General features: G+C 61.9%; 57 protein-coding genes (1 of these 57 only partly in view). 34 read left to right on the top strand and 23 right to left on the bottom strand.

Going from position 1 to position 56,985, the window contains the following annotated elements; genetic code table 11:
• The 9 genes from GVM20_RS06675 to GVM20_RS06635 all read left to right on the top strand — a co-directional run.
• A protein-coding gene (locus tag GVM20_RS06675; RefSeq protein ID WP_353653120.1) for an Eco57I restriction-modification methylase domain-containing protein crosses the window boundary here: on the top strand, positions 1–2,395 show its 3' portion. Its footprint begins 1,490 nt before the window's first position; 2,395 of the gene's 3,885 nt are visible here — the last part of the coding sequence; its start codon lies off the left edge, out of view; the stop codon is at positions 2,393–2,395.
• 2 nt (positions 2,396–2,397) lie between these two features.
• The gene (locus GVM20_RS06670; RefSeq protein WP_166546517.1) at positions 2,398–3,141 is read left to right on the top strand and encodes a hypothetical protein; all 744 of its coding nucleotides are present in this window, start codon (positions 2,398–2,400) and stop codon (positions 3,139–3,141) included.
• A gap of 54 nt (positions 3,142–3,195) precedes the next feature.
• Complete coding sequence (locus GVM20_RS06665) at positions 3,196–4,302, top strand: XRE family transcriptional regulator (RefSeq protein WP_166546516.1); 1,107 nt, start codon at positions 3,196–3,198, stop codon at positions 4,300–4,302.
• Positions 4,303–4,314: 12 nt separating this feature from the next.
• Positions 4,315–4,833, top strand: coding sequence for a hypothetical protein (locus tag GVM20_RS06660; RefSeq protein WP_166546515.1), 519 nt, complete (start codon positions 4,315–4,317; stop codon positions 4,831–4,833).
• Positions 4,830–8,306 (top strand): DISARM system helicase DrmA, encoded by a 3,477-nt coding sequence (gene drmA, locus GVM20_RS06655; protein WP_166546514.1) that lies wholly within the window; start codon positions 4,830–4,832, stop codon positions 8,304–8,306. Before GVM20_RS06660 ends, drmA begins: the two co-directional genes overlap by 4 nt.
• Positions 8,303–10,174, top strand: coding sequence for an MrfA Zn-binding domain-containing protein (drmB, locus tag GVM20_RS06650; protein ID WP_166546513.1), 1,872 nt, complete (start codon positions 8,303–8,305; stop codon positions 10,172–10,174). Before drmA ends, drmB begins: the two co-directional genes overlap by 4 nt.
• A gap of 122 nt (positions 10,175–10,296) precedes the next feature.
• Complete coding sequence (locus GVM20_RS06645) at positions 10,297–11,514, top strand: ABC-three component system protein (protein ID WP_166546512.1); 1,218 nt, start codon at positions 10,297–10,299, stop codon at positions 11,512–11,514.
• Complete coding sequence (locus GVM20_RS06640) at positions 11,511–11,996, top strand: three component ABC system middle component (protein ID WP_166546511.1); 486 nt, start codon at positions 11,511–11,513, stop codon at positions 11,994–11,996. The genes GVM20_RS06645 and GVM20_RS06640 overlap by 4 nt, the downstream gene beginning before the upstream one ends.
• Positions 11,993–13,951, top strand: a complete 1,959-nt coding sequence (locus GVM20_RS06635) for a DUF3732 domain-containing protein (RefSeq protein ID WP_166546510.1) — start codon at positions 11,993–11,995, stop codon at positions 13,949–13,951. Before GVM20_RS06640 ends, GVM20_RS06635 begins: the two co-directional genes overlap by 4 nt.
• Positions 13,952–14,191: 240 nt before the next feature.
• On the opposite strand, the gene GVM20_RS06630 is transcribed toward GVM20_RS06635, so the two are convergent.
• On the bottom strand, positions 14,192–15,133 hold the full coding sequence (locus GVM20_RS06630) for an HNH endonuclease (protein ID WP_199799497.1): 942 nt from the start codon (positions 15,131–15,133) through the stop codon (positions 14,192–14,194).
• Between the two features lie 659 nt (positions 15,134–15,792).
• Here GVM20_RS06630 and trbB point away from each other — a divergent pair.
• Genes trbB through GVM20_RS06575 form a run of 11 tightly spaced genes read left to right on the top strand, consistent with a single transcriptional unit; the run spans position 15,793 to position 25,328 of the window.
• Positions 15,793–16,776, top strand: coding sequence for a P-type conjugative transfer ATPase TrbB (gene trbB, locus GVM20_RS06625; protein WP_166546508.1), 984 nt, complete (start codon positions 15,793–15,795; stop codon positions 16,774–16,776).
• Positions 16,776–17,105: a TrbC/VirB2 family type IV secretion system protein gene (locus GVM20_RS06620; protein WP_502706188.1), complete on the top strand. Its 330-nt coding sequence runs from the start codon at positions 16,776–16,778 to the stop codon at positions 17,103–17,105. The genes trbB and GVM20_RS06620 overlap by 1 nt, the downstream gene beginning before the upstream one ends.
• Positions 17,105–17,380 (top strand): VirB3 family type IV secretion system protein, encoded by a 276-nt coding sequence (locus GVM20_RS06615; protein WP_166546506.1) that lies wholly within the window; start codon positions 17,105–17,107, stop codon positions 17,378–17,380. The genes GVM20_RS06620 and GVM20_RS06615 overlap by 1 nt, the downstream gene beginning before the upstream one ends.
• A 4-nt stretch (positions 17,381–17,384) precedes the next feature.
• Complete coding sequence (gene trbE, locus GVM20_RS06610; RefSeq protein ID WP_166546505.1) at positions 17,385–19,871, top strand: conjugal transfer protein TrbE; 2,487 nt, start codon at positions 17,385–17,387, stop codon at positions 19,869–19,871.
• The gene (trbJ, locus tag GVM20_RS06605; RefSeq protein WP_166546504.1) at positions 19,868–20,626 is read left to right on the top strand and encodes a P-type conjugative transfer protein TrbJ; all 759 of its coding nucleotides are present in this window, start codon (positions 19,868–19,870) and stop codon (positions 20,624–20,626) included. Before trbE ends, trbJ begins: the two co-directional genes overlap by 4 nt.
• Before the next feature lie 4 nt (positions 20,627–20,630).
• On the top strand, positions 20,631–20,957 hold the full coding sequence (trbK-alt, locus tag GVM20_RS06600) for a putative entry exclusion protein TrbK-alt (protein WP_166546503.1): 327 nt from the start codon (positions 20,631–20,633) through the stop codon (positions 20,955–20,957).
• Between the two features lies 1 nt (position 20,958).
• On the top strand, positions 20,959–22,284 hold the full coding sequence (gene trbL / locus GVM20_RS06595; protein WP_166546502.1) for a P-type conjugative transfer protein TrbL: 1,326 nt from the start codon (positions 20,959–20,961) through the stop codon (positions 22,282–22,284).
• A gap of 5 nt (positions 22,285–22,289) precedes the next feature.
• The gene (trbF, locus tag GVM20_RS06590) at positions 22,290–22,973 is read left to right on the top strand and encodes a conjugal transfer protein TrbF (protein WP_137776157.1); all 684 of its coding nucleotides are present in this window, start codon (positions 22,290–22,292) and stop codon (positions 22,971–22,973) included.
• Entirely contained in the window at positions 22,970–23,935 is a 966-nt protein-coding gene (gene trbG, locus GVM20_RS06585) for a P-type conjugative transfer protein TrbG (protein WP_166546501.1), read from the top strand. Before trbF ends, trbG begins: the two co-directional genes overlap by 4 nt.
• Entirely contained in the window at positions 23,932–25,104 is a 1,173-nt protein-coding gene (locus tag GVM20_RS06580; RefSeq protein ID WP_166546500.1) for a TraB/TrbI/VirB10 family type IV secretion system protein, read from the top strand. Before trbG ends, GVM20_RS06580 begins: the two co-directional genes overlap by 4 nt.
• The gene (locus GVM20_RS06575; protein ID WP_166546499.1) at positions 25,101–25,328 is read left to right on the top strand and encodes a DUF2274 domain-containing protein; all 228 of its coding nucleotides are present in this window, start codon (positions 25,101–25,103) and stop codon (positions 25,326–25,328) included. Before GVM20_RS06580 ends, GVM20_RS06575 begins: the two co-directional genes overlap by 4 nt.
• Here GVM20_RS06575 and GVM20_RS06570 read toward each other — a convergent pair.
• The 10 genes from GVM20_RS06570 to GVM20_RS06525 all read right to left on the bottom strand — a co-directional run bounded on the left by GVM20_RS06570 (position 25,316) and on the right by GVM20_RS06525 (position 33,005).
• The gene (locus GVM20_RS06570; protein WP_166546498.1) at positions 25,316–26,209 is read right to left on the bottom strand and encodes a LysR family transcriptional regulator; all 894 of its coding nucleotides are present in this window, start codon (positions 26,207–26,209) and stop codon (positions 25,316–25,318) included. The genes GVM20_RS06575 and GVM20_RS06570 overlap by 13 nt on opposite strands.
• 207 nt (positions 26,210–26,416) lie before the next feature.
• Positions 26,417–26,944 carry a YybH family protein gene (locus tag GVM20_RS06565; RefSeq protein WP_199799496.1) on the bottom strand — a complete coding sequence of 176 codons (528 nt, stop codon included), beginning with the start codon at positions 26,942–26,944 and terminating at the stop codon, positions 26,417–26,419.
• 31 nt (positions 26,945–26,975) lie between these two features.
• The gene (locus GVM20_RS06560) at positions 26,976–27,899 is read right to left on the bottom strand and encodes a CopD family protein (RefSeq protein WP_166546497.1); all 924 of its coding nucleotides are present in this window, start codon (positions 27,897–27,899) and stop codon (positions 26,976–26,978) included.
• Positions 27,900–27,906: 7 nt separating this feature from the next.
• On the bottom strand, positions 27,907–28,296 hold the full coding sequence (gene copC / locus GVM20_RS06555) for a copper homeostasis periplasmic binding protein CopC (RefSeq protein WP_166546496.1): 390 nt from the start codon (positions 28,294–28,296) through the stop codon (positions 27,907–27,909).
• A gap of 16 nt (positions 28,297–28,312) precedes the next feature.
• On the bottom strand, positions 28,313–29,425 hold the full coding sequence (locus GVM20_RS06550) for a copper resistance protein B (RefSeq protein ID WP_166546495.1): 1,113 nt from the start codon (positions 29,423–29,425) through the stop codon (positions 28,313–28,315).
• Complete coding sequence (locus tag GVM20_RS06545) at positions 29,422–31,284, bottom strand: copper resistance system multicopper oxidase (protein ID WP_166546494.1); 1,863 nt, start codon at positions 31,282–31,284, stop codon at positions 29,422–29,424. The genes GVM20_RS06550 and GVM20_RS06545 overlap by 4 nt, the downstream gene beginning before the upstream one ends.
• A gap of 6 nt (positions 31,285–31,290) precedes the next feature.
• Positions 31,291–31,863, bottom strand: coding sequence for an RNA polymerase sigma factor (locus tag GVM20_RS06540; RefSeq protein ID WP_166546493.1), 573 nt, complete (start codon positions 31,861–31,863; stop codon positions 31,291–31,293).
• Positions 31,860–32,276, bottom strand: coding sequence for a periplasmic heavy metal sensor (locus GVM20_RS06535; RefSeq protein WP_353653119.1), 417 nt, complete (start codon positions 32,274–32,276; stop codon positions 31,860–31,862). Before GVM20_RS06535 ends, GVM20_RS06540 begins: the two co-directional genes overlap by 4 nt.
• Before the next feature lie 17 nt (positions 32,277–32,293).
• Positions 32,294–32,551: a hypothetical protein gene (locus tag GVM20_RS06530; protein WP_166546491.1), complete on the bottom strand. Its 258-nt coding sequence runs from the start codon at positions 32,549–32,551 to the stop codon at positions 32,294–32,296.
• A 46-nt stretch (positions 32,552–32,597) separates the two neighbouring features.
• The gene (locus GVM20_RS06525; protein WP_166546490.1) at positions 32,598–33,005 is read right to left on the bottom strand and encodes a MerR family transcriptional regulator; all 408 of its coding nucleotides are present in this window, start codon (positions 33,003–33,005) and stop codon (positions 32,598–32,600) included.
• Positions 33,006–33,078: 73 nt separating this feature from the next.
• On the opposite strand from GVM20_RS06525, the gene GVM20_RS06520 reads away from it, so the two are divergent.
• Entirely contained in the window at positions 33,079–33,816 is a 738-nt protein-coding gene (locus GVM20_RS06520) for a MauE/DoxX family redox-associated membrane protein (RefSeq protein WP_166546489.1), read from the top strand.
• A gap of 16 nt (positions 33,817–33,832) precedes the next feature.
• On the opposite strand, the gene GVM20_RS06515 is transcribed toward GVM20_RS06520, so the two are convergent.
• The 7 genes from GVM20_RS06515 to GVM20_RS06485 form a co-directional block, all read right to left on the bottom strand.
• On the bottom strand, positions 33,833–34,753 hold the full coding sequence (locus GVM20_RS06515) for a cation diffusion facilitator family transporter (protein ID WP_166546488.1): 921 nt from the start codon (positions 34,751–34,753) through the stop codon (positions 33,833–33,835).
• Positions 34,754–34,866: 113 nt separating this feature from the next.
• Positions 34,867–38,109: an efflux RND transporter permease subunit gene (locus tag GVM20_RS06510; protein ID WP_166546487.1), complete on the bottom strand. Its 3,243-nt coding sequence runs from the start codon at positions 38,107–38,109 to the stop codon at positions 34,867–34,869.
• An 11-nt stretch (positions 38,110–38,120) separates the two neighbouring features.
• Positions 38,121–39,320: an efflux RND transporter periplasmic adaptor subunit gene (locus GVM20_RS06505; protein ID WP_166546486.1), complete on the bottom strand. Its 1,200-nt coding sequence runs from the start codon at positions 39,318–39,320 to the stop codon at positions 38,121–38,123.
• A gap of 2 nt (positions 39,321–39,322) precedes the next feature.
• Positions 39,323–40,540: a TolC family protein gene (locus tag GVM20_RS06500; protein ID WP_166546485.1), complete on the bottom strand. Its 1,218-nt coding sequence runs from the start codon at positions 40,538–40,540 to the stop codon at positions 39,323–39,325.
• Between the two features lie 70 nt (positions 40,541–40,610).
• Positions 40,611–40,949: a hypothetical protein gene (locus GVM20_RS06495; RefSeq protein ID WP_166546484.1), complete on the bottom strand. Its 339-nt coding sequence runs from the start codon at positions 40,947–40,949 to the stop codon at positions 40,611–40,613.
• A 52-nt stretch (positions 40,950–41,001) separates the two neighbouring features.
• Complete coding sequence (locus GVM20_RS16280) at positions 41,002–41,802, bottom strand: DUF3703 domain-containing protein (protein ID WP_234031888.1); 801 nt, start codon at positions 41,800–41,802, stop codon at positions 41,002–41,004.
• A complete protein-coding gene (locus GVM20_RS06485; RefSeq protein ID WP_166546483.1) occupies positions 41,799–42,425 on the bottom strand; it encodes a cation efflux transmembrane domain-containing protein in 627 nt (208 codons plus the stop codon). Before GVM20_RS06485 ends, GVM20_RS16280 begins: the two co-directional genes overlap by 4 nt.
• A gap of 83 nt (positions 42,426–42,508) precedes the next feature.
• Here GVM20_RS06485 and GVM20_RS06480 point away from each other — a divergent pair, with 83 nt between their 5' ends.
• From GVM20_RS06480 to GVM20_RS06465, 4 genes are read left to right on the top strand one after another with little or no spacing between them, the layout of a single operon-like run.
• Positions 42,509–42,913, top strand: coding sequence for a MerR family transcriptional regulator (locus GVM20_RS06480; RefSeq protein ID WP_166546482.1), 405 nt, complete (start codon positions 42,509–42,511; stop codon positions 42,911–42,913).
• The gene (locus GVM20_RS06475) at positions 42,913–43,263 is read left to right on the top strand and encodes a DUF3147 family protein (RefSeq protein ID WP_166546481.1); all 351 of its coding nucleotides are present in this window, start codon (positions 42,913–42,915) and stop codon (positions 43,261–43,263) included. Before GVM20_RS06480 ends, GVM20_RS06475 begins: the two co-directional genes overlap by 1 nt.
• Positions 43,260–43,604, top strand: a complete 345-nt coding sequence (locus GVM20_RS06470; protein ID WP_166546480.1) for a YnfA family protein — start codon at positions 43,260–43,262, stop codon at positions 43,602–43,604. The genes GVM20_RS06475 and GVM20_RS06470 overlap by 4 nt, the downstream gene beginning before the upstream one ends.
• A gap of 13 nt (positions 43,605–43,617) precedes the next feature.
• Positions 43,618–44,235: a class I SAM-dependent methyltransferase gene (locus tag GVM20_RS06465; protein WP_166546479.1), complete on the top strand. Its 618-nt coding sequence runs from the start codon at positions 43,618–43,620 to the stop codon at positions 44,233–44,235.
• Positions 44,236–44,556: 321 nt separating this feature from the next.
• Here the strand turns inward: GVM20_RS06465 and GVM20_RS06460 are convergent, their stop codons facing one another.
• Positions 44,557–45,801, bottom strand: a complete 1,245-nt coding sequence (locus GVM20_RS06460; RefSeq protein ID WP_166546478.1) for a tyrosine-type recombinase/integrase — start codon at positions 45,799–45,801, stop codon at positions 44,557–44,559.
• A gap of 348 nt (positions 45,802–46,149) precedes the next feature.
• Between GVM20_RS06460 and ribB the strand changes: the two genes are divergently transcribed.
• Entirely contained in the window at positions 46,150–47,397 is a 1,248-nt protein-coding gene (gene ribB / locus GVM20_RS06455) for a 3,4-dihydroxy-2-butanone-4-phosphate synthase (RefSeq protein WP_166546477.1), read from the top strand.
• Between the two features lie 5 nt (positions 47,398–47,402).
• Positions 47,403–47,825 (top strand): 6,7-dimethyl-8-ribityllumazine synthase, encoded by a 423-nt coding sequence (gene ribH, locus GVM20_RS06450; protein WP_166546476.1) that lies wholly within the window; start codon positions 47,403–47,405, stop codon positions 47,823–47,825.
• A gap of 92 nt (positions 47,826–47,917) precedes the next feature.
• Here the strand turns inward: ribH and eno are convergent, their stop codons facing one another.
• The gene (gene eno / locus GVM20_RS06445) at positions 47,918–49,204 is read right to left on the bottom strand and encodes a phosphopyruvate hydratase (RefSeq protein ID WP_166546475.1); all 1,287 of its coding nucleotides are present in this window, start codon (positions 49,202–49,204) and stop codon (positions 47,918–47,920) included.
• Positions 49,205–49,405: 201 nt separating this feature from the next.
• Here eno and GVM20_RS06440 point away from each other — a divergent pair, with 201 nt between their 5' ends.
• From GVM20_RS06440 to GVM20_RS06415, 6 genes are all read left to right on the top strand, one after another.
• Positions 49,406–50,023: a hypothetical protein gene (locus tag GVM20_RS06440; RefSeq protein ID WP_166546474.1), complete on the top strand. Its 618-nt coding sequence runs from the start codon at positions 49,406–49,408 to the stop codon at positions 50,021–50,023.
• Positions 50,024–50,044: 21 nt separating this feature from the next.
• A complete protein-coding gene (locus tag GVM20_RS06435) occupies positions 50,045–50,482 on the top strand; it encodes a phage holin family protein (protein ID WP_166546473.1) in 438 nt (145 codons plus the stop codon).
• Positions 50,479–50,847, top strand: coding sequence for a hypothetical protein (locus GVM20_RS06430; RefSeq protein WP_166546472.1), 369 nt, complete (start codon positions 50,479–50,481; stop codon positions 50,845–50,847). Before GVM20_RS06435 ends, GVM20_RS06430 begins: the two co-directional genes overlap by 4 nt.
• The gene (locus GVM20_RS06425) at positions 50,844–51,422 is read left to right on the top strand and encodes a hypothetical protein (protein ID WP_166546471.1); all 579 of its coding nucleotides are present in this window, start codon (positions 50,844–50,846) and stop codon (positions 51,420–51,422) included. The genes GVM20_RS06430 and GVM20_RS06425 overlap by 4 nt, the downstream gene beginning before the upstream one ends.
• An 83-nt stretch (positions 51,423–51,505) precedes the next feature.
• Entirely contained in the window at positions 51,506–51,736 is a 231-nt protein-coding gene (locus GVM20_RS06420) for a DUF4170 domain-containing protein (RefSeq protein ID WP_160760910.1), read from the top strand.
• A gap of 18 nt (positions 51,737–51,754) precedes the next feature.
• Entirely contained in the window at positions 51,755–52,243 is a 489-nt protein-coding gene (locus GVM20_RS06415; protein ID WP_353653118.1) for a GNAT family N-acetyltransferase, read from the top strand.
• Between the two features lie 31 nt (positions 52,244–52,274).
• Here the strand turns inward: GVM20_RS06415 and GVM20_RS06410 are convergent, their stop codons facing one another.
• The 3 genes from GVM20_RS06410 to carB all read right to left on the bottom strand — a co-directional run bounded on the left by GVM20_RS06410 (position 52,275) and on the right by carB (position 56,483).
• Positions 52,275–52,562, bottom strand: a complete 288-nt coding sequence (locus GVM20_RS06410; RefSeq protein ID WP_166546470.1) for a hypothetical protein — start codon at positions 52,560–52,562, stop codon at positions 52,275–52,277.
• A 3-nt stretch (positions 52,563–52,565) separates the two neighbouring features.
• A complete protein-coding gene (gene greA, locus GVM20_RS06405) occupies positions 52,566–53,042 on the bottom strand; it encodes a transcription elongation factor GreA (protein ID WP_166546469.1) in 477 nt (158 codons plus the stop codon).
• Between the two features lie 114 nt (positions 53,043–53,156).
• Complete coding sequence (gene carB / locus GVM20_RS06400; protein ID WP_166546468.1) at positions 53,157–56,483, bottom strand: carbamoyl-phosphate synthase large subunit; 3,327 nt, start codon at positions 56,481–56,483, stop codon at positions 53,157–53,159.
• 66 nt (positions 56,484–56,549) lie between these two features.
• Here carB and GVM20_RS06395 point away from each other — a divergent pair, with 66 nt between their 5' ends.
• Positions 56,550–56,906, top strand: coding sequence for an endonuclease domain-containing protein (locus GVM20_RS06395; protein ID WP_166546467.1), 357 nt, complete (start codon positions 56,550–56,552; stop codon positions 56,904–56,906).
• Positions 56,907–56,985: the final 79 nt, after the last annotated feature.

Genomic DNA, 56,985 nt, shown 5'->3' with positions numbered 1-56,985 from the left:
CGAAGCGGCACTGGCCCAGATCGCCGACGAGCGTGGCTCACCCCGAGGCCATGCGGTGTCCGCTGGAACGCCTATCCTGCAACCGACCGACGAACGCCGCCGGACGGGCAGCCACTATACACCGCGCAGCTTGACCGAACCGATTGTGCGGCAGGCGTTGGAACCGGCCTTCGCCCGGTTGGGCGCAGATACGACGCCCGACGAGGTGCTTTCGCTCAAGGTCTGCGATCCAGCCTGCGGATCGGGTGCCTTCCTCGTCGAAGCGACGCGCCAGATCGGCACGCGACTGGTTCAGGCATGGGAAGCGCACAAGGCGCTCAAGCCGCTCATCCCGGCGGACGAGGATGACGACCTTCACGCTCGCCGCCTGGTGGCGCAACGTTGCATCTACGGCGTCGACCGCAACCCGATGGCGACAGATCTAGCCAAGCTGTCGCTCTGGCTGGCGACGTTGGCGCGCGATCATGAATTCAGCTTCCTCGATCACGCTCTGAAGAGCGGGGACAGCCTTGTCGGGCTGAACAAACAGCAGTTGAGTGGCGGCAGTTGGGACAATGCTCCTATCAGGAACTCGTTGATTGGCCAGACCGTCAGCGATCGGGTCGAGAAACTCGCGGCCCACCGTGATGCGATCCGCAATGCACCCGATGATGTTGCGTTGGCCATGCAGGAGTCTCGGCACGCTATTGCAGAGAAGGATGCAGAACAGGTCCGGCTCATTGGTAATGCAATTGTCGCGGCCTTCTTCAAGCACGACAAGCCGAGGAAGCGGTTTGACGAGGTACGCTATGTCACCGCAATGGCAGGCGCCTCGAATTGGTGGGATGGATTGAAGAACATCGCCCTTTCGCTTGAAGCCGGCGAACATTCCATCCGCCCCTTCCATTGGCAGATCGAATATCCAGAAGTCTTCTCGCGTGAAAATCCAGGGTTCGATGCGATTGTCGGCAATCCACCTTTTTTGGGCGGCAAGCGAATTTCAACAACTTACGGAGACACATTCAAGGACTGGCTATCCAGCCTCCATCCCGTAGCGAATCAAAACGTCGATCTTGTCGGCCATTTCTTCCTTCGCGGCTATGGGTTGCTCCGTAATTCGGGAGCCATTGGCTTCGTCGCAACCAATACAATTGGCCAGGGCGCAACTAGGGAAGGCTCTATCCTGCCAATTGTGAAAGCAGGAGGAGAACTCTTCTCTGTAACGCGACGCCTTCGATGGCCAGGTGAAGCTGCTGTAGTCGTATCGATTTTGCATATTTCTAAAGGTGGCGTTGGCGTTCCTATAAAACAGATTGACGGTCGCCATGTGGATAGAATTTCCGCGTTCCTGAATGAAGGATCGACAGATCAGTCGCCAGCGACTTTAACTGAGAACGCTGGTATAGCGTATGTAGGAGCTTACCTACTCGGCAAGGGTCTGGCCATTGACAATGCCGCAGCTGAAAAAGGTGAGTCTATTCCTCATGACGAGATGTCGGCTATCCTTTCTCGGAATCCGTTATCCAGCCTTGTGCTGAAGCCTTTCATCGGAAGTGATGAGATCAACTCAGAGCCTCAACATAAGCCTTCCCGGTATTGCATAGACTTTGAAGGAAGAGAATTAGGCGAGGTAAGAGAAAAATGGCCAGAGCTTATCGAAGTAGTCGAAAAGCTTGTTAAACCTCTAAGGGACAAGCAAAAGCGGTCGGCCCTCAGGGAACGGTGGTGGCTGTTCGCCGAGAGGCAAACATCTCTCTTTACGCGCCTTGGCAATATCGAAACTGCAATTGTTTGTGGGCAAACGGCCAAGTATACTTGTTTTACTATCATGCCGTCCAACATAGTGTTTTCACACAAAACCATCGTCTTTTGCTCTGAGGCGATGGGGCTCTTTGCCGCGTTGCATTCGCGAGTCCATGAGTTGTGGTGCAGAACCTTCGGTCCCACCATGAAGGACGATCCCGTATACACCCCTTCCGATTGTTTCGAGACCTTCCCGCTGCCTCACCGATACGATCAAGAGCCTGAATTAGAGGTAGCCGCTGTTGCCTACCATAGCCACCGAGCAGCCATGATGATTGCCTCAAACAAGGGCATGACCAAGACCTACAACCGCTTCCACGATCCGCATGAAAAAGCTGCAGACATCGTCGAACTGCGCCGCCTCCATGCCATGATGGATGACGCCGTGCTGCGCGCCTATGGCTGGGACGATCTCGCCGCCCGCGCCCATCCCGGCGATCGGGCGAACGGCATCGAGCAAGGCGAAGACGCTCCCCGCTTCCTCACCGGGGACGACGAGGACGATCACAAATACCAGAACCGCCTGTTCTGGCCCTCCCCCTTCCGCGACGAACTCCTCGCCCGCCTCCTCAAACTCAACGAGGAACGCGCAGCGGCCGAGAAGGCTGGCTAATCGTGGCCTGCAGGAATTGCGGATCACCCGCCACAATCAAAGCGCACCTCATTCCTCAAGGCTTCATCCGCGAGGTGCGCGGGGACGATAAAGGACATGCACTGACCAATCGGGATATCTCGTCATTCCAGCCCAGCCAGAACGGCCGTTACGACGATGCGATCCTCTGCGCTCCGTGCGATAATCGCCTCGGCCAGGATGAGAATTATGCCCTACAAACACTTGCTGCTATCCGCAGGGCTGTTCCGCACATCATCGATCGTGCCTTCTATGTTGAAGGTGTAAGCGGTGATCGACTGCTACGTTTCGCGGTAGGGATCGTCTGGAAGTACACCCTGACAAAGCCGCACTATGGCCGGATCCAGCTTGGTCCGTACGGTGAAAAGCTCAAAGACTTGCTTTTCGGAGCCGCGCAGTCGTCGCCTGCGATCGATGCATTTCTGATGAAGCTCCACACCGGTGATGAGGAGCCCATTTTCTACCGCGCGCCATCGCCGGAACGGTACGAAGGCTTGAACTTCGTGCGGTTCTCCGTCGGCGGCTTCATCTTTCTCCTGAAACTGGATCAACGACCTGCGCCGTCGCTGCCCTCATCATCGTGGTTGCGCGGCAATACAGACGTCCTGATCCCGGCCATACCATTTAACAAGATCGAGGAAGGCCGGATGGTGCTGGGAGCCAGGCGCGGGAACGAGCGGCTTGATGCTTATCTCGAGAACGTAAGCCTGAATCCAACGCTGCAATGAAATCTTGCATTTTTCGATTTGCAAGATTATTGAGCGTGTCCAAGGAGTCCCCACATGTCCACCGCACTCATAGGTAAGCGCCTTAAGGCGCTCCGCGATCAGCGCGACCTGAAGCAGGACGACATCGCCGAAATTCTGGGCTTCAAAGACCGGCAGACCATCTCCGCGATCGAGAATGGCGAGCGCAAGGTGAAACCCGATGAACTGCTCACTCTTGTCGAGAAGCTGGGCGTTGATCTCGACTTTTTCACGGATGCTTTGCGGCTTGAAGGCGAAGGCAGGTTCAGCTGGCGGCGCGGGGCGGACGTGCCTGCCGCTAGACTTGATAGCTATGAGCGCCTCTCCGGACGCTGGATTGCTGCCTACCGCGAGCTTTCGCGGAGGACAGGCAATGTCATCCCTTTGATCCGCCCTCAGCTGCCGCTCGACAAGTTTTCGAGCTATGCCGACGCTGCCGAAGCTGGCGAGCGTTTTGCCCGTGAGTTCGACCTCGGTGATGTGCCTTCGGCTCGTTTGGCAGAGGTCATGGAGGGGCAGCTCGGCATTCTCGTCCTCATGGTCGAATCAGCCGACGGCATCTCAGGCGCTGCCTGCTCATTGCCAGAGCTCGGCGCAGTGCTGATCAATCGCCGGGAGGTAAAGGGCCGCCGCCATTTCGATTTGGCGCACGAGCTTTTCCACCTGATGACCTGGGACAAGATGCCTCCTGAACGCAGCGAAGGTCTGGATGGAAGGGGCCACGTTGAGAAGCTCGCAGATCGCTTTGCGTCAGCGCTGCTTATGCCGCGGTGGTTGCTGATCGATGTCGACTGGCGAACCTTGGTGGGCCCAGCACTGCCTGATGCGATTAATGCTCGCGCCACCGCCTTGGGCGTGAGCGCCGAGGCACTTCGCTGGCGGCTCGCCCATACGGGGTTGCTGGCCCAGAAAACTGCAAAGGACATTCCGTCAGTTGATCTTCGGAACAACGGTGCAGTTGATCCTGTGCAGCCGATTGTCCCTCCGCTTTACTCCAAGACCTTCATGTCAGTGATTGCTGAAGCAATCGATGGCGGCTTCATCTCCGTGAGGCGAACTGCGAAGCTGCTCGACACGACGATCGATGGCATAGGCGACCTGATGGTAGCTCACGGGGTCGCCGTGCCCGACACCGTGCGCTGAGAGGGTCTGTGCATGTCGCGCTTCAACGGCTCCGTTCTCGTGGATACCAACACCATTATTGAAGCGCACCGGGTCACGGCATGGAAGGCGTTGACTGGCGGTTATGCCGTCGAAACGGTCGAGGCTGTTCAAGCTGAGACCCACACAGGGTTCCAACGCCGAGATCCTGAGGAGCGGATTGACCAGACTGCGCTACGCGCGTCGCTGAAAGCGACTCATCCGGTCACCTCGGCGCAGAAGGCGAGACTCAAGCTAATGCTGATGGAGCTCGACATAGATCTCGACGACGGAGAATTCGCGCTCTGGGCGCATTTGCTGGAACGTGGGGGCGACTGGCGTCTCTGCGGCCCCGACCGGGCCTCTCTGAAGTTTGGGGTCAAGAATGGCCGACGTGACCGAATGATTTCGCTTGAGGCACTTCTTGCCGACGCAGGTATGGCTAAAACACGCTCTCCCCTGCGCGAGAACCATACAAAGGCTTGGCTTGATCGAGTCCTTGCCGAATATGCGATGGAAGGGCTCAAGCGATGAACAGCATAGAAGTTCGGACGGAACTCTTTCACCGCCTGCGTCGTGACCTCGTGGGACCAGCAGCCCACGCGCCAGACGGCTACAATGACGGCGATCTTGCCGAGGAACGCCTGCGCGACAATCCTTCTCGCTGGTATCTAACCGGCTTCATCGCGCCTTCGGATGAGAGTGAAGAGATCGAAGTCGACCCGATTGAGGGGCAGGACAATCTAGCGCTGGAGCCGGCGGGCAACGGTGCCGGCGGTGCAGCAGGCGACGACGAGACCCCCGAACCACCGAACACGCAGAAGCGCTTTCTTCCTTCGTCGGTCGGCATGACCGCAATTTTGCCGGTCGAGGTCCCTAACATCGAGATCGAGCTGAACTGGGGCGATTATTTGGCAGAGCCCCCATTGCCGGCGGCGGTTCTGGAGGGCAACGACACATCCCAGCCCAACATCGAGTGGGTTAGACGGCCGCGAAGAGTCCGGATGCCAATTCCGGTGCCGCCCTCAGGCGAGTTCCAACGTCACATTGTCCCGGATAGTTCGCCCTTGGGTGTGCCGGGCGGGGGTGCATTGGAGATATCGATCCAGAGCCGGCGAATGACGATCACTCCTCCGGGTGGCAAGGACGTCGAGCAGAACGTCATCAGCGTGTTCGCTACCAACAAACGTCGTTGGGTGACGCGGCGATATGGCGATCTCACCTTTGCGTTCCAGGTGGAGCTTTCGCTGTACTGTGAGGCGGGCTTCTGTCCGCAACATGATTTGTCGCGATACAAAGCGAGCGATCCAGATGACCGCCTTGCTGACCTTCATTACCGCGATGTTGCCGCTTATGCGGTCGGGCGGAATGCAGCGGTCTGTTTCGACAAGGATGAAGATGGTGTCGTCCGAACGGTGCGGACGACTGCCATGCCGAGAGCAGCGGTAGAGCGGGTTGAGCCGACTAAGGTCGATGGCGTCGAGTTCAGCATGCATGAACTCGCGAAGTTAGCTGCGCTTGGAGCATCGGAGCTGACAGAACGGTTGCAGCCGCTGGTCGCTGCCTATTCAAGGTGGACATCCACACAGACCGGATTGAAATCAAAAGACCCTGAAATTGCCGTGGCGGCTCGCCGGGTTGAAGTAGCAGACGGCCTGATCAAGGCACAGGAATCGGCGGCAAGCCGTATTGCGGAAGGAATTCGGCTTCTAGGCAGTGATGACAGAGTTCGTCGCGCCTTCGAGATCATGAACCGCGCGATGGAGATGGCCGCCCGTCAGCGGAATGCTGTCGCACAGGGAGTAGCGCCTGAGGCAACCGGCGCACCAGCATGGCGCCCTTTCCAGCTCGCCTTTGTTCTCTTGAACCTTGCCGGACTCGCTCAAAAGCAGCACGAAGACCGCGAGATCGTGGATCTGCTCTTCTTCCCTACGGGTGGCGGCAAGACAGAGGCCTACCTGGGGCTCGCGGCATTTTCCATTGCATATCGCCGCCTAACCGGGCCCGGTTTGCTTGGTGCTGGGGTTAGCGTCATCATGCGCTACACTTTGCGTCTGCTTACCCTGGATCAGCTTGGACGCGCTGCAGGGCTGGTCTGCGCCCTCGAGCTACTCCGGACTGGTCCAGATTATACGGACAACCGGCGGCAGCTCTTGGGGGAATGGCCCATCGAAATCGGTCTTTGGGTCGGATCTGATGCCTCGCCCAATGCTCTTGGCGGCAAAGGCAATAGTGGCGACGGCACCGCCGTGAAACGTGTCCGCGCATACAAGATGGGTAGAGACAAGCGCGCCCCTGCCCCCATCAAGCAGTGCCCGTGGTGCGGAACCGGGTTTTCTCCAGACAGCTTCCACTGCGTTCCAAACAGCGATCAGCCGAAAAATCTCGAGGTGCGCTGCACAAATGTCGCATGCGCATTCACTGGTGATCGGGCCCTGCCGCTGGTGATCGTCGATGAGTCCATTTACCGGCGCCTTCCTTCCTTCATCATTGCGACAGTCGATAAGTTTGCATCGCTCCCATGGAGAGGTGAGGCGGGCGCCTTCTTCGGCCACGTTGATCGTTACGATGTGAATGGGTTCTATGGCGCCGCCGAGCCTAGAGGCGGGCGACCGCTGGACAACGGCTTCTCTCTCGACCCACCAGACCTGATCATTCAGGACGAATTGCATTTGATTTCGGGCCCGCTTGGCACCGTGGCTGGTCTGTACGAGGCGGCTATCGACCGTTTGGCATCGCGCGAGTGTGCGGGGAAACTTGTTCGCCCAAAGATTGTGGCATCGACCGCAACCGTTCGCCGAGCCAGCGAGCAGATTAAGGCCCTCTTCGATCGGCCAAAAACAGAGATTTTCCCACCACCTGGGCTCTCTCGGACGGATAGCTTTTTTGCTGAAACCGTTGCCGAGGCTCGATCCCCTGCGCGATGGTATACGGGCGTTGCCGCAGGCGGGCGCGGTCCGAAACTGGTCTATCTCAGAACACTGATGTCCGTCTTAGCGGCAGCAGCCTCCTTGGATGATGAGGCCGGTGATGCAGCTGACCCTTACATGTCAGCGCTGTGCTATTTTAACGCGCTCCGTGAGCTTGGTGGCGCTCGACGGATTGTCGAGGACGAAGTCAGAGCTGGTTTGTCCAATTACGGGGATCAGCGCCGCCGCATCTTGCCTAATGCCCAGCCCTTCTCAAATCGGAGCATTGGCGAACCGCTAGAGCTGACCTCTCGGGTCTCAACTGATGAAGTTGCTGAAGCGAAAAAGCGCCTCGAGAGGCCCTTTTCCGACTCTTCGCAACATGTCGATGTTGCTCTGGCCACCAACATGATTTCGGTAGGCCTGGATATCACCCGCTTGGGGTTAATGCTTATGCAAGGCCAACCGAAGACGGCGGCCGAATACATCCAGGCTACGAGCCGGGTCGGCCGAGACCCGAAGCGCCCAGGCCTCGTTCTTGCGGTGTTGAATCTGCATAAGCCCCGTGATCGGATGCACTTCGAACAATTCACCCATTTCCACGAGAGCTTCTATCGAGCGGTAGAAGCCACAAGCGTTACACCTTGGTCCGCGCGCGCCATGGATCGCGCACTCGCGGCGATCGTCGTAGCCTTAGCCAGGCATTTGCAACCGAACTTGACGCCATCATTTGCAGCCCGTGAGATCGCTGACAACGCGGACCTGCAGACACGGATAGCTGATTACCTTTGCGAGCGTTCCGGTGATGCAGTCGTTGGTGGGGCATCCGCACTTCGTCAAAAGGTCAGGGAATTGTTCGCCGATTGGGAAACGCTGGTCGAACAGCAGACCATCGCAGGTGGCTCCTTCTCTTACGACAAACGAGACGCAAGCGGGCTGCTCCACCCCCCCTTGGCGAAAGAACTCAGTGAACTAAGCCAAGAGTATCACAAGTTCACGGCAGGATGGAGCATGCGTGACGTCGAGCCGGCTGTGCGATTGAAGCCAAAGGGGCCTGACGGGCGGCCGATCGGTAACGCAGGAGATTTGAACCTATGAGCCAATCCTCTGCAAAATCCGAGCTTCGCCTCTCTCAGGTCATCACAACCTACGGCCCTGGTGCTATGGTCGACTTGCCGTCCCGTTCCGTTATCATCGGCGGCCTCGATCGGTGGGATATGAGCACCAAGGGTAGCTGGAACTCGATCAGTGAACCTCGCGCGGTGCAATTGCTGGAAGAGCGATTGAGCCAAGAAGGCGGACCAATCGCGCCAGGAACCAAGCTTTCGCTGCGGTCCCCCCCAGTAGATCCAAAGCTTCCGGGACGGGAACCGCCGGGAATTGCCGCGACCATATTCCCTTGCTGGTTCATCGTAAACGAGGATGAGCAAATTCTAGGCGGGCGAAGACGGCGTCTGGTGCATTGGGAGCACCTCGATCCGTCCAGTGGTCGGAACAAGTTCATGTCCGACAAGGGTAAAAAGATCGATGTAACCCCGATCCGCTTCGTTGCTGCATGCAAGAAGGGCCACATTCAGGATATCGATTGGCCCTGGCAAATTCACGTCGGAGAAAAGTGCGCCGAGCCTCTCTGGCTTGAAGAAAAGGGTACGACAGGCGACCCGAGAAACATCCGAATTGTTTGTGGCTGCGGTCGCAGCATTTCCCTCGAAAACGCGCAAGTTTCTGGTCGCTTCGGCCGTTGCCGCGGGAAGCAACCGTGGCTCGATCGCGACGCTGAGGGCGGATGTACTGAGACCTTGCGCTTTTTAACGCGCAGCGCGACGAACGCCTATTTCCCGCAGGTCTTGACGGTTATCTCCCTCCCGGCGGCCGAAGATGAGCTGACCCGCCAGGTTCAGGAGCATTGGGACAAGCTCCGCAAAGTGACGAGCCGAGAGCTGATAGCAGCTCTTCGAATGTTCGATGATCTGATCGCCGAAACCTTCAAAGGCATCGCGGACGATCAACTATTCTATGCAATCGAGCGCCACGAGAAGAACGTACTCCAAAGCCTCGACAAGAAGCCCAAGTACGCGGAATTCGAAATGCTGTCTTCGGGCCGTAAGGTGATCGGAGAAAATCGGAGCGATGCAAAGCTCCACGCAGAAACTCTCGATCGCCATGAGTGGGGCGGGAATGAAATCCGCCTCTCTGGGATCTCATCCGTGGTCAAGGTCCATCGGTTACGAGAGGTATCCTGTCTCTACGGCTTCACCCGCTTTGAGGCGGCACCGACAGCGATCGATGGCGACATAGAAGAAATCAATATCTCGGTCGACGGGGCTTCGCTGGCAAGCGAACTCTCCTGGCTGCCTGCAATCGAGCAGTTTGGCGAAGGAATCTTCCTCACGTTTGACGCTGGTCGGGTAGCGCAATGGCTTGCCAGCCCGGGCGTTCAGGCTCGGGAGGAAACACTGCGCAAAGGCTTCGATAAATGGGCCGAGCGACGCTTCCAAAGCCGCCCCAAGCTTCCGGACTATCCTGGCACCGCCTATTTCATGCTCCACGCCTTCAGCCATTCACTGATGAGCGAAATGGCCTTGGAATGCGGCTACCCAACAACAGCGTTGAAGGAACGGATCTACGCGCTGCCCGGTCAAAACGGGGTGAACCATTACGGCCTTCTGCTATACACAGCTACTGCTGGAGCTCAGGGCACACTGGGAGGATTGCTCGCGATTACCCCGCGGCTTGCGGAGATCGTTTTGCGAACGCTGGACAAGCTTAGAATTTGCTCAAGCGATCCAATTTGTTCTGAAAACAGCCCGGAAAACCATTCCGATGATCGTGCCGTCCACGGAGCGGCCTGTCATAGTTGTCTTCTCATACCAGAAACCAGCTGCGAATCTCGAAACTTGTTTCTGGATAGAGCTCTCGTGAGCAGCACCCTATCGTCCTCCGGGTGCGCCTTCTTCGATATGTAGATATAATTGGGCCGGTCCTCGGGGCCTCCGTGCAGAGGCACAGGCAAGAGTTATGGGGCTGTTGCGCTAACGCGGTCGGTCTGCCATTGCCGAACAGGCATGATAACGGCTAAGTTGTCAGAATGAAGGAAAAAAACGGGACAAGTCATGCCGCCGAGGGTTCCGCCCTAGGGTTTTGGTATCAGTCCCTCTACGCACTGCTGATCCTTCTGGAGCAGGTCTCAGATGACGCTGCAGTCGGAATTGAGCAGCTCGATGACATCGCAATCAAGGCTGATGGTCGTGACCTGCTCTATCAACTGAAACATTCAATTGCAGCCAAACCTTCCCCTGTTGGAATCAAATCTCGATCGCTCTGGCGCACGATCAAGGTGTGGATAGATGCTCTCCCCAACTTGAGCCTAGCGGAAACCAGCCTTCACCTCGTGACGGTAGGCGGAATTGTGAAGAACGATCCGCTTAAGGCACTTGCCGATGCGGACGACAACCGGGAAGCTTTGGCGAACGCCATGGTCGAGGAAGCGCAGCGCGTACTGGACGAGCGGGCTAAAGCCAAAGCAGACGGGAAATCTCCGCTTCCTTACTCCGACAGAAAGGACGGATGTAAGGCATTCTTGTCACTGCCGCCAATGATGCAGCTAAATCTGATACGTCGGATAACACTTAGGGTTGATAGCCCCACCGTAGGCGAAATCGAGGGGAAGATCGAAGGCCGCTTGACTTTGCTACCTGCTGGGCAACGTGCGCTGGTCGCCAGAAAACTGATCGAATGGTGGGACCGGCAGATCGTCTACAGCCTCTGCAACAAGCGTGAGAGGGTCATCGCCCGACCCGAAGTACAGGCGCAAATTAGCGAAATTGTGGGCGAGCTAGATCAAGGCAGATTGTCGGCTGACTTCGAAACCCTGCAGAAGCCGCTCGACTATCAGCCCAATGGCATGCTCACGCGCCAGATCGCGCTGGTAAAAGGCGGCAATGCTGACATTGATAAGGCCATTCGAGAAGAATGGCGCGCCCGCGCACAGCGCGCCCGTTGGGCAACTGAGAACCCAGCGCTGGCAAGCAAGATCCATGATTATGATGCGGTCCTCACCGAGCATTGGTCCGACAGGCACGCCCAAATGGTAGAGGAATGCGGGGACTTCGAGGAGGATGGGAAATGCAAGTCGGGTCTCGATCTTCTTCGCTGGACCCACAATGATGCGCCAATGGCCGTCAGGCCGATCCAAGAGGGCTTCGGCGCCGCCTATTATGTGCGAGGCAGCTATCAGGTGCTGGCTATCGATCTCGAAGTGGGCTGGCATCCTGACTTCAAGAACCTTCTCGAGGACGGTGAATGATCCTCGCACATGACCTCTACGCCGAAACCAATCCGGCATTCTGCACATATGCTCTGGCAGAGTTTCTGAAGGCCTTTACCGAGGTCGACGAGACCGGCGCGGATCTGCCACTCGCCTATCTTGCCTTGCCAATTGCGCTCTCCGATGACCTTGCTGGCTCTTTCGAGGGAACCAACAAGAAAACTGGCCTGCTGCAGTGGCTAGAACGGACCCCACAAATGTCGGTCGCCCTGGCCGAGCGCGTCAATGCTAGCCTCGAGATTGTCACACCGGCCGTCCGCTATGGCTGTTTCGCACAATTGCTTGTTCTTGGACCAGATGGGCGCATTAGGCTCGGTTCGACGAAGGTGAGGGGAACGGCGATCACCAAGCTCGACACCATCTCGGCCGGTGTGATCCGCCGGGCCGGAAGACTGGGGACTTGGTTTGCAATGGCTGGATCGACCCGCAATATCTTCGGGATCTTAGGACTTACCGTATGACCCGCTGGAACATCGCCAATGTGTTTTTCCTCGGAATGTCGGGGCGTCGGCAGGAGATCTCATTCATCCCTGGCGCGGTCAACATCATTACCGGCGCATCAGGGACCGGAAAATCAGCACTGATCAAGGCGATCGACTACTGTCTTGGCTCAAGCAAATGCGAATTACCGGTCCATATTCGGCGGCACGCGATTGCGGTGGGCGTGAAATGGGTGACAGGCGAGGAGGAAATGATCGTCGGTCGGCTTATCCCACCCGATGGCCAAGCGACCAGCACACGAATGTTCGCGACGGCAGGAAAGAACCTACTCCTCCCGACCAGCCTCGACGACTTCGACGGCGCCACCACGCTCGATGCGGCAAAGAGCTTCATTCAGAGAGCTTTCGGCATTGGCGACTTGAGCCATTTGCCGGACGACGCTGGCGAGACAAAGGGCCGAACTAGCGTTCGCCACGTCACGCCCTATCTGTTCGTTACCAAAGAAGTGATCGATAGCGAGACAGTGCTCCTGCATGGCATGGAGCAGCCCGACAAGGCCAAAGACATCGTCGCAACCATGCCATATTTCTTGCGGGCGACGGATGAAGAAAGCGCAATGGCGGAACGCAAGCTCCGTCAGATTCGGCGCGCGCTTGCAGTAGAGGAAGGCCGAGAGCGCAGCCGACGGGCGGCTGAGACGGCACTGAAGCAGCGCGCCGTCGGACTAATCAACGAAGCACATCGCTTTTCACTCGCGGACCAACCAAACAGCGATGCGGACGAAGGCGAACTGCTTGTGCAGTTGAAGGCGATCGCCGAGACCGAAGATGATCCCACCAGTTACCCAAGTGAGGGGGAGATTGGTTACCTCCATGCTACCAGAAAGGAGATATTGGCCGGTCTCACGGCCGCTAGGCGGAAGCGCCAGGCTGCGCGTTTGGCGCTTGCAGATGCCTCGGGTTTTCAAGGAGCCGTCACCCGGCAGCGAAACAAGCTGAATCTTGCAGAACATTTGAAGCTCGGCGAAGCTGCGCATCTCTGTCCGCTCTGTGATGCCCCATCCGAGCGCGGACACGAGACCGCTGCAGCGCTTGCACGTACATTGGCCAAGGTTCGAGATGAAAGCATCGCTGTAGAGCGTGTCCGCCCCCAGCTTGTCGAGCTTGACGACACTCTGACCTCCGAAATCAATCGCCTCAACCGGGATCTGCGAGAGACGGATGAGAAGATCACGAGTTGGCTTCGTCAGACTGATGAGACCCGGCGTCTTGCCAGCGTCGCACAGGCGCGAGCACATCTGCAGGGAAAAATTGCCTTCTTTTTGCAGACCAGCGCAGAAGAACCGAAACAGCTGGGCCCTGATCTGGCGGTGCTTCGAGATGAGATCATTCAGTTGGAGGCACGGGTCGATCGTGAGAGCAGAGATATCCGCCTAAAGCGCGCGGAGAGCAAAATTTCACAGTACGCGTCGGAGGCGCTTGCTTTCCTTCCCACCGTAGCACCCTGTGTTGGTTCGGAGCTCTATTTTTCGTCGAAAGAACCTGAAGTCCGAGTAATTGAAGGCGACGGTAAAGGCACGATGCTGCGAATGCCAGACGTGGGGTCGGATCAGAATTATCTCGCTATCCACATTGCACTCGCTTTCGGACTACAACGTTACTTCGGTGAGGTGGATGCACCGGTGCCCGGTATCCTCGTACTCGACCAGATAAGCCGTCCCTACTTTCCGGCCCAATCAGCGGATGAAGATGAAAAGGCCATATCTGGCGGCGAGGAGGATGAAGATATCATGGCGATGCGTCGCCACATAGATTTCCTTTTCAAGGAAGTTGAGCGTCAACATGGGCTTCAAGTACTTTTGATCGAGCATGCCTATTTTGAAGACGATGTACGCTATGTGGCCGCTACCCGCGAGCGCTGGACGCGCAGTTCGGGCAAAGCATTGATACCGCTCGATTGGCCAATGCGAAGCTGATCCTTGCCTCGATCTTGACCGATCTTCAGGTGCGCAGGGCTTATCCTCCGGTAGCAGACGACCGCCTATCGTTTCGATAAGTCGCTGGGAACGAATGCTTCTAACAGATGCCGCGGATGGCATGTTTCGAAGCAGACGGGCAGAAAGTCGCCCATACGACTCAATTAAGATGTGCACCCTCTGGCTGCGCAATTCGCTCGCGGCCGCCACGCCACAAGCGCGATGCGCGCCGCGAATTGCTCAGCCGCGGCGGCGCATTAGCACCGATCGCGCGCAGCGCCAGGCCGCTTTAAGCGCGGGTCGAATGCGCAGGGGCCAAGGCCGAAAATCCTTGTGGTGGCTGCGTTCGTAACCGACCCTGATCGTGACGGTATCGCCGCGCACCACTTGCCGACCGGTCAGTTCAAGCAGGCCGGTGCGCGGCTTTCCGTAACGTTCCGGATCGGGTGAGCCGGGGACCGGGAACGCAGGAACCGTGATCGGCTTGCCATTCATTGCGGCGTCGTGCTGCTCGGATGGAAGCTGAACTTGGAAGGCTTCCTGACCATAGCCCAACACCAGATACATATAGGGGATGTCGGTGAAGCCGGGCTTTCGCCTGAGCAGCGTCGCCGCGATTACGTCGTTGGGGCGGGGGCCGGGCGTGAAGGTGTAAATGAGCGGAAAGCGGTCGGCGAAAGCCCGCGCGTGGTCTGCGTCCTTGATCCAAGTCATCAGATGCGGAAAGCTGACGACCTCTTCCTCGGGCAGCAAGGTTAGACCGATCTTCATAAACGCCTTGAGGACGCCGACCGGCGTGTAGGGATCACGCTTGAGTGTGAAGGTGACACGCTTGGCTATTTCGTCGAGGACATAGACCGGGTCACCCTCATAGGAGCTGATTTCGAAGCCCTTGTCGCCATGCTCGATTCGCCAGCCCGGCTTGTTGCCACCCTGCTTCAGGGTCGGAACACCATTCTTGCCGCGAATGCGCGACATCGTCCGCATCGGCTTCGACCAGTTGCCAAGGTCGTTCTCGATACCAGAGCCGAAGTCCTCGTTGCAGGTGTCGCACTCATAAGCGCTAGCGATACTCTTGTTACCGATCGCTTCGGGAATCGCGTGGGCGACCTTCTTGAACTTCACCGCCGGCGGCTTCTGGCCACAGAAACGGCAGACCCGCCTCGCCGGATCGCCGAGCATGACCTTGTCACCGGGACGTACCAGCCAAGCCGCAATCTGGTCGTAGCGGGTCTCGTAGAAACGGAGCGCCTTGTCGTTCGAAGTCATCACCAACAGCTATAGCGTTCTTTGCAGGCCAGCGCATTATTCCTTAGGGCACCGGCCGGTCGACAGCGGGCAGCCGAACAGCCTGTCTCGCGTCTCAGAACCCTCCAGATTTGGTCCGATCGAACCGGATTGCCTACTCCGCCGAAGCGATGGCCCAGCTTAGCGAAACCAATTCTTTGAGCGCCGCTTTCGCAACTAGCAGCGTCAGTCAATTATCTGATTTATAGAGCGAATTAGATGTGAGCGGTGCCTTAAAGGAGACGTTGCTGGAGGCACACATCGCCGACTAAAACCGTTGGAAGACATTCCGGTCGATAGATCTGAGCACGCTGGCTGCCATGCCTGAAAGAGCAGCTCTAGTCGGCAAAATCCTTGCTCGCACGGGAGTCGCGATCAATGAGCTGGACGCGGCCGAGGCGTAGGGATCATCATACATTTGCGCCACGATTTCTGCCTTTTCGCTAGACTACCATGATTGCAACAAGCTGTTGCGTATAAGCATTCCAATGTCTCTTTGATCTGCCTCACGAGCGCAGCCGATGATCGGTTGCCTCGCCGACACGAGGCAGTTCATGAGCGTCATCCCCATCCCGTCGCAAGCATCGTCGCGCGGAGCGCGTATGCTGCGCACTGCGCTCGGGCCGGAGATTGCCGCCTGGCTTGAAGATGCCTCGGTCATCGAGGTCATGCTCAATCCTGACGGGCGGCTGTGGATCGACCGGCTCGGAGCCGGGATCGCCGATACGGGGAGCGGGATGTGCGTTGCCGATGGCGAGCGGATCATCCGGCTGGTGGCGCATCATGTCGGAGCCGAGGTTCATGCCAGGGCGCCGCGGGTGTCGGCCGAGCTTCCCGATACGGGTGAGCGCTTCGAAGGTCTGCTGCCACCGGTGGTGGCAGCGCCGATCTTCGCGATCCGCAAGCCGGCCGTCGCGGTGTTTACGCTTGCTGATTATGTCGCGGCGCAGATCATGTCTCCATGGCAGGCCGACGCGCTGGTTCGCGCCGTTGCGGCCCGGAAGAACATCCTGGTCGCTGGCGGCACGTCGACCGGCAAGACCACCCTCACCAACGCGCTCCTGGCTGAAGTCGCCAAGAGTGTCGACCGCGTGGTCCTGATCGAGGATACGCGCGAGCTGCAATGCGCCGCGCCCAATCTCGTGTCGCTGCGCACCAAGGACGGCGTTGCCACGCTCTCCGACCTGGTCCGCTCGGCCCTGCGCTTGCGCCCCGACCGCATCCCGATCGGCGAGGTGCGAGGTGCCGAAGCGCTCGACCTGCTCAAGGCTTGGGGCACTGGGCATCCCGGCGGCGTCGGCACGATCCACGCAGGATCCGCGCTTGGGGTCCTGCGGCGCATGGAGCAGCTCATTCAGGAAAGCGTCGTCACCGTGCCGCGCGCGCTGATTGCCGAGACCATTGATGTGATCGCCGTCCTGGTCCGCGACGGGACCGGGCGGCGGCTTGCCGAACTCGCTGAGGTCACCGGCCTCGATGCCCACGGCGACTATCAGATCCTCCCCATCACACCCCCAGCCACAGGAGTTTCATCGTGATCCGTACCCTATCGCGCGCCCGCGCCCGCCTCTCCGCTGCCATGCTCGGTGGCTTTGTTGCTCTTGCCATCGCGGGGCCTGCTCATGCGGCGGGCTCGTCGATGCCTTGGGAAGCGCCGCTCCAGTCGATCCTCGAGTCCATCCAGGGCCCCGTCGCCAAGATCGTGGCGGTCATGATCATCATCGCCACCGGTCTGGCGCTGGCGTTCGGCGACACCTCGGGCGGTGCACGCCGGATGATCCAGATCGTGTTCGGCCTGTCGATCGCCTTTGCGGCCTCCTCCTTCTTCCTGTCGTTCTTCTCGTTCGGCGGCGGGGCTTTGGTGTGATGGAGACTGCATCACCTGAAGCCGTGCCCGGCTTTGTCGTACCGGTTCACCGCGCGCTGACCGAGCATATCCTGCTTGGCGGCGCCCCGCGCGGGTTGGCGATCGCCAATGCGACGCTGGCGGCCGCGATCGGGCTTGGCCTGCGCCTGTGGATCGCCGGTGTCGTAATCTTCGCGCTCGGCCACATGGTCTCGGTCTGGGCCGCTCGGCGCGATCCGCAATTCGTCGATGTCGCGCGGCGGCATCTGCGCTTTCCCACGTTTCTGAGGGTCTGAGCCCATGCTTTCGCTTCGCGAATACCGGAACAAGGCCGACCGGCTTGCCGACTTCCTGCCCTGGGCCGCGCTGGTTGCCCCCGGCGTGGTGCTCAACAAGGACGGCAGCTTCCAGCGCTCGGCCCGTTTCCGCGGTCCCGATCTTGACAGCGCGACGCCTGCAGAGCTGATAGCGACGACCGCGCGGCTCAACAGCGCGCTGCGGCGACTGGGTTCAGGTTGGGCCATATTCGTTGAGGCGGTGCGCCGCCCGGCACAGGACTATCCCGATAGCGATTTTCCCGATCCGGCCTCGGCGCTGGTCGAGCGCGAGCGCGCCGCGCAATTTGCCGAGGAAGGCGCACATTTCGAGAGCCGCTATTTCCTGACCCTGTTGTGGATGCCGCCCGCCGAAGACGCGGCGCGCGCCGAAAGCTGGCTCTACGAGGGGAAGGCCGAAAAGGGCATCAATCCCAAGGAGCTGCTCGACCTCTTCGTCGACCGCACCGAGCGCCTCTTGCGTCTGATCGATGGCTTTGTGCCCGAGGTCGCGTGGCTCGATGACGGCGAGACGCTGACCTATCTGCACAGCTGCGTTTCGACCCGCAGTCACCGCGTGCGCGTTCCCGAAACCCCGATGCATCTTGATGCGTTGCTGGTCGATGAGCCGCTGACCGGCGGGCTTGAACCGCGCCTTGGTCGCGCGCACCTGCGCACGTTGACCGTGGTCGGCTTTCCCAGCAGCACCTTCCCGGGCCTGCTCGACGAACTCAACCGGCTCGCCTTTGCCTATCGCTGGTCGACCCGCGCCGTGATGCTCGACAAGACCGATGCCACCAAGCTGACCGCCAAAATCCGGCGGCAGTGGTTCGCCAAGCGCAAATCGGTCGCAAGCATCCTCAAGGAGGTGATGACCAACGAGGCTTCGACGCTGCTCGACAGCGACGCCTCGAACAAGGCCGCCGATGCCGATGCCGCGCTGCAGGAGCTCGGATCGGATTTTGTCGGCCAGGCCTATGTCACCGCGACGGTGACTGTCTGGGACGAAGACGCGGCGCTGGCAGCGGAGAAGCTGCGTCTGGTCGAGAAGGTCATCCAGGGCCGCGACTTTACCGTGATCGTCGAAGGCATGAACGCGGTCGAAGCCTGGCTCGGATCGCTTCCCGGCCATGTCTACGCCAATGTCCGGACACCCCCGATCTCCACATTGAACCTTGCCCATATGATCCCCCTGTCTGCCGTGTGGGCCGGGCCGGAACGGGACGATCACTTCAAAGCCGCCCCCTTATTCTATGCGCGGACCGAAGGTTCGACCCCGTTCCGGTTCTCTCTCCATGTCGGCGATGTCGGCCATACGCTGATCGTCGGGCCAACGGGGGCGGGCAAGTCGGTGCTGCTGGCGCTGATGGCGCTGCAGTTTCAGCGGTATACCCAAGCCCAGGTCTTTGCCTTCGACTTCGGCGGATCAATCCGGGCAGCGGCGCTGGCCTGCGGCGGGGACTGGCAGGACCTCGGCAATTCGTTGACCGGCTCTGGCCTGGCCGAGGACAGCGCTGGCGCGGTATTGTTGCAACCACTGGCCCGGATCGACGAACCGGCGGAACGCAATTGGGCGGCCGAATGGCTCCAGGCGATCCTCACTGCCGAAGGCATGACCATCGATCCCGCCACCAAGGAGCATCTCTGGTCGGCGCTGACCTCGCTTGCCACCGCGCCCATGGCCGAGCGCACGCTCACCGGGCTGGCCGTCCTGCTCCAGTCGCAGGCCTTGAAGCAGGCGCTCGCGCCCTATTGCATCGGTGGGCCGTTCGGGCGGCTGCTTGATGCCGAGAGCGAACATCTGGGCGAGGCCAGCTTTCAGGCCTTCGAGACCGAAGGACTGACCGGCTCGGCCGCAGCCCCTGCCGTGCTGTCCTATCTGTTCCACCGCATCGAAGGCCGGCTCGATGGCTCGCCAACCATGATCATCATCGACGAGGGCTGGCTTGTCCTCGACAGCCCGGCCTTTGCCGCACAACTGCGCGAATGGCTCAAGACGCTGCGCAAGAAGAATGCGAGCGTGGTTTTCGCAACGCAAAGCCTCGCCGACATCGAGACCAGCGCGATTGCGCCTGCGATCATCGAAAGCTGCCCCACCCGCATCTTCCTCCCCAACGAACGCGCGGTCGAACCGCAGATATTGGCGATCTATCGCCGCTTCGGCCTCAATGACCGGCAGATCGAGATCATCGCGCGGGCTACGCCCAAACGCGATTATTACTGTCAGTCGGCGCGCGGTAACCGATTGTTCGAACTTGGCCTCGGCGAAGTCGCGCTCGCCTTCACCGCCACATCATCAAAGACTGACCAGCTCGCCATCGATGCGATCACGGGCGCGCACGGCAGCGCTGACTTTGCGGCGCGCTGGCTGCGCCATCGCGGTCTTGCCTGGGCAGCCGAGCTGCTGCCCGCTCCCAGTCCCCTTCCCCAACCCGGTCCCCGGTCGGACCAAACCCAGGAGTCGTGCCCATGAAAGCCCGTAAATTCGTCTCGATGCTTGCTGCCAGTGCCGCAGTCCTGTCGCTCAGCGTCAGCGCCATGCTGCCGGCGGCTGCCAGCGCACAGATCGGCGGCGTGGTGTTCGACCCGCGCAACTATGCGCAGAACATCCTGACCGCCGCCCGCACGCTCGAGCAGATCAACAACCAGATCCGGCAGCTCCAGAATCAGGCCACCTCGCTCGTCAACGAAGCGCGCAACCTGCAATCGCTGCCCCTGACCGTGCTCGAGCCGCTGCAGGCGCAGATTCGGCAGACGCAGGCCTTGCTCAGACAGGCACAGCGCGTTGCCTATGATGTTCGGCAGATCGAGCGCGAGTTCCAGAACAATTATCGCGCGGGCGCGATGACCGGGCCGCAGCGCTTGCTGGTCCAGGGTGCCGAGGCCCGGTGGCAGAATAGTGTCGGCGCGTTCGAGGATGCCCTGCGGGTTCAGGCCGGCGTGGTCGGCAATATCGACGGCACGCGCGGCGCTATCGACAGCCTCGTTGGCTCAAGCCAGTCGGCAACCGGCGCGCTTCAGGCCGCCCAGGCTGGCAATCAGCTGCTGGCGGTGCAGGCGCAGCAACTCGCGGACCTGACCGCCACGGTCGCCTCGCTGGCGCGGGCACAATCGCTCGACGCCGCTGCACAAGCGGCCGCCAAGGCGCAGGCACGCGAACAGCTGCGGCGATTCCTCGGCGATCGCCGTCCCTATGTCCCGGCCAATGCCCAGCTGTTCGGGAACTGAAGCGATGGACAGCAAGCTCTTTGCGCGGATTGGGGCCGGCGCGTTCGTCGCCATTGCCATCACCATGGCCGTGCTCGAATTGCGCGAAGAGCCTGCGCCGCCGCCTAGCGCTGCGATAGCTGCGGCGGATGTATCCGGAGACAATGCAAAGGCCACCCTCGCCTATTGCGCAGCGCTCGGCCTTGAGGCGGCATCGGTCGATATCTGCACCGCAGCATGGGCAGCGGAACGCCGGCGGTTTCTGGGGCAGGCCGAGGCTGATGCGGCGGTCGTGCCCCCTGTGACTGACAACAGCGGGGATCCCACCTTCGATATGGCGAGGGATCGCTGACATGGGTGGCACCGGCGTCGTCGACCGCTTCCTCGACATCTTTTCGCGCTACATTGACAGCGGCTTTGGTCTGCTGGGCGGCGAAGTCGCCTTCATCGCAACCACGCTGATCGTCATCGATGTCACGCTGGCAGCGCTGTTCTGGTCTTGGGGCGAGCAGGACGACATTCTTGCCCGCCTGGTCAAGAAGACGCTCTTTGTCGGGATCTTTGCCTATATCATCGGCAACTGGAACAGCCTCGCGCGCATCGTGTTCGAAAGTTTCGCCGGGCTGGGCCTCAAGGCCAGTGGCACCGGGTTTACGGCTGCCGAACTGCTGCAGCCGGGCCGGGTCGCGCAAGTGGGGCTTGACGCCGCCTATCCCTTACTGGAGTCGATCTCCGAGCTCCTCGGCTTTGTCAGCTTCTTCGAGAATTTCCTGCAGATCGTGATCCTGCTGGTCGCCTGGGCGATCGTCATCATCGCCTTCTTCATCCTGTCGATCCAGCTGTTCATCACCCTCATCGAATTCAAGCTGGCAACGCTTTGCGGCTTCGTGCTGATCCCGTTCGGGCTGTTTGGCAAGACCGCCTTCATGGCCGAGCGCGTGCTCGGCCATGTCGTCTCATCGGGCATCAAGGTGCTGGTGCTCGCGGTGATCGTCGGTATCGGCTCGACCATCTTTTCCGAGTTCACAACCGCGATTGCGGGCGAACCCACGATTGAAGACGCACTGTCGATCGTGCTGGCGAGCCTGGCGCTGCTCGGCCTTGGCATCTTCGGTCCTGGGATCGCCAATGGCATTGTTTCGGGCGGACCGCAGCTTGGCGCCGGCGCCGCAGCCGGCACCGCGCTGCTCGCTGGCGGCGCTGCCGCAGGCGCTGTCGCCGGTGCCAAACTGGCGGGCGGCGCGGTCGCCAGTGCGGCCTCCAATGTCGCGCAGGGCACATCGCGCGCGGCAGGCGGCGCAACCATGGCCTACGCCCTCGGCTCTGCCGGCAAGTCAGGCGGCGCAGCAGTGGCAGGCGGCGCGCGTGCCGTCGGCGAATATGCCGCCAGCGCCGTGACATCGCCGCTAAGGAAGGCTGGTGACGGCGTGAAGCAATCCTTCCGCGAGGGCAGCCGCGACGCCATCACCAAGACGGGCGGCAGCATCACACCCGGACCTAACACGCCCCCGCCATCGCCGCCTGCGCCGTCAGATTCCGGTGCCGACCAGCCAGCCTGGGCCAAGGCGATGAAGGACCGGCAGACGATTTCCCACGGCGCGAGCATCGCCGCGCACACGCTCAAATCGGGCGACAGCCATGGCGGCGGCGCCTCGGTCGACACCTCAGAAAAGGACTGACACACATGTTCCGACGACCTTCGATCCGCTACGGCAAGACCCCCGAGCCGGAAACGCCCTACCAGCGCGCAGCCCAGGTCTGGGACGAGCGCATCGGCTCGGCGCGGATACAGGCGCGAAGCTGGCGCTATGCCTTTTTCGGCGCGCTTGGCCTGTCCGCCTGCCTCACCGCGGGGATCGTCTGGCAGGGTTCGCAGGGCTCGATCATTCCCTGGGTGGTGCAGGTCGACAAGCTTGGCGAAGCCCAGGCCGTCGCCCCTGCGGTCAGCGACTTTGATCCGAGCGACCCGCAGATCGCATTCCACCTGGCGCGGTTTATCGAGCAGGTGCGCAGCATTCCCGACGATCCGATCATCGTCCGCCAGAACTGGCTGCGCGCCTATGACTTTGTCACCGACCGCGGCGCATTGGTGCTCAACGATTATGCGCGGACCAATGATCCCTTCGCGGCCGTAGGCCGCGAGCAGGTCGGGATCGATGTCACCAGCGTCATCCGCGCGTCGCCGACCAGCTTCCGCGTTGCCTGGGTCGAACGTCGCTACCGCGATGGGAGCCTCGCCGAGACCAGTCGCTGGACCGCCATCCTGACGATCACCGTCCAGACCCCGCGCACCCCCGATGCCCTGCGCAAGAACCCGCTCGGCATTTTCGTCAATGCCATCAACTGGTCAAAGGAACTTGGCTCATGATCTCGCCCATTCACGGTCGCCTTGCGGTGACCCTCCTGCCCGTCCTGCTTGGAACAACGGCCTGTCCGGCTTCAGCTCAAGTGGTCGCCTCAGAGCCGGCGTCAGCGGTCGTCGATGCAGGGACCACCGCAACAATGCAGACGCAATCCGAACCGCGGCGGACCCCCTCCCACGCCGCGCGCCGCTCCCACCCTTCCTTGCCCCGGGATCGGGTGGGAGCGGCAAACGCCGCCGCGCGCGTGCAGCCCGAGGGCGAGCAGTTCATCAACGCGATCCAGAACTATGCCTGGGCGCCCGGCGCGCTCTATCAGGTCTATGCCGCGCCGGGACAGGTGACCGACATTGCGCTGCAGGAAGGCGAGCAGCTGGTTGGCGCCGGACCTGTCGCTGCCGGCGATACCGTGCGCTGGCTGATCGGCGACACCGTAAGCGGGCGCGGGGCCAGTGCCCGCGTCCACATTCTGGTAAAGCCGGTCCGCTCCGACATCACCACCAACCTCGTCATCAACACCGACCGGCGCACCTATCATATCGAGCTGCGCGCCAATCCGTCGGTCTACATGGCGTCGGTCTCCTGGACCTATCCGCAAGACGAGTTGATCGCCTTGCAACAGGCGCAGGAAGCCGAGACGCGCGCAGCACCAATTGCCGCCAATATCCCGATCGAGGCGCTCAATTTTGCCTACCGCCTGTCGGGCGACCGGCCTGCGTGGCGACCGGTGCGCGTGTTCGATGACGGGCGGCAGACCTTTATCGAATTCCCCGAAAGCGTTGCGCAAGGTCAGATGCCGCCTTTGTTCGGGCTTGGCGAAGGCAATCAGGCCGAGCTCCTCAACTACCGCGTGTCAGGCCGCTTCATGATCGTCGACCGGCTGCTCGAGCGCGCCGAACTGCGCCTGGGCGACCGCCGTTCGCAGCAGCGCGTCGAGATCCGCAAGGAACGCCGGAGGACGCCGTCATGAGCGACGAAGCTGCTCAAACGCCAGAAGAGGCGGTCAAACTGCGCGGCGATCCGCCGCGCGTCATGCGGCTGTCGCGCAAGGCCATCGGTATTGCTTCGGCCTGCGGCTTTGCCCTTGTCGGCGGTGCGCTTATCTATGCCCTGCAGCCAGCGAGCCAGGCCGAGCGCGAGGAGCTGCTCAACACCGAAGGCGCAGCGCGCCCCGATGCATTGGCCGATGCCCCTCGCGACTATGGTGATGTTCCCAAGCTGGGCCCGCCCCTGCCCGGCGATCTCGGCGCGCCGATCCTGGCGGCACAACAGCGCGGCGATGTGGCCGAGCTTCCGCCAATAGGCGCTGCGCCGCCCAATGGCGCTGCGCCAACGCCTGCGCAAACGGCAGCCGAGACCGAACGCCAGCGGCTTGTGCAGGAACGCAGCGCCGCTCGCGAAAGCCGCCTGTTCTTTGGTGGCGGTGCGGGGGCAGCTGCTGTCGGTGACGGATCGGAAGTTGCCGATGCCGGCGGTGGGCCGCCGGTGCCGCAGCTTGCAGCAGCGGCTCAGCGTCCCGCCTTTGCCGACCGCCCCGCCGAGCGCCGGACGGTATCAGCCAGCCGGATCGAGCCACCTGCGGGCACCCATGTCTTGCAGGCGGGCAGCATCATTCCTGCTGCCCTCATCACCGGCATCCGCTCCGATCTTCCAGGTCAGGTCACTGCGCAGGTGACCGAACCTGTCTATGACAGCGTCACCGGCCGCATCCTACTCATCCCCCAAGGGTCACGGCTGATCGGCGACTATAATGCCGACGTGTCCTTCGGCCAGCGCCGGGTCCAACTCGCATGGAACCGCCTGATTCTGCCCGATGGCCGGTCGATCGTGCTCGAACGCCAACCCGGCGGCGACCCATCCGGCTTTGCCGGACTGCAGGACGGCGTGGACTTCCATTGGGGCGGCGTTCTGCGCGCGGCGCTGGTTTCGACCCTGCTGGGTGTTGGCGGCGAGCTTGGCGCTGGCAATGACGACAATCTCACCCGCGCGCTGCGTCGCGGCTCGCAGGACAGTATCGGCCGCGCGGGCGAACAGGTGGTCAGCCGCGAGCTCGATGTGCGGCCAACATTGACCATCCGTCCGGGTTTTCCCGTGCGTGTGCTGGTTACCCGTGATCTGGTATTGGGAGGAGGGTCATGACCCGATTGAAATTGGCCGATCTGGCCGACGAAAAGCCGGTCAAGGTAACCGTCGAGCTCTCCTCCCGACTTCACCGCGACCTGCTTGCCTATGGCTTGGCGATCAACGGCGGCGATACCAAAAATGCTCCCACACCCGAGCGACTGATCCCGCCGATGATCGAGCGGTTCATTGCGACCGACCGGTCCTTCGCCAAATTACGGCGCTCGGGTCAGGCTGGGTAGCGTTCGCTGATCAGTTCGAAGAAACGCTTCAGCGCTGGGTTATCGTTATCCTCGCGCCAATAGAAAGCATAATCGAGGCGCGCAGCACCGCCTTGATCGATGATTTCGAGGAACGTCAGTTCCGGCCATTGCACCCCGATCGAGGCTTCAGTGGCCAGCGTGATGTACCGGCCGAACGGGACCGTGCTCAGGACACTCTCGAGGCTTGTGTCCTGCATGATCAGGTTCGCACGATAGCCCTGATCCGATAATCGGCGCTTCAGCGTGCGCGCCATCGCGGGTCCCACGCCCTGACTGGGCAGCACGAAGACCTGTCGGCGAAAATCACTCCAGTGAACCCGGTCTGATGTGGCCAGTTGATGGTCTTTTGGCAAGGCGACAAGCAATCGCTCCGACCATGCCGAGCGCCGCGAGATGCCGGCGTCGTGCGCATCCGACGGCATCAGCGCGACGTCGATGATCCGGGCTTTCAGATCGCTGAGCATCCGCTCGGGATCGGCTTCGATCCCGTCAAACTGAATGTCGGGGTGACGCCGCATATACTCGCCAATGGTCGCGCGCATGTTGCCGGCCATCAGCGACGCCGAAAACCCGACCGCGATTCTGCCCTCCTCGCCATAGCTGACGGCGCGGGCTGTCGTCTGAAGATTGTCAATGTCGGTGAGAATGCGCCGGGCAACGCTCAGGAACGCCTTGCCCTGCTCAGTTGGTATTGCGCCGCGTGTGCTGCGTTCGAAGAGCTTGATCCCGAGGCGGGCTTCCAAGGCGGCGATCCGTCTGCTCAAGGTCGATTGCTTGATCCGCATTGCTTCGGCGGCGCGTGAGAAATTCTGGGCATCGGCTGTCGCAACAGCAAACCTGAGCTGACGCACTTCGATCATAGGCTACGCGACCTTTATCATCTTCTCCCCGGCCGCATTATCACCAATAATCAGGATCACCCAAATTTTTCCAATGTCTTCAATAACCAGCGGGCAAGATCGCTGCCGCTACAAGCGCGTATTCGTGCTCTCCGCACCCATTAATCCACTATGGGTCATCTCGCTCGAGACCTCAGATTTCCTGCCCGATGTGAAACGAAGGTCAGTTCAGGATATATCGGCCGACGACCAGTGAATGTGTACGATACGCCATTGCCCATTCACTTGCCGGAGCATCATCGTCTCGACCGACCGGCTGTTGATCGCACGCGTGCGGTACGTTCCGGTCACCGTTTCGACACTCATGACCCAGGCCATATCGCCTTGCATACCATGCGTGCGGCGGACCAGGGTTCGCGGCACTGCGGCGCTGAAGGCAGCATCGGCTTCCAGATGATGGCTGGCATATTCGGCGCGGCTGTTTTCAACGCCGCCAGATTCGAAAATAACGACGTCTTCAGAAAGGTGCATCAGCGCTGCGTCCGTAACGCCGCTGGCAAGTGCAGCGTGGAAGGCCATGACAGTACCGACCGGTGTTGCCGCGTCGATAGCGGCGCTCGGCGCTTCCCAGACTGGCATTCGCGGCGCATCGTGCGCCCCGGGATGCGCAGCCGTCAGACTTAGCCCGATCGCCGCGATAGCAGCGTTACGCGCCACTCGTCGCCCTGCCGATTGACCCCCTTCACCTTTGAGCATGACCTTGTTTCTCCCTGTGTCTCCTTTGCATTTACATCATCATTGGCGACATCATGCCCAGCACGGCAACCAGACCGATTACACCGCCGGCCAGGAGCAGCTCGCCTGCAAGGCTTCTGCGAAGGCGCGACAATGCGTTTAAGGGCTCCGCACTCTCGCGGCGTTGGTCGAGAACCTCCCGGCGTCCGATCGAGGCGTTATGCGCGCCGAACGCCAGCATCATGCCAACCAACGTGACTTTAACGATCAGCAAGATGCCATAAGGCGTGCTCAAAACCGCCACGCTGTTCTCCAGTCCAAAGATCAACTGCGCGTTGATCACGCCCGTCAGTGCAGCTGCAGCGACCAGGCCGACGCCTAGCGGCGCGAACGCGTGCATCACGCGAAGCAGCCGCAAGGCAGGGATGAGCTCGCGCTGCCGATGGGCTTTGACCGTAAGCATCAGGAACCAACATATTGCGCCCAGCCACAGGCTGGTCGCCAACAGATGGACGCCATTGTTCAAGCGGTGGAACAGGCCTAATCCACCTTCGGTTGCAGCGGCATGGCCGCTCCAGCTGAGCGTCAGCAATGCGCCAGCGAAGCACAAGGCCGCGATCAACGAAGTTGGCCTACCTGCTCGGCTTGCCAGCAGTGCGCAAAGGCCGATAATCAGCAGGGCCAAGCGTATCAAAAACGCCATGCCCATCTCGGTGCCAATGATCATCGCTTCGATCATTGGCCAGTCGAGCGAAGCAATCGGCGCGCCCATCATCGCTGCAATAGACACCAGCATCAGCGCGATTGACAACAGCGGCGCACAAATGGAGACGAGGGTCAGAGCAGCCCTGTCCTCACCCTGCGACACCCACTCCGGGTGGCGCAGCTTCAGCAATCGAAACGCCGTCCAACCGAACAGGCCAAGCAGCGCACCATAATGCGCAAGGCGCAACCCCTGTTCGGCCAGACCCCCCACGCTGTGATCAGCTAACGATGAAGTTGACGGTGCCGTTCATGCGATGCCCATCAGCTCCGGCGGCCTGCCAGCGCACCTCATAGGTTCCGGCGCGCAGCGGCTGCCGCAGAGCGAGCGTCATGGTCTTGTTGCCATTGCTCCAGGCCGTCGTGAAATTGCGGATCACCATCTCGCCGTGGTTCGCCATCCCGGGCATCGCGGTCATAACGATGCTGGCGGCGGCGGTCGGCGGCAACAGAGCTTCGCTGAATGTGAGGGTCACCGCCCGCGGGCGCGCAACGGTTGCGCCCTCAGCAGGAGTCGAAGCCACGACGCGCGTATGTGCGAGCGCCGCCGACGGGGCCGCAAGCGGCGCAGCGATCATGGCAATTGCGGCGAGGAGAGGTGCGAATTTCATGAGGTATTCCTTTGCTTCAAAACCAGAAACGGATGCCGACGAGATAGTTGGTAACGCTGGGATCCTCGCCGCGTGCGCGGGCGTAATCGGCGCTGCCGCCGAGGCGCCAGCTTTGTTCGATGCCGATATAGGGGGCAAACTCGCGAATGAATTCGTAGCGCAGCCGCACGCCGACCTCGACCGAGTCGATGCCTGACCCGATGCCGAGGCGCGGAATGTCCTGCGCCGACAGGTTCACCTCGGTGCGCGGTTGCAAGATCAGACGCTGCGTGATCCGCTGGTCGACCTCACCCTCTATCCGCGCCGTGAGATCGCCGCGCTGTGACAGAAACAATGCGGCGTCGACTTCGAACATATAGGGCGAAAGCCCTTGCACGCCGATCACTGCATGTGTGGTGTCGGGTCCGCCGAGGTCTTGCCGCACGCCCGCCTGCAGATCCCAGAAGGGCGCAATGGCCCGCGCGTAGAGCGCCTGAACCTCGGCTTGTTCAATCGGTTCGCCGAACGTGCCTTCACCTTCGCTCTTGAACCACAGCCGGCTCGTCGGGCCACCATAATAGCCCTGAAGATCCCACAGATAGCCCTCGCGGCCGTCGCGCACCTGCGTCTCGAAACGATCTCCCTGAAACCAGAAGACCGGGAAATCGCCATGGGTACGTTGCAGATCCTCGCGCGAGGCCCGCATCGCGTCGGCACCCCAAATGGCATCGGCAGCGCGCGGTGGACCGCTTCCGGCCTCAGGTGGCGGCGGGGTTTCCATGTCAGGTCCAGGAGATGCCGACGCTGCGTCGTCCATCATGCCATGATCCATGGTGCTGTGGTCCATGCCAGCCATCGGATCGGCAGGTGCAGCCGCCTCACCCGTCATGTCATGTCCTGCGTGAGGGTCGATTGGCTCAGGAGTCGCAGACTGCTCAGGCATGACGTGCCCCGCGTGCTGATCGGCAGGATCAGGCGCGGTTGGCGCCGCCGGCATGCCTTGCCCGGCATGGGGATCGCCGGGAGCCGGAGCAGGTGTCGGCTCTGGCGCTGGCGCGGGCATCACATGCCCTTGATGCTGCGCGAAGGCCGGGACAGAGATCAACGCGCTCCCGAGGAGGGCCGCTGACAGGATAGACCGCACGCTCATGCTCCGTCGCCCGGACCGACCACGGTCACGGTCTGCATCATCCCGCCATGCATGTGATACATCAGGTGGCAGTGGAACGCCCAGTCGCCCGGCTCGTTGGCGGTGAGATCAAATTGCGCGCTGGCGCCGGGCTGCACGATCACAACGTTCTTGCGCGGCTGATGTGCAGCGCTTTCCCCGTTAACCAGCTCGAAGAACATGCCGTGCAGATGGATGGGGTGCGCCATCATGGTGTTGTTGATGAGCTTCACCCGCACCCGCTCGTTCCAGGCAAAGCGGATCGGCACATCGCTGACGGCAGAATACATCCGTCCATCGAACGACCACATGTAGCGTTCCATATTGCCGGTGAGGTGGAGTTCGAGCAATCGCGATGGCTCGCGCGGGTCCCGATTGGGCTCAAGCGCGGTGAGCATCCGATAGTTGAGCACGCGGTGCGGCATATCGCGCAGGCCGAGGCCGGGATCGCCCATTTTGTCCGTCGGTGCCATCGACACCATGTCGATCCCCGGACCAATCGCAACGTCAGGCGGCAGCAGCGTGGTGTCTCGCATCATCATGCCGTCCATGCTCATTCCGCCCATCGCCATCCCGTCCATCGCGTCGTCACCCGGCGCTGCGGTTGTACCATGCCCCATGGCGGCATGATCCGCCGCTCCCGCAGCGTCGGCAGCGCTGCCAGCATGCACGCCGTGATCCATCATGCCGTGGTCCATCCCACCGGCACCATGGTTCATGCCCATATCGCCCATCGTCAGCAGCGGCGGATCGCGCAAGGCCGGAACCGTAGCGCGCGCGCCGGGGCGACTGGCCAGCATCGCCAGCGCCATGCCGGAACGATCCATGGACTCAGCCACGATGGCATAGGCTTCGTCGCTGCCCGGCGTAATGATCACATCGTAGATCTCGGCAGTGCCGATCTGGAACTCATCAACCTCGACCGGTCGCACGTTCTGGCCATCGGCAGCGATGACCGTCATTGGCAGGCCCGGAATGCGAACATTGAAGAAGCTCTGCGCCGATCCGTTGATGATGCGCAGCCGCACGCGTTCTCCGGCGCGGAACAGATATTCCATCCCCTCGGACGGGCCGCGCCCGTTGGCGAGGAAGGTGTAGGTCGGCGCGCCAATATCCATGATATCGGTCGGCATCATCCGCATTTCGGCCCACATCCGCCGTTCTTCGCCCGACATCGGATATCGGTCGGTCCAAGTGCTCAGCTGCCGGTTGAAATAGCCTTCGCCTGTGCGCAACCGACTCATGATGAAATGCGGGTCGAGCACGGTGAAGTCACTCAGCAGCAGGATGTAATCGCGATCAAACTGCACCGGCTCGGCCCCTGCCGGATCAATGATCATTGGGCCGTAATGGCCGGATTGCTCCTGCAGACCCGAATGGCTGTGATACCAATAGGTGCCCGACTGGCGGATGGGGAACTCGTAGGTGAAGGTCTGGCCCGGTTTGATACCGGGAAAGCTGATGCCGGGCACCCCATCCATGTGGAACGGCACAAGGAAGCCGTGCCAGTGGACCGATGTGTCGGTCTCCAGGTTATTGGTGACATTCAGGCGGACATTCTGCCCTTCGCGCAGCCGGATCAGCGGGCCGGGGACACTGCCATTGACGGCAATGCCCGGGCCGCGCCGCCCTTCGACAATGCGGTGGCCGCTGCCAACGGTCAGGTCGATGACATCGCCTGATAGCTCGCCAAAGCCTGCAGGAATACGCGGGCCGCCGCGCCCATGGCTGCCGCTGCGGTGGACGCTGTGACCCTGCGCCCAGGCCGGCATGGCAGCGAAGGCTGATCCCGCACCAAGGGCGGCGATGAGGTGACGTCGTGTAAGGTTCGGACTGTTCATACGCTTCTATACGCGCGCGTCCGTGCTACCCCTCACAATGCCCACCAATTTTTGACGCGCGCGAGAAAGCCGCGTCTCGACCGCCTTGACACTGATGCCCAGCGTCATTGCTGCCTCCTGCTGGCTCAGGCCCTCAACCGTGCACAGAATCAACACCTCTTTCAGCATGGCTGGAAGCTCGGCGATCGCACGGGCGGTGGCGGCAAGCTCGGCGCGGTCTGCAGCAAGTGTTTCCGCCGAAGGCGCATCATCAGCAATCCAGTCCGCCGTGTGCTCGGGCATCGGCAGACCGATAAACCGCCTGACCGCGCGGCGACGAGCCCAGTCCCGGCATTTGTTGAGCGTGATGGCGCTGATCCATGCCTTGAAAGGTCGCTCGGGATCATAACGGTTCAGCGCAGCAAATGCCGCGACGAACGTTTCCTGCGCGATATCGAAGGCTTCCTCAGGATCACCCGTCGCGGAGCGCGCAAGCCGGTACACGGTCTCACGGTAGCGCTCGACGAGAGCACGTTGCGCGCCCGACAGGCCAGCCCGCGCGTCGCGTATAAGCGCCACATCCAGATTGTCTGAGGTCACTGCGGCTGTGTAGCGAGGCTCTTGCTAACCACCGCATCGAACCGCGCCTGTTGATCGGGACGAAGAATGGCCCGCATCGCGAAAACATGCTCGAGCGTCGCCTTCTGGAGATCCCCCATAGCATCATGCGTATCGTCCACCGCCGCAGAAACGCGGGGACCATATTCATGTTCGGCGGCGATGGCGTCGCCGAGGAGTGCATTGCTTCGCCTGAGCCGGTCTTCCAGCGCCTCGCGCCGCGCAGCAAACTGGCGCTCCAGTGCGGTCAGTTCTTGTTCCTGGGCCGGATCAAGGTCGAGCTCACCATGAATCAAGGCATGGAGTTCAGCCCCACCATGGTGCGGTGCGGGTTGAAGCATGCGCCCAAGCCACACCCCGACCAGCGCGAGCGCAATGATCAGGCCTGCCGCCAAGGCGATACGACGGAGGTTCATTCCTGACCCAGTGCAATCAAGGGCGTAAGCGAAGAAGGCGGACCGAAGGCAGCCAGGGGCACCTCGGCGCGTGCCGGCACTTGGAGCCCGCCGACGACCCCTATCCCAAGCGACATCACAAGCCCCAATCCGAGCATCGCCCGCGTCTGCCGCACCTCGTTCTGCGCGCGGGCCGCCAGCCTTCCGCCGTCAAGGGCGGAAAGATCCGGAACGGGAAGCCTAGCCAGTCGGGCGAGATTTGTGTCGAGGTCCATCAAGAAGCTCCTTCGACGTAGTATACGCGGGCGCGGCAAAAACCCCTCATGTTGCCACCTTCGATCCTGCATTTTCTTGCGCAAAGCTGAAAGCATCGATGATGGGACAGGGTCCGGATTGTTCCGACGCACAGTTATCGGCGAGCCTGACGAGGGCTCCCCGCATGGTTTGCAACGTCGCGATTTTCTCATCGAGAGCCGCGATCCTAACGCGTGCCAGATTCTGCGCCGCTGTGCGATCGCCCGTATCGAGAGCAAGAAGGGTCGCGATCTCGTCAAGCGTGAAGCCCGCAATCTGCGCCGAGCGGATCGATTGCAAACGGCCAAGATCGATGCGCGTATAGCGGCGTGGCCCCTCATGCCGCGCAGGCTGCGCCAGCAATCCGCGCCGCTGATAATAGCGGATCGTCTCGACATTGACCCCGCCTGCGCGGGCAAACTCACCGATTTTCATTTTGAGCCTTGATCCCGTACCATGGTACGGAACTTATATGGGTGGTATTGCATCGATTCAAAGGAATTCACCAATGCCCTCACCCACCAAAACCGCGGTGCTCCACCGCATGGTCATGCCCAATCACACCTGCCCTTATGGCCTGAAATCCAAGCATCTGCTCGAAACGCGCGGCTACAAGGTCGATGATCGGCATCTCACCACGCGCGAACAGACCGACGCGTTCAAGGCTGAACACGGGGTTGCAACCACACCTCAGACCTTCATCGACGGTGAGCGTATTGGAGGGCATGACGACCTGCGGCGATACTTCGGGATCAAGGTCCCCGATCCCAATGCGACCAGCTACCGCCCGATAATCGCGCTCTTCGCCATGACCGCAGCGATGGCGATGGCAGCTGGCATCGCGGTCGATGGCACGGCTCTGAGCGTTCGCGTTGCGGAGTGGTTTATTGCCTTCAGCATGTGCGTGCTGGCGCTGCTCAAGCTCCAGAATGTCGACAAGTTCGCAACGATGTTCCTCAATTACGACCTGTTGGCAAAGCGCTGGGTGCCTTATGCGACCCTCTATCCCTTCGCCGAGGGCTTGGCCGGCGTGCTGATGGTTTCCGGCCAGCTGCATTGGCTCTCGATACCGGTGGCGCTGTTCATCGGCACAATCGGTGCCATCTCGGTCTTCAAGGCAGTCTATATCGACAAGCGCGAACTCAAATGCGCCTGCGTCGGCGGTGACAGCAATGTGCCGCTGGGCTTTGTCTCATTGACAGAAAACCTAATGATGATCGGCATGGCAGTGTGGATGATGACGTAGGGTGGAAATCGCCAATTTAGCGATGCAATACCGTCTCATCGGTGCATGGAACAGTTTCTGTCTGGATTGTGACGTGATGGATCGCGAACTGCGCTGCCAGCATGTCTGCCACATCACGCCGCACTACTTCTGCATCCTCCCCGCCATCAATCGCAACATGCGCGGTCAGGCTAGCGTCGTCGCCCGCGACCGACCACAGATGCAGGTCGTGAACCCCGTTCACGCCCTGCATCTCGGCCATCGCCGTGCGGATGGCTTTGAGGTCAAACCCACGCGGCACGCCTTGTAGGAGGATATGCATGGTGTCGCGCAGCAATATCCACGTGCGCGGCAGCACCCAGAGACCGATCGCGATCGCGACGATCGGGTCGATCCAGTTGAGGCCGGTGAAATAGATTGCAATGGCCGCACCAATGACGCCAAGCGAGCCGAGCATGTCAGCCCACACCTCGAGATACGCCCCCTTGATATTGAGGCTGTCGTCCTTGCCACCAGCAAGGATCCGCATGGCAATAAGGTTCACGAGCAACCCGAGCGTTGCGACAATCAGCATCCCGACCGATTCAACGGGCTGCGGTGCAAAGAACCGCCCAATCCCCTCGATCAGAATGTATCCGGCGACCGCAAACAGCAGGATCGCGTTGAAGGCAGCAGCCAATATCTCGAATCGCCGATAGCCGAAGGTACGCTGATCATCGGGCGGACGCTGACCGATCTTGACCGCCGCCAGCGCAATCGCCAGCGCCGCACTGTCAGTAAACATATGCGCAGCGTCAGAAAGCAGCGCCAGGCTGTCAAAGACAAAGGCCCCGACCAACTCGGCGATCAGGAAGGTCGTCGTCAGTCCGAGCGCAATGGCAAGGCGCCGGGTGCTGGCACCAGCGCCATGGCTATGGCCCTGGTGACCGGCATTGCCATGATCATGACCCGCGCCCATCAGCTTGCCACCAAGGAGCCATTGCAAGGGCCGCCAAGAGCCGATGCACTTCGCTTACCGCTGCTGTTCATTGCGTCTCTCCTGAGCTTTGGTCTATTTTCTTGGTCATTCGTCTAAGCCATCACGGGCGAAAGCGGCTGAGGCTCTTCGTCCGGAAAGCGCCTGGCTTCCCGGTCAAGCACAAGCCGGGCCAGCGCCGGCAGGACGACCAAGGTCAGCAAGGTCGCCGAGATCAATCCGCCGATCACCACCGTCGCGATCGGTCGCTGCACTTCCGCACCTGTGCCGCTCGCCAGCGCCATCGGCACGAAACCAAGACTGGCCACCAATGCCGTCATCAGCACGGGTCGCAAACGCATCAGCGCCCCTTCGCGCACCGATTCCAGCACGCCCTTGCCGTTCTGACGCAGCGCAAGGATGCTCGACATCATGACCAGCCCATTGAGCACTGCCACGCCCGACAGAGCGATGAAGCCAACCGCTGCAGAGACCGAAAAGGGCATGCCACGCAGCCATAGCAGCAGCACGCCCCCGCTCAGCGCGAGCGGGACGGCGGAGAAGACCATCGCCGCACGGCTTGCCGACCCCAGCGCTGCGTAAAGCAAGGCGAAGATCGCCGCGAAGACAAGTGGCACCACAATACTGAGGCGATTTTGCGCACGTTCGAGATTCTCGAACTGGCCGCCCCAGTCGATCCACAGACCCGGAGGAATCTGCACATCATTGGCGACCGCGGCTTGCGCATCGGCAACGAACGAGCCCAAGTCCCGCCCGCGCACATTAGCCTGCACAACAACCCGACGCTTGCCGTTTTCGCGGCTGACCTGGTTGGGTCCGTTTTCAATGCGGAAGCGAACGAGCTGGCCAAGCTGCACGGACCGCGCCGTGCCATCTGCCGATGGCAATGCAACTGGTAAGGCCGCAAGCGCATCGAGATCGCGCCGCTGCTCTTCGGGCAGGCGCACCACGACATCAAACCGCCGATCGCCTTCGAACACCAGCCCGGCCTCGCGGCCGCCGAGCGCGATCTGCACCACATCAGTCACGTCGCCAACCGACAGACCATAGGCTGCAATCGCTGCCCGGTCGAAATCGATCACAAGCGCCGGCAATCCTTCGGTCTGCTCAACCTTGACATCCGAAGCACCGTCGACCGCGCGCAGCGCAGCTGCAACGCGCTGCGCCGTGGCATTGAGTGTTTCAAAATCATCGCCATAGACCTTGACCGCTACATCGGATCGAACGCCCGAAATCAGCTCGTTAAAGCGCATCTGGATAGGCTGGCTCAACTCATAATTGTTGCCGAGCAGCGTGTTCAGCCGGGCTTCCACCCGGGCAATCAGCGCGGCCTTTGTTTCGGACGGATCGGTCCACTCCTCTCGTGGGTGCAGGATCACGAAAGTGTCGGACACATTGCCGGGCATCGGGTCAGTCGCCACTTCCGCCGTGCCCGTCTTTGAAAAGACCGTCGCGACCTCCGGAAAGCCAGCAATCACCCGCTCAACCTGCAACTGCATTGAGGCCGATTGCTCGACACTCGTCGACGGGATCCGCATCGCGTGGAGCGCGAAATTCTTCTCGTCGAGCTGGGGAATGAACTCGCGACCAAGGCTGGTGAAAGCGACGAGCGCGACAAGGAAAATCGCCGCTCCCGAGCCGATGGCCACCCATGGCCGGGCAAGCGCCTTGTCGAGCAATGGCTCATAACGGCTCCGCGTTGCCGCCAGCACGCGCGGCTCCTTCTCCTCGACCTTGCCAGTCACGAGCAGCGCCACCATCGCTGGTACGAAGGTCAGCGAGAGGACAAAGGCTGCGGTCAGTGCCAGCATCACGGTGATCGCCATCGGCGCGAACATCTTGCCTTCCACCCCGTCGAACGCGAGCAGCGGCAGATACACCAGGATAATGATGGCCTGACCGAACACCGATGGGCGGATCATCTCGCGCGCCGCAACCATCACTTCGTGAAGCCGCTCCTGCAAACTGAGCAACCTGTCTTCATGATGCTGACGCTCGGCCAGACGGCGCAGGCAATTTTCAACGATGATGACCGCACCATCGACAATCAGACCGAAATCGAGCGCGCCGAGACTCATCAGATTGCCTGAAACACCCCCTTTGACCATCCCGATTGCCGCCAGCAGCATCGACAGCGGGATCACCAGCGCCGTGATGATGGCAGCGCGGAAATTGCCGAGCAGCAGAAACAGGACGACAATAACAAGGAGCGCGCCCTCGGTCAGGTTCTTGGCCACCGTGCTGATCGTCGCATCAACCAGCACCGAACGATCAAGCACCGGCGTCACGACAATACCGGGCGGGAGGGCCGCGCCGATCTCATCGAGCTTCTCGGCGGATTCGGCCGCCACCGTGCGGCTGTTGCCACCTGCAAGCATCAGGGCGGTGCCAACCACAGCGCCATGACCATTGACGCTGGCTGCACCCGTGCGGACCTCGCGACCCGACGAAATGGTCGCCACATCAATGACCCGCACCGGCGCCCCGCCCCGCTGGGCAATCACGATATTGGCAATCTCAGACCCGCGTGACACCCGGGCATCGGCGCGAACCACCAGTCCTTCCCCGCTGCGCTCGACCACGCCGGCACCGCTCGACACATTGCCACGTTCGAGCGCGTCGACGAGATCGGTCATCGAAAGACCGGCGGCGGCGAGCCGCACCGGATCAGGTGCGACTTCATATTGCTTCACGAAACCGCCGATGGCGTCGACCCCTGCGACATTGGCAACCTGACGCATCTGTGGCCGAATGATCCAGTCCTGGACCGTACGCAGGTAGGTCAGCCGCTCTTCCGGCGTCGTCAGCCGCTGTCCCTCAGGAGTAAGATAGCTGCCGTCAGTTTGCCAGCCCGGCTGCCCGGCCCGCGCGCGCGGAGCCCCGCGCCCGTCGGGATGCGCGAAGTCGACCGTCCACATCAGCACTTCGCCAAGGCCGGTAGATACCGGTCCGATCTGTGGATCCACCCCCGGCGGCAACGTGCCCGCCGCCTGCGTCAAGCGCTCACCTACTTGCTGGCGGGCGAAATAGAGATCGGTATCATCGGTGAAGATCACCGTGACCTGCGCAAACCCGTTGCGCGAAATCGAGCGGGTTTCAACGAGGCCGGGCATGCCCGCCATGGCAGTTTCAATAGGATAGCTGACTTGGCGTTCCATTTCCGTCGGCCCGAGCGAGGGCGCAACGGCGTTGATCTGCACCTGCCGGTTGGTGATGTCGGGCACCGCATCGACAGGCAGTTGTACAAGCTGGGTCGCACCATAAATGGCGGCAAACGCGGTCAGGAGGACCACCAGCACCCTTCGCTCGACGGCGAAGGCGAGGATTTTTTCAATCATGGTTCGTCCTCTCAATGATCATGTTCGGCCTCGGCCTTGCCGAGTTCCGCTTTGAGGACGAAGGCATTGACGGTCGCGACGCGTTCGCCGACGCGCAGACCCGAGATGATCGGCACGGCGGAATCGCTGCCAGTGCCCACCGTCACCGGCCGCACGACAAAGCCGCGCGGCGTGCGCACGAAAACAACACTGCGCCCCTCAACCTCCTGGATCGCGCTGCGCGGCACCACTGGCACCCGCTGGCCATCGCTCCCGGGCGTCGTGACCCGCGCACTGACATTCTGGCCGACACGAAGGTCGCCATCGCGATTGTCGATGGTGGCGATCGCCTTGGCCGCCCCGGTGGCCGGATCAACAGCGGGAGAGAGGAACCGGATACGGCCCGTGTGCGGGTGATCGCTACCCTGAACAGAAAGCATCATCGTCTGGCCGACCCGAACGCGCTGGATATCGCGCGCAGGGATCATCAATTCCGCCCAGACCGTGCGCGGATCGGCAACCTGAAACAGCTCGCGCTCGGGCGGAACATATTCACCCGGCGTAACGGTCACCGAAGTAACCTCACCCGCAACCGGCGAACGCAGCGTCATCAGCCGGGTGGTGCCTCCTCCCGTCCCTGCACCCAGCGCACGCAAGGCTTGCTCGGCTTGCTGCGCATCAATTCGCGCCGCATCGTAGGCGGCTTGCGCTGCTTCATATTCCTGACGTGCCGTGACACGTTGGCGGAACAGACTTTCCTCTCGCGCAAGAACAGTGCGTGCGGCTTCGGCTGCGCGCCGTGCGCGTGCCGATGCGCCCTGCGCCTCGGCAACCTCGCGGCTGTCAATGACAGCGAGCGCATCACCTACCGCGACCCGGTCGCCGAGCTGGCGCAAGATCCGCACGACAACGCCCGACGTGCGTGCGGTGACATGACCGACCGACTGTGTCGGCGGCACGAGCACGCCCGCCGTTGTCACTTCGCCCCCGGCAAAGCCTTCTCCGACTGCCGCAACCACGATCCCTGCTGTGCGCAGCTGCGCTTCGGTCACCATGATGGTGCCTTCCCCTGGCGCCACCTCGGCCTCCGCATCGCCGCCAGACTCAGCGCCTTTAGCAGCTTCATCACTCTGTGCAGCGTCGCCGCGCAGCACATAGCCCGCGCCGCCACCTACAAGGGCAATGATCGCGGCCCCGCCGATCAGGGCCAGCATTTTTCGGTCAATCGTCATGATCAGTTCTCCTCGCGCGCATAGGCGCGATTGAGCGCGGCAATCGCGCGGGCCCGGTCAAGCCGGGCTTCAATGATGGAACGGCGCGCCGTCGTCAGCGCGCCCTGGACGTCGAGCAATTCAAGCAGCGAGAAGCGCCCGGCATTGTAGCCGACCTGCCCCAGCCTCACTGCCTCCTCGGCTTGGGCAAGGCCAGGCCCCTCAAGTGCGGCCAAGCGCGTCTCGGCAGCTTCGACCAGCATTTGTGCCTGCGCCCTGTCTCGCCGCGCCTCGGCTCGCACACGCTCTGCCTGATATTCGGCTGCGGTCTCGTCCGCTCGCGCCGCCTCGATCCCGCCGCGATTGCGGTCACGGATCGGAATTGGCAGCGATAGGCCAGCAACAAACGCGGTATCGCGCCCGTCATTGAAACGCCGCAGACCGCCGCTGACCGTGACATCAGGAACAGCGGCCGACTGCGCCAGCGTCACCCGCGCTGCAGCCACGCGGCGTTCCGCCTCGGCAAGCCGCTCGTCGATGCCGATGAAGGCAGGATCGTTGGTTGTTCGTCGGGGCTGCGGCGAACCGGCTGCGACCGTCAGATCCGGATCATCTGACCCAACCAGCACTGCGAGGTTCCGCCGTGCGGCAAGCATGAGACTGAATGTTTCAACCTCGGCGGCACGGGCCTCGGCAAGCGCCGCTTGGGCACGCAATTGCCTTAGCGGCGGATCGCGGCCCGCTTCGACCAGAATGCGCGCGGTGTTGGCAAGCGATGACGCTTGCGCAGCATTGTCGCGCGCCAGCGTTGCCTGATCCGTCGCCGCTGCCAGCTCGGCAAAGGCCAGTTCAACGTCGCGAACCAGATCAATGCGCTCGCGCAGCAGGGCCAGGGCCACCACGTCACGCTCGCTTGCCGCAACGGACCGCCGGGCGCTTCGCTGACCCCCGATCTCGAGCTGCTGGCTAAGCGCCAGCGTTGTTTGTGTGCTGTCCAAGCCGCGGAAGGGACCGCTTCCGGCGAAATCCTCGACCTCGAGGCTGACCTGCGGATTGGGACCAACATTGGCCTGACGTGCGCGCGCTTCGGCAGCGTCGACACGCGCCGCAGCTGCAGCAAGGCGCGGTTGGCTTGCAATGGCACGCTCGATCGCAGTCTCGAGCGTTATGGGTTCGGCCAAGGCCGGAAAGGCAGTGGCCAGCGCCGCAGCCATAAGGGCGGCGCGCAAGGATATGGGCATGAAAGACTCCTGAACTTGGCATGCGTTCGTCGCGCGAACCCACAGGTCCGTGCGCCGTTACGGTGCAAGTTCAGGCAGAAGGTGGCTGAAGCGGCGGGGCTTGCGCCAAAGAGCTCAGGATGGCGCTGTCTTGTGGCCGCATCGCGACACGGGCCAGCGACAGGCTTTCGACCATGACCGGCGCGCCGGCATTGAGACCCACGCTGCAATGGTGATGAACCACGGCGTGGCAGGGAGAATTTTCATCGTCGGGAGCATGGTCGCGATGCGCTGCTTCGGCATGGCCGCTTACGTCTGACGAAGCAATGACAGCACTAAAAGGCAAGGCATCATGCGCCATCGACGGCGATTCTACGCCGCCGAATGCCAGTCCAACCGCCAGCCAAAACAGAAGAAGCACGCGCGCCATTATGGCCGCACTAGCTTGAAAGGGTTAATCAAGCAATCTGACAGCTGCGATGTCACGAAATCAGTTCCTGCTGGCGCAACGCTTCCGCCAGATCGGGAGGTATCGGCATCGGCGCAAACGCGCTCACATTAGATCGCCCGGAATTACCCACCGGCAACCGGCCCGTCAGCGAACCCAGCGGAGCCAGCAAAATCCGGATGACTTGGCCCAGCATTTCGCTCCAATCGCGCCGTCGGATCGCAAACCCCAGCATGGCGCCATGACTGGCGAGATGTGGGCCAAGATAGGGCTGCGAAACGATATGCACCCGCTCCAGATGGTGCCAGGCACGATCCTCGTCGCCTTCTTCCAATGCTGACCGGTATGCCGCCATTTCATCCGCGATCACCCGCCGCGCAGCAAAGCTGTTGGCAAGCCCCCGCCAGCGCCGCTGCCGGTGCCAATAGAAGATTTGCGCGAAGGCCCAGATGAACGGGGTCAGGGCTCCGGCCGAAACTTCGACCTCGTCGCTGTAATGCGTCCCGCCGTTTGGTTCCGGCATGACGGTGATCCAATGATCCCACCTGGAAATGAGGGCACTGTGCCCGTTGTCACGCAGTCGTTTGGGCCAGTCGGTGCCGTCAGCATCGTGCATGGACGTCACAATCCACTGTGTCCCGAACGGAATTATGCCAAAGAGGCGGAGCTTGACCTCGCAGCGCCCGCCCGGTCGAAAGCTTTCGAACGCCGCGTCGTCGACCGGGATGAAGCGCACCAGCGGCCAAGCAATATGCTGCAACAGGCCCGCCTTCTGGACTTCTGCCCAGACAGTTTCCGGCTTGAGCGCGATATGTGTCGAACGCGAAACTTTCATGCCGCCACGCTCCCCAACTCACGTCGTGCCTGCCGGACAATCTGAACGCCGCCGCTGATCCCGAGCAGGGCCAGGATCGCAGCGACAATAAGATCGGGCCAGGCGGTGCCAGTGCCGAACACGCCGAGCGCGGCCGCCATAACGGCAATATTGCCGATCGCGTCATTGCGCGAGCATATCCAGACCGAGCGCATGTTCGCGTCTCCGGTGCGAAAGCGATAGAGCATGATGGCGACCCCGGTGTTGGCCGCCAGCGCGAGCGCGCCAATGATCCCCATCAGTTCAGGTTGGGGTGCAGCCCCGCCCAATGCCGCCAGAATGGCTGTGATCATCACCCAGCCACCCAGACCGATGAGGGTGAAACCCTTGGCCAGCGCGGCCCGGGCCCGCCATGCCAGCGCCATCCCGGCGACCAGCAGGCTGATCGCATAATTGGCGGCATCGCCCAGAAAGTCGAGCGCATCAGCCTGCAATGCGCGGCTGTCAGCAGCGGCCCCTGCCGCCATTTCCACCGCGAACATGCCGGCGTTGACGCCGAGCGCGATCCACAACGCCCTGCGCCAGCGCGGGTCGTTCAGCGTTGCCGTCGTTCCGCACGCGGCCTTGCAGCAATCATCAGCCATCTTCTTGCCTCCTCGACAATCTGCGAGTCGGCCCTCTATCTACACCCTGTAGCAACTACAGGGTCAAGCCCGGAGGATTGGCGATGAAAATTGGCGAACTGGCAAGCGCCACGGCGACCAAGGTCGAGACCGTGCGCTATTATGAAAAGATCGGGCTGTTGCCGGCGCCTGCGCGGACAAGCGCCAACTATCGTGCATACGGCCATGATCATCTGGCGCGCCTGTCGTTCATCCGCCGCGCCCGCGATCTCGGTTTTACGCTCGAAGCGGTGCGCGAGCTGCTCACGCTGTCCGATGACAAGGCCCAATCCTGCGATGCAATTGACGGGATTGCGCGCGTCCACCTTACCGAAATCGACCGCAAGATCGCCGATCTGAGCGCGCTGCGCGGCGAACTCGACCGGGTGATCGGTTCCTGCCGTCACGGGACCGTGGCCGATTGCAAGATCATCGAGACCTTGGCTCCGCGCAGAAAGGACACAGCTTGATGTATTATCTGCTCATCAAGGCCGTAGCATCAGCAATCATCATTGTGATCGTTTCAGAAACCGCCCGGCGCAATCCCGGTACCGGGGCGCTGATCGCCTCATTGCCGCTGATTTCAGTGCTCGGCATGATCTGGCTGTGGAGAGACACTCAAGACGTGGCGCGACTGGCCGAGCATTCCGCCGCGACGTTCTGGTATGTGCTCCCGAGTCTCCCGATGTTTCTCGTCATCCCTGCCCTACTCAAGCGTGGTGTCGGATTCTGGCCCGCGCTGCTTGCGGGGTGCGTTCTGACAATGGTGCTCTATGCGTCATTGGTCTGGGCCGGCCCGAGATTTGGATTGAAGCTATGACAATGCCCAACCTGCCAACGGCAATCATTTATGCCTTTGCCGCGCTAGCCGAGATCGCGGGCTGCTTCGCTTTCTGGGCATGGCTGCGCCTCGACAAGCCCGTGTGGTGGGTGTTTCCGGGCATCGTCTCCTTAACACTGTTCGCGTGGCTTCTTACGTTCGTTGACACGCCCGTCGCGGGGCGCGCCTACGCAGCCTATGGCGGTGTTTACATTGCTGCTTCGCTGATCTGGCTCTGGACGGTGGAAGGTGCCCGGCCCGACCGTTGGGATGTCATCGGAGCCACAATTTGCCTCGCCGGGGCTGGATTGATCCTTTTTGGGCCGGGACGGACAGCATGATGAGGACAAGCCTTTGAGCGACGAGCCAAGTTCCCACTGGGAAAACGTGTATGCAACCAAAGATGCCGCGCAGGTAAGCTGGTTCGAGGAAACACCCGCGCTGTCGCTTGACCTGATTTCCGCTGCCTATCCGGGGCATGGCGGCGTGATCGACATTGGCGGCGGCGCGTCACGGCTAGCGGGCGCGCTCGTCGATGCGGGATATGCACCGGTGGCGGTTCTCGATTTGTCAGCCAGTGCGCTGGCCGTTGCAAAGGCGAGGCTTGGGGCTGCGTCCAACTCGGTCGAATGGATCATTGCCGATGTTACGCGGTGGCGGTCAACCACGCGATACGATGTCTGGCATGATCGCGCAGCGTTCCATTTCCTCACCGATCCCGTGCAGCAACAGGCCTATGTGGAAGCGATGCGTTCGGCTCTCGCAAGTCATGGCATTGCTATCATCGGGACTTTCGCGCCCGATGGCCCGGAGCGGTGCAGCGGCCTGACCGTCGCGAGGCATGACGCAGCGAGTATCGCCACTATTCTTGGCTCCGACTTTGAATTGGTGAACGAACAGCGCCACGAACATCTGACACCTGGCGGTTCGGTTCAGCAATTTCAGTTCAGTACGTTTCGCCGAGTGGGTTAGGAGCCAGATCGCCCTCGCGTGCCTCAGGCTCGATGCAGGACAGATGCGCGATCACGGTCCAAAGGAAAGCGAGCGCCCTGTCAATGACCGGACGCCCGCCCTCATGCTCTGGTCATTCGCTTACGGGCAGCAGCTCATCGCCGCATCGCAGCAAGCGAATACGAGGTCGCAGCAGGACATTGCCAGCGATGCAACCTGATCCGGTGCAGCGGCAAATGTTGAAGAACTAGAACCAGGCAGCACGCCTGTTCCGCTGCGTTCGTCGCGGGTTCAAAGCCTTAGCAAGCCATGGTCTCGAACCTTACCGCGCCTTGCAATGGCCTATGTCGACAGGAGAGACCGCAGCTTCGCATCCCATGCATCAAGAGCGCTCCGCTTCTCGTCGTCATACCTGTAACGGTTGTAGATCCCGGCGACCCCTGCCCTTGTTCCGCTGATATGGTTGAGCACGCTTTCGGTCACCTCAACCGGGACTCTCAGCGACTGGAGATGGGTTGCCCCGGTTCGGCGGATATCGTGCAGTCGCCAGTTCGGAACATCGACGTCCCCCGGATCTCCACCCTCCTCGATCTGCTTGGCCTTCAGGTAAGCGATCATATCCTTGTGGAGCGCCGCCCGTCCCTTGAAGAAGCCCGACACAGGGGTGGTCCCGGTCGTGGTGAACACGAGGCCCTTCCGCTTCGGACCCAACAGCTGGAGCTCTGCGAGCGCGAGGCTTGTAAGCGGTATGACGTGTTCCTGGTCATTCTTCGCCCGATCGGCTGGCAAGGTCCATCGACGCGCATCGAGGTCGATTTCGGACCAGTCCATTTCGGCAACTTCCTGGCGCCGTTGCATTGTCAGGATCAGCATCCGGACAAAAGGCCCCCACGGCCAACCGGAATTCTCGGTCGCCCTCCACAAAGCGACAATCTCCTCGTCGCTCAGCACCCTGCGGCGAGAGGGGACGGCCTTTGGCGCCTTCATCCCGGCCAGCGGCGAGACATCGATATCCTGCCGGTCGGTCGCCCAGTTGAATAACTTGCGCAGGAGCGAGTGGATCTCCTTGCGGCGCGCCGGGCGATCGGAATACTCGTCCAGCACCTTCACGATATCGGCGCGGGTGATCTCATGGACGGGACGGTTGCCCCAGCGGGGAATAAACACGTTGTTGATCGTGCAATTCGCCGAGCCCCACGTCCCCCGCCAGTTCGGCTTGAGATAGAGCTCTACGAACCTTTCGCTGTAGGTCCGAAAGTTTAGCGTCTCCTTTTTCCGCTTGGCTTCGCGCTTGGCTTCGACCGGATCGATCCCCTGATAGACTTGGACCAGCAGCCGCTCGGCTTCTTTGCGCGCTGTTGCTGGGGTCCATGGACTTCCGACAGGGCCGATAGTCTTGCGGCGTGCAGGCCCGCCGTCGACCCGATACTGGAACACAAAGGACTGCGCGCCTCTTGGCGTGATACGGAGTCCGAAGCCCTTTAACCGGGGGTCCCACACGTAAATGTCGCGGTGCGGGTCCGGTGTGATGGACTGGATTGTTCGCAATGTGATTGACTGATTCGGCATGATCTGGCGCTCGTCCACGTAATCGCCACGTAATCAGATGTCGGGATTACGATGGCGTAGCGAAGGGTAATCCACGGCGGATTTATTCCAACCGTTTCAAGCCCTTGAGCGTAGTTTGGCGTAGTATTGGAAAGGAACGAAAAGGGCACAAAGCTCCGCTCTTAATCAGCGGGTCCTAGGTTCGAGCCCTAGTGCGTCCACCATCCCTTCCAAATCAGCGCTTGTTCTGGACGGCCCGCGAGGGTGGCTTGGCGCGCATCTGCTTTGCGGAGCATTGTGGGATGCTGGTGAATTTCACAGGTTGCTGGCCCGCCTGAACACGTCACGCCAGCTTGCAATCACATCGTGATGTGATACATTGGCTGCATGAGCACATCGACCATCACACGCGTTCGCGATCTCGTCACATCCAACACGATGACCCGTGCCGGTCTCGCCCGCGCCGCGGGTCTTCACGCCAACACCTTGCGCGATTGCACCGAGGAGACGTGGAACCCCACCGCCGAGACCCTCGCCAAGCTTGATGCTTTCCTTGAGGCCAATGCCGACCGGCCGGTGCTCGCCACGATCGAGGAGATCATCGACGAGGCGCGCAATGGGCGCATGTATATCCTCGTTGACGATGAAGACCGTGAGAACGAGGGCGATCTGATCATCCCCGCGCAGATGGCAACCCCGCAGGCGATCAACTTCATGGCGATGTACGGGCGCGGGCTGATCTGCCTCGCGCTCACCAAGGAGCGCGTGGAGACTCTCGGGTTGCAGCCGATGAGCCGCAACAACAAGGAATCGATGCAGACCGCCTTCACGATCTCAATCGAGGCGAAGGAAGGGGTCACCACCGGTATCTCGGCCGCCGACCGCGCGCGCACGATCTCGGTGGCGATTGACGCAGCCAAGGGCGCGGATGATCTCGTCACCCCCGGCCACGTCTTCCCGCTGATGGCGCGCGATGGCGGCACGCTGGTCCGCGCCGGGCATACCGAAGCGGCGGTGGATATTTCACGGCTTGCCGGGCTCAACCCCTCGGGCGTGATCTGCGAAATCATGAACGAGGACGGGACGATGGCCCGGCTCGACGATCTGGTGAAGTTCGCGCGCAAGCATGACCTCAAGATCGGGACAATCCGCGATCTGATCGCTTACCGGATGCGCAACGATCACCTGGTCGAACGCCTTGGCGAGCGTGCCTTCACCTCGGATTACGGTGGCCAGTGGCGCATGATCACCTATCGTGACCGCGTGGCGGGCAACGAGGCCTATGTGCTGCAAAAGGGCCATGTCATCCCGGGCGAGCCCACCCTCGCCCGCGTCCATCCGATTTCGGTGTTCGACGATGTGCTAGGCCAGCCCGGCGCGCGCAAACGCACGCTCCAGCGTGCGATGCAGGCGATCGGCACGCATGGATCGGGCGTGATTGTGATCCTGACCGGCCGTGTCGGCACCGGCGAATGGCGCCCTGATGAGGAACTGCGCAATATCGGCATCGGCTCGCAGATCCTCGTCGATCTCGGCGTGTCCGATATGGTGCTGCTGTCGAACAGCCGGCCCGATTACGTCGCCCTCGAAGGCTATGGCCTGACTATCACCGACTTCCACCCCATTCCGGAGTAATTGCCATGGCCGATATCCTGATCGTTGAAGCGCGCTTCTACGCCCACCTCAATGACATGCTCGTCGCAGGCGCGCGGGCGGCGTTGGAGGCCGAGGGCCACACAGTCGAAGTATTGACCGTGCCCGGCGCGCTCGAAATCCCCGGCGCCATCGCCCTGGCAGCCGAGGCTGACCGTTATGACGCCTTCGTCGCCATCGGTGTCGTGATCCGCGGTGAAACCTACCATTTCGAGATCGTGGCGGGCGAAAGCGCGCGCGCGATCATGGCGCTGACGATGGACGGCATCGCCATCGGCAACGGCATCCTCACGGTCGAGAACGAGGCACAAGCACTCGTGCGCGCAGACCCGGCGCAGAAGGACAAGGGCGGCGAAGCGGCCAAGGCGGCGCTGGCCCTGCTTGCCTTGCAGGATCGCTTCGGGCGCTGACAGTCTGGTTGACTGCCGGACGAGGGGCTGATCCTGCGCGGTAATGACGGCGGTGATCACAGCCGCGCGCCGGTCAGGCAGCCCCTCTCCTGTCAGGCGCGCGCGCCAAAGCAGGCCTTGCCTGCAAACCCGGCGCTGTCGCCCAGCTCTTCCTCGATGCGGATCAGCTGGTTGTACTTGGCAAGCCGGTCCGACCGCGCCAGCGATCCCGTCTTGATCTGACCGCAATTGGTCGCGACTGCGAGGTCGGCGATGGTCGCATCCTCGGTCTCGCCCGAACGGTGGCTCATCACGCAGGTGTAACGCGCGCGGTGGGCCATATCGACGGCGGCGAGCGTCTCGGTCAGCGTGCCGATCTGGTTGACCTTGACCAGCAGCGAATTGGCCAGACCACGGGCGATCCCGTCCGACAGGCGCGCGGGGTTGGTCACGAACAGATCGTCACCGACCAGCTGCACCTTGTCGCCCAGCAAGCCCGTCAGCGCGGCCCATCCTTCGAAATCGTCCTCGCTCATGCCGTCCTCGATCGAACGGATCGGGTACTCGGCGCACAGCTTGCCCAAGTAATCGGCCATTTCATGCGGGGTGAGGCTTAGTCCCTCGCCCGAGATTTCGTACTTGCCGTTCTTGAAGAACTCGGTCGCCGCGCAGTCCAGCGCTAGCACGATGTCCTCACCCGGGGTGAAGCCTGCCTTGGCGACGCTCTCCATGATGAAATCGAGCGCCGCGCGGGTGCTGGCGAGGTTCGGGGCAAAGCCGCCTTCATCGCCGACGCTGGTGGCGAGGCCCTTCTGCGCCAGACCCTTCTTCAGGGTGTGGAACACCTCGGCGCCCCACCGTACAGCTTCGGTCAGCGAGTCCGCTCCGACCGGCATGATCATGAATTCCTGAATGTCGATCGGGTTGTCGGCATGCTCGCCGCCATTGATGATGTTCATCATCGGCACCGGCAGCATGTGCGCCGAAACCCCGCCGAGGTAGGAATAGAGCGGCAGGCCCCGCGCGTTGGCCGCCGCCTTGGCAACCGCCAGCGACGTGCCGAGGATCGCGTTCGCGCCAAGCCGTGCCTTGTTCGCCGTGCCATCGAGCGCGATCAGCGCCAGATCGATATCGCGCTGGTCTTCGGCATCGAAATTGTCCGTCAGCAGCTCGCGGATTTCGCCGTTGACCGCTTCGACCGCCTTCAGCACGCCCTTGCCCAGATAGCGCGAAGCATCGCCATCGCGCAGTTCCACCGCTTCATGCGCACCGGTCGACGCACCCGACGGGACAGCGGCGCGGCCGAAGCTACCGTCGTCGAGCAATACGTCGACTTCAACGGTCGGATTGCCGCGGCTGTCGAGGATTTCACGCCCGTGCAGGTCAATGATGGCGGTCATGTTTGGCTCCGGCTGTAATGTGGTTTAGGGTGTTAAGACACTTCGACGCTATGATAATGGGAACGGCATGATTCTGGTTCGATGATTCCAGCATTGGCCGGACGCGTGACGTCCCTATGCGCGGGAATGACCTCGTGCAAGCGGGTGGCGAGACGCGAACGGCATCGACCCAAATACGCCCAGACGACAAGGAGCACCGCAATGGCTGACACTACACCCCCGAAGAAGTCCCCGGCGAAATCGACCAAGGGCGCGACCACCAAGACCGAAGGCCTGACCAAGGCTGCACCGGTCAAGCTGGCAGCGACGACCAAGGGCGAAGATGCAGCCCCGGCTTCTGCTCCGGTGATCGAAGCCAAGAGCCGTTTCAACGCCGCGCTTGAAGAAGCCAAGGCTGGCGCCGCAGCGCTGCGCACCGAAGCGGAAAACCGCCTCAGCACGGTCAGCGGTCAGGCCAAGGGCAAGGGCACCGATCTGGTTGCTGAAGCCAAGATCTATGGCGAACAGGCCAAGGGCAAGGCCAGCGAACTCGCGGTCGAAGGCAAGCAGGTGGCCACCGATGCCATTGCCTCGCTGGGCAAGGTCGTGGGTGACACCGCTTCGCAGATCGACGAAAAGCTGGGCGAGCAATATGGCGATTACGCCCGCAAAGCCTCGCGCACCTTGCAGGAAACCTCCGCCAAGCTCGAATCCAAGAGCGTCGATGAACTGAGCGAGGATGCCCGCGCGATGGTCCGCAAAAGCCCCGGCGTGGCTGTCGGGATCGCGGCGGTCGTCGGCTTTTTCCTCGCGCGGATGCTGGGCGGGAAGAAGCGCTGATCCTGCTGAAAAGGCACGCTCATGTATGATACCGAGCCCGGCCAATCGCCGCCGCCGGATGGCACCCTTGCCGATCCGGCGGTGACGTCCGAGGACGCTGAGGCGACCGAGGACCGCACCGGCTTCACCTCGCTGCGTGACGATATCACGGCGCTGGTGGATGACGCGCGCACCTATGCCGAGGCGGAGATTGCCTTCCAGAAGACCCGCGCCAGGCTCGCCGGAAAGAAGGCGGGCCGGGCGCTGGTGTTGCTGGTGCTGGCTTTGGTGTTGCTCCACATCGCCTTGATCGCGCTGGCCGTGGGCGCGGTGATCGCTCTGGCGCCGTTGGTCACGATCTGGGGCGCGATTGCCATTGTGGTGGGCGTGCTGCTGATCGGCGTTGCGCTGTTGGTGTTGAGCGCTTCGGGTGACGGCAAGGCGCTCTCGGCGATGTTCGACGCGGGAGAGGACGCATGACCCGCCTGCCGCAAAGCTTCATCGAAGACCGCGCACTGCGCGATGCTGCCCGTGCGGTGCTGGTCGAGGATATCGAGCGCCTGCGCGCCAGCCTCAGCGAAGAAGGCATTGCGAGCCGCGTATCGGCGGGCGTCAGCTCCACAATCACGAGCCGCATCCGCACCGGCGCGCGCGATGTGCTTGCGCAGGCCAAGGCGCAGGCGGGCGATCACAAGGGCGTTCTCGCGGTGCTGATCGGCGCGATTGTGCTGTGGTTCGCCCGCGGGCCGATCCTCGATTGGCTCGACGAATTCGCCGACATTGACGACGACATTGATACGGACGCCGCCTCCCCCGAAGGAGATGCGCAAGGAGACCCCGCATGACCGAACCCACCCCCATCTCGCCCACCGACAGCCGCGATGCGCTGCGCGCCCGGATCGAGGCTGCCGAGCGCCGCAATGCTGACCGTACGCTGGCCGATCAGGCCCGCGACGCTGCGACGGCGGCGGTGGACTATACCCGCGCCAACCCGCTGACGGTGATTGGCGGAGCGCTGGCCGCGGGCCTCGTCATCGGCCTGCTCACCCGCCCCGGTCGCCGCGTGGCAAGCCGCGTTGCGCATAGCACTGCCGATGCGATTTCCGGTGCGGCCTCGTCCGCCAGCTCGGGCGTGAAGAACGTCGCCTCGCGCGGCGGTTCGCGCTTTGGCCAGATGATCGGTCAGGCCGCTGTGACCTATGCGATGACCCTGATCGACGAAGTGCTGGAGACCGCCCGCACTGGTCAGGAACGCGCCGGGGAACTGGGCGATGCCGCGGGCGTGCAGGCGAAGAAGATATCTGCCCGGACGTCCGATGCCGCAGGCTCAGCGGCCGACAGCACCCGCGCCCTCGCCCGCAAGACCCGCGCGGCTGCGGCGGATATCGTGCGCGATCTGGGGCGCAAGACCAAGGGTTGATCCTGGCAGCGTCCCTGAAGGCTTGCCCTCGCGCTCCAAGGCGCTAAAGGCGCGCGCATCTTTCCTCCCCAGGGACTTATATCATGGCAGAAACAACCCCCACCCAGCGGCTCCACCTCGTGATGGGCGGCCGCGTGATCGATCCGCGCGGGATCGAGTTTCAGGACCCTGAGAGCATCCACGTCGTCGGCGTGTACAGCTCCTATGACGCTGCGGTCGACGCATGGCGCGCGCAGGCGCAGCGCACGGTTGACGATGCCGAGATGAAGTATGTGGTGGTCCACATCCACAAGTTGCTGACACCTGAAGACTAAATCACGGACATCAGCACCGTGGCCGGTTACACCATCCGCGCCTTCGGGCCCGCTGATGCGGAGGCCATTGCGGCGCTGACATTGGCGGCGATCCGGCAGACGGCGCTGCGGGCCTATTCCCCCGAGCAGGTCGCCGCGTGGTCGGCCCGCTATTCGCCTGCGCGGCTGCTGGAGAGCGCGGCGCGGGGCGATGTGATCCTGGTCGCGGCCGACGCGGATGACCGGCCAGCGGCCTATACCGTTCTTGAGGCGGAAGGGCACCTCGACATGCTGTACTGTCACCCGGCTCATACGGAGCGTGGGCTGGGCCTCAGGCTTCTGAACGAGGCGGAAGAGGCTGCGCGCAAGCTGGGTGTTGAGCGGCTCTATACCGAAGCGAGCGAGCTGGCCCGTCCGGTGTTTGAGCGAGCGGGATATGCCCTACTCCACCGCCGCGATTTCGCCATTCCCGGCGATGACGGCGAAGTCGCGATCTACAATTATGCGATGGAAAAGCAGCTCGATTGACACCGCGAGGCTAGCGACCGCCCAACCAGACTTAGCGAAGCGCGGCGAAAGCTCCGGCAGCAGCCACCGCCAGCATCGTCAGGACCACGCGCGTGCGGCGGTCCGAACGTCTTGAGCCCCAGCGCTCTTCATCGAGATACCAGCGTCCTTGCCCATCGGTTCTGAGAACGTCGGCACCTTTCAGTCGCGCAAACGCACGCTGGCGGCTTGGCAGGCCGGGATCATAGGCAATCGCATCCGCCATGCTGACAGCGCCCGCATCAAGGAAGTGCTGCACCACCCGCCGCTCGGCAATCGGCCTGACGGGCGGGACAGCCACGCTTCAGATGAACTCGATCTTGTCGACGTGGTAGAACTTCTCGCCAGAAGGAACCGTCACCTCGATATCGTCACCCACCTGTTTGCCGATCAGCGCGCGAGCGAGCGGCGAGGTGTAGGAAATGCGACCCTTGGCCGCATCCGCTTCGGTCTGGCCGACGATCTGGTAACGGATCGGCTTGTCGTTCTCGTCCAGCAAGGTCACGGTCGCGCCGAACACGATCTTGTTGCCCGACAGCGTGGTCGGATCAATGATCTGCGCGCGGCTGACCATGCCTTCGATGTCGCCGATCATGGCTTCGACCTGGCCCTGCCGCTCCTTGGCGGCGTGGTATTCGGCGTTTTCCGACAGGTCGCCGTGGGCGCGGGCTTCTTCGATAGCCTCGACGATTTTCGGCCGTTCCTCGCGCAGCGTCTTGAGGTCGGCTGTCAGCCGCTCATACCCCTCGGCCAGCATCGGCACCTTGTCCATCGTCGCCATTTTTGTTGTCTTTCTGTCTGTTATACTTGGCACTTCACCCCGCTCGGGAAGAAAGCGATCCCGGCCGTTCGATCCATACGGCGCGGGGACTTTCAATCTGTGGGGAAGCGTCAGTCAGTTCCCATAATAGTCCTGCATCGACCGGACTTCAAGCTGATCAGGCCGGATCGCCGAAATCGCTGCCGCCGCCGCCGCCGATCCGGCCGCGGTTGTATAGTAGGGAACCTTGTTCGCCAGGGCGGCCATGCGGATGGATTTGCTGTCGAGCAGCGATTGCCAGCCTTCGGTGGTGTTGAAGATCAGCGCGATCTCGCCATCGATTATCTTGTCGACGATATGCGGCTGCCCCTCGGCCACCTTGTTGACGCGTTCGACCGCAAGGCCCTGTTCGGCAAGGTAAGTCTGAGTCCCGCCGGTCGCGATCACCTTGAACCCGTGCTCGATCAGCTGACGCACGCCCGCGACGATCACCGGCTTGTCGGTGTTCTTGACCGAGACGAACACGGTGCCCGATTGCGGCGGGACCATGCCGGCCCCGATCTGCGATTTGAGGAAAGCGGCCTCGAAGGTCGCATCGATCCCCATGACCTCGCCGGTGGACTTCATCTCGGGGCTCAGCACCGGATCGGCACCGGGGAAGCGCGCAAACGGGAACACCGCTTCCTTGACCGCCATGTAGGGCAGATCGCGCTTGAACGGCGGGAAGGCGCTGAGCTTTTCGCCTGCCATCACCCGCGCGGCGATCTTGGCCACGGGCTGGCCGATGGCCTTCGCCACGAAGGGCACCGTGCGACTGGCGCGCGGGTTGACCTCGATCAGGTAGACCTCGCCATTCTTGACCGCGAACTGGATGTTCATGAGGCCCACCACGCTCAGCGCATGGGCGAGGAGCACAGCCTGACGCTCCATCTCGGCGATGATTTCAGGCGCGAGCGAATAGGGCGGCAGGGTGCAGGCGCTGTCGCCCGAGTGGACGCCGGCTTCCTCGATATGCTGCATCACGCCGGCGATGCGGACTTCCTCGCCATCGCACAGCGCATCGACATCACATTCGATCGCGTCGCGAAGATATTGGTCGATCAGCACGGGGCTGTCGCCCGACACATTCACCGCCGTGGCGATGTAATTGTCGAGCTGGGCTTCGCTGTCGACGATCTCCATGGCGCGGCCACCGAGCACGTAGGACGGGCGGAGCAGCACCGGATAGCCGATGCGTGCGGCGACGGCGGCAGCTTCATCGCGGCTGCGGGCGATGCCGTTTTCGGGCTGCTTCAGCTTGAGCTTGCTGACCAGTTTGGCGAAGCGTTCACGGTCTTCCGCAAGGTCAATCGCGTCGGGCGACGTGCCGAGGATCGGGATCCCGGCGTCTTCAAGCGCCTGCGCCAGCTTCAACGGGGTCTGCCCGCCGAACTGCACAATCACACCAACCAGCTCGCCGTTCTGCTGTTCGACCCGCAGGATTTCGAGCACGTCCTCGTCGGTCAGAGGCTCGAAATAGAGACGATCCGAGGTATCGTAATCGGTCGACACGGTTTCGGGGTTGCAGTTGACCATGATCGTCTCGAAGCCCTGCTCTGCCAGCGCGAAACAGGCGTGGACGCAGCAGTAATCGAACTCGATCCCCTGCCCGATCCGGTTCGGCCCGCCGCCGAGGATGACGATCTTCTTGCGGTCGGTGGGAGCGGATTCGCACTCCGCATCGCCGAAGGTCGGCGCTTCGTAGGTCGAGTACATATAGGGCGTGATCGCCTCGAACTCGGCGGCGCAGCTGTCGATGCGCTTGAACACCGGGACAACGCCGAGCTTGTGGCGCAGCGCGCGCACTTCGTCGGCGCTGGTCGCGCCCGCCATCGCGACGAGTGCGTCGTGGAGCAGGCCGGAGCGCTTGGCCTGAGTCTCGCCCATGCCACCCGCCACGCCAACCGAGCGCACTGCGAGTGTCGCGAGGCGCTTGTCAGAGAAGCCCATCGCCTTCAACCGCCGCAGCCCCGCCGCATCGCGCGGCAAGCCATTGGCCTGCACTTCGCGCTCGGCGGCGATGATCTGTTCGATCTGACGCAGGAACCACGGGTCGTAGAAGGTGACGGCGGCGATCTCCTCGACGCTCATGCCTTCGCGGAAGGCCTGGCCGACCTTGAGCAGCCGGTCCGGCGTCCGGCGCGACAGCGCGGCGGTGATGATGTCGCGGGGCTGGCCTTCCAGCTCCGGCACGCGGTTGAACCCGTCGAGCCCGGTCTCCAGCCCGCGCAGCGCCTTCTGCATCGATTCCTGGAAATTGCGGCCGATCGCCATGACTTCGCCAACCGACTTCATCGCGGTCGAAAGGTCGGTCGCCGCGCCTTTGAACTTTTCAAAGGCAAAGCGCGGGATCTTGGTCACGACGTAATCGATAGTGGGTTCGAAGCTGGCAGGCGTCGCGCCGGTGATCTCGTTGGTCAGCTCGTCGAGCGTGTAGCCGACTGCGAGCTTGGCCGCGACGCGGGCGATAGGGAAGCCCGTCGCCTTCGAAGCCAGCGCGGAGGACCGCGACACGCGCGGGTTCATCTCGATCACGATCAGGCGCCCGTCCTTGGGATTGACCGCGAACTGGACGTTCGATCCGCCCGTCTCCACCCCGATTTCGCGCAGGCAAGCAATGCTGGCCGAGCGCATGATCTGGTATTCCTTGTCGGTCAGCGTCAGCGCCGGGGCGACGGTGATCGAGTCCCCGGTGTGGACGCCCATCGGATCGACGTTTTCGATGGCGCAGATGATGATCGCGTTATCCTTGCGGTCACGCACCACCTCCATCTCGAACTCTTTCCACCCGAGCAGTGATTCCTCGATCAGCACTTCGGTGGTGGGCGAGGCGTCGAGGCCATCGCGCACGATCTGGTCGAACTCCGCCTTGTTATAGGCAATCCCGCCGCCCGTGCCGCCAAGGGTGAAGCTGGGCCGGATGATCGACGGCAGCCCGGTGCGCTCAAGGATCACGCGCGCTTCTTCGAGCGTGTTCGCCACGCCCGAACGCGCGCTTTCCAGCCCGATCGCAGTCATGGCATCGCGGAACCGCTGGCGGTTTTCCGCCTTGTCGATCGCGTCAGCCTTGGCCCCGATCATCTCAACGCCGTATTTCGCCAGCGTGCCATCCGCATCCAGCGCCAGCGCGCAGTTGAGAGCGGTCTGCCCGCCCATCGTCGGCAGCAGCGCATCGGGCCGTTCCTTGGCGATGATCTTGGCGACGATATCGGGCGTGATCGGCTCGATATAAGTCGCATCGGCGAACTCGGGATCGGTCATGATCGTCGCCGGATTGGAGTTGACGAGGATGACGCGGTAGCCCTCCTCCTTCAACGCCTTGATCGCCTGCGTGCCGGAGTAATCGAACTCGCACGCCTGCCCGATGATGATCGGGCCAGCGCCAATGACGAGGATCGAGGAAATGTCGGTTCTTTTGGGCATTTAGCTCAACTTCGCTACTTGTAGCCCCTTCCCTTGAGGGAAGGGGTTGGGGATGGGTGTACCACGATGGCGGAAAAGCGACTGACGGGGATCGCGCGAAGCTTGCGCAACACGCCGACGGATGCCGAACAACGCCTCTGGTTGCACTTGCGCGCAAGCCGCTTCGAGGGTGCGAAATTCACCCGGCAATTCCCAATTGGTGACTTCATCGCGGACTTCGCCTGCCGCTCGCTTCGCCTCGCCATCGAACTCGACGGCGGGCAGCACGCGGACAGCACCACCGACGCGAACCGCACGCGCATCATCGAAGCCCACGGCTACCGCGTGATCCGTTTCTGGAACAACGAGGTGCTGGAGAACATCGACGGGGTGCTGACGGTGATCGCCAAGGAAATCGCCATAGCGCGAAACGAGCGCGCCTAAGCCCCTTCCCTTGGGGAAAGGGGTTGTGGATGGGTGTACGACGCCCGAAATGACGCCCTGCCCCCTCACCGCAGACCCC

The organism is Porphyrobacter sp. SLTP (genome assembly GCF_009905735.1).
Classification (GTDB): Bacteria; Pseudomonadota; Alphaproteobacteria; order Sphingomonadales; family Sphingomonadaceae; genus Erythrobacter.
The sequence above is the reverse complement of the archived record's forward strand: the minus strand, read 5'-3'. Positions and strand labels throughout refer to the sequence as shown.

Coding starts and splice junctions, on each gene's coding strand:
- GVM20_RS06545 (WP_166546494.1), bottom strand. CDS start 31,284: ATGAACAGTCCGAACCTTACACGACGTCACCTCATCGCCGCCCTTGGT.
- GVM20_RS06440 (WP_166546474.1), top strand. CDS start 49,406: ATGGCTGACACTACACCCCCGAAGAAGTCCCCGGCGAAATCGACCAAG.
- GVM20_RS06395 (WP_166546467.1), top strand. CDS start 56,550: ATGGCGGAAAAGCGACTGACGGGGATCGCGCGAAGCTTGCGCAACACG.
- GVM20_RS06525 (WP_166546490.1), bottom strand. CDS start 33,005: ATGAAAATCGGTGAGTTTGCCCGCGCAGGCGGGGTCAATGTCGAGACG.
- GVM20_RS06520 (WP_166546489.1), top strand. CDS start 33,079: ATGCCCTCACCCACCAAAACCGCGGTGCTCCACCGCATGGTCATGCCC.
- ribB (WP_166546477.1), top strand. CDS start 46,150: ATGAGCACATCGACCATCACACGCGTTCGCGATCTCGTCACATCCAAC.
- GVM20_RS06515 (WP_166546488.1), bottom strand. CDS start 34,753: ATGGGCGCGGGTCATGATCATGGCAATGCCGGTCACCAGGGCCATAGC.
- GVM20_RS06660 (WP_166546515.1), top strand. CDS start 4,315: ATGTCGCGCTTCAACGGCTCCGTTCTCGTGGATACCAACACCATTATT.
- eno (WP_166546475.1), bottom strand. CDS start 49,204: ATGACCGCCATCATTGACCTGCACGGGCGTGAAATCCTCGACAGCCGC.
- GVM20_RS06500 (WP_166546485.1), bottom strand. CDS start 40,540: ATGCCCATATCCTTGCGCGCCGCCCTTATGGCTGCGGCGCTGGCCACT.
- trbF (WP_137776157.1), top strand. CDS start 22,290: ATGTTCCGACGACCTTCGATCCGCTACGGCAAGACCCCCGAGCCGGAA.
- GVM20_RS06635 (WP_166546510.1), top strand. CDS start 11,993: ATGACCCGCTGGAACATCGCCAATGTGTTTTTCCTCGGAATGTCGGGG.
- GVM20_RS06425 (WP_166546471.1), top strand. CDS start 50,844: ATGACCGAACCCACCCCCATCTCGCCCACCGACAGCCGCGATGCGCTG.
- GVM20_RS06575 (WP_166546499.1), top strand. CDS start 25,101: ATGACCCGATTGAAATTGGCCGATCTGGCCGACGAAAAGCCGGTCAAG.
- GVM20_RS06430 (WP_166546472.1), top strand. CDS start 50,479: ATGACCCGCCTGCCGCAAAGCTTCATCGAAGACCGCGCACTGCGCGAT.
- GVM20_RS06640 (WP_166546511.1), top strand. CDS start 11,511: ATGATCCTCGCACATGACCTCTACGCCGAAACCAATCCGGCATTCTGC.
- trbK-alt (WP_166546503.1), top strand. CDS start 20,631: ATGGACAGCAAGCTCTTTGCGCGGATTGGGGCCGGCGCGTTCGTCGCC.
- trbE (WP_166546505.1), top strand. CDS start 17,385: ATGCTTTCGCTTCGCGAATACCGGAACAAGGCCGACCGGCTTGCCGAC.
- GVM20_RS06530 (WP_166546491.1), bottom strand. CDS start 32,551: ATGGACCTCGACACAAATCTCGCCCGACTGGCTAGGCTTCCCGTTCCG.
- GVM20_RS06495 (WP_166546484.1), bottom strand. CDS start 40,949: ATGGCGCGCGTGCTTCTTCTGTTTTGGCTGGCGGTTGGACTGGCATTC.
- GVM20_RS06580 (WP_166546500.1), top strand. CDS start 23,932: ATGAGCGACGAAGCTGCTCAAACGCCAGAAGAGGCGGTCAAACTGCGC.
- GVM20_RS06665 (WP_166546516.1), top strand. CDS start 3,196: ATGTCCACCGCACTCATAGGTAAGCGCCTTAAGGCGCTCCGCGATCAG.
- GVM20_RS06485 (WP_166546483.1), bottom strand. CDS start 42,425: ATGGCTGATGATTGCTGCAAGGCCGCGTGCGGAACGACGGCAACGCTG.
- copC (WP_166546496.1), bottom strand. CDS start 28,296: ATGAAATTCGCACCTCTCCTCGCCGCAATTGCCATGATCGCTGCGCCG.
- GVM20_RS06505 (WP_166546486.1), bottom strand. CDS start 39,320: ATGACGATTGACCGAAAAATGCTGGCCCTGATCGGCGGGGCCGCGATC.
- greA (WP_166546469.1), bottom strand. CDS start 53,042: ATGGCGACGATGGACAAGGTGCCGATGCTGGCCGAGGGGTATGAGCGG.
- trbG (WP_166546501.1), top strand. CDS start 22,970: ATGATCTCGCCCATTCACGGTCGCCTTGCGGTGACCCTCCTGCCCGTC.
- GVM20_RS06630 (WP_199799497.1), bottom strand. CDS start 15,133: ATGCTCGGCGATCCGGCGAGGCGGGTCTGCCGTTTCTGTGGCCAGAAG.
- trbL (WP_166546502.1), top strand. CDS start 20,959: ATGGGTGGCACCGGCGTCGTCGACCGCTTCCTCGACATCTTTTCGCGC.
- GVM20_RS06475 (WP_166546481.1), top strand. CDS start 42,913: ATGTATTATCTGCTCATCAAGGCCGTAGCATCAGCAATCATCATTGTG.
- drmA (WP_166546514.1), top strand. CDS start 4,830: ATGAACAGCATAGAAGTTCGGACGGAACTCTTTCACCGCCTGCGTCGT.
- ribH (WP_166546476.1), top strand. CDS start 47,403: ATGGCCGATATCCTGATCGTTGAAGCGCGCTTCTACGCCCACCTCAAT.
- GVM20_RS06420 (WP_160760910.1), top strand. CDS start 51,506: ATGGCAGAAACAACCCCCACCCAGCGGCTCCACCTCGTGATGGGCGGC.
- trbB (WP_166546508.1), top strand. CDS start 15,793: ATGAGCGTCATCCCCATCCCGTCGCAAGCATCGTCGCGCGGAGCGCGT.
- GVM20_RS06435 (WP_166546473.1), top strand. CDS start 50,045: ATGTATGATACCGAGCCCGGCCAATCGCCGCCGCCGGATGGCACCCTT.
- GVM20_RS06565 (WP_199799496.1), bottom strand. CDS start 26,944: ATGCTCAAAGGTGAAGGGGGTCAATCGGCAGGGCGACGAGTGGCGCGT.
- GVM20_RS06470 (WP_166546480.1), top strand. CDS start 43,260: ATGACAATGCCCAACCTGCCAACGGCAATCATTTATGCCTTTGCCGCG.
- GVM20_RS06550 (WP_166546495.1), bottom strand. CDS start 29,425: ATGAGCGTGCGGTCTATCCTGTCAGCGGCCCTCCTCGGGAGCGCGTTG.
- GVM20_RS06570 (WP_166546498.1), bottom strand. CDS start 26,209: ATGATCGAAGTGCGTCAGCTCAGGTTTGCTGTTGCGACAGCCGATGCC.
- drmB (WP_166546513.1), top strand. CDS start 8,303: ATGAGCCAATCCTCTGCAAAATCCGAGCTTCGCCTCTCTCAGGTCATC.
- GVM20_RS06645 (WP_166546512.1), top strand. CDS start 10,297: ATGAAGGAAAAAAACGGGACAAGTCATGCCGCCGAGGGTTCCGCCCTA.
- GVM20_RS06480 (WP_166546482.1), top strand. CDS start 42,509: ATGAAAATTGGCGAACTGGCAAGCGCCACGGCGACCAAGGTCGAGACC.
- GVM20_RS06510 (WP_166546487.1), bottom strand. CDS start 38,109: ATGATTGAAAAAATCCTCGCCTTCGCCGTCGAGCGAAGGGTGCTGGTG.
- carB (WP_166546468.1), bottom strand. CDS start 56,483: ATGCCCAAAAGAACCGACATTTCCTCGATCCTCGTCATTGGCGCTGGC.
- trbJ (WP_166546504.1), top strand. CDS start 19,868: ATGAAAGCCCGTAAATTCGTCTCGATGCTTGCTGCCAGTGCCGCAGTC.
- GVM20_RS06615 (WP_166546506.1), top strand. CDS start 17,105: ATGGAGACTGCATCACCTGAAGCCGTGCCCGGCTTTGTCGTACCGGTT.
- GVM20_RS16280 (WP_234031888.1), bottom strand. CDS start 41,802: ATGAAAGTTTCGCGTTCGACACATATCGCGCTCAAGCCGGAAACTGTC.